47 protein-coding genes, 1 tRNA gene and 1 pseudogene (1 of these 49 only partly in view) are annotated in these 56,373 nt (G+C 64.5%); 29 read left to right on the top strand and 20 right to left on the bottom strand.

From position 1 onward, the window contains the following. Positions 1-994 carry the start of an aconitate hydratase AcnA gene (gene acnA / locus ACQ4N9_RS15935; protein ID WP_390967397.1) on the bottom strand. The gene continues 1,748 nt to the left of window position 1, outside the view, so only the first 994 of its 2,742 coding nucleotides appear in the window; the start codon lies at positions 992-994; its stop codon lies beyond the left edge, outside the window. 250 nt (positions 995-1,244) lie between these two features. Here acnA and rlmM point away from each other — a divergent pair, with 250 nt between their 5' ends. The 3 genes from rlmM to pdxB all read left to right on the top strand — a co-directional run bounded on the left by rlmM (position 1,245) and on the right by pdxB (position 3,888). Beyond that, on the top strand, positions 1,245-2,309 hold the full coding sequence (gene rlmM, locus ACQ4N9_RS15930; RefSeq protein ID WP_390967398.1) for a 23S rRNA (cytidine(2498)-2'-O)-methyltransferase RlmM: 1,065 nt from the start codon (positions 1,245-1,247) through the stop codon (positions 2,307-2,309). Positions 2,310-2,455: 146 nt separating this feature from the next. Beyond that, a complete protein-coding gene (gene tusA, locus ACQ4N9_RS15925) occupies positions 2,456-2,698 on the top strand; it encodes a sulfurtransferase TusA (RefSeq protein WP_110993565.1) in 243 nt (80 codons plus the stop codon). Positions 2,699-2,745: 47 nt separating this feature from the next. Continuing rightward, complete coding sequence (gene pdxB, locus ACQ4N9_RS15920) at positions 2,746-3,888, top strand: 4-phosphoerythronate dehydrogenase PdxB (protein ID WP_347151194.1); 1,143 nt, start codon at positions 2,746-2,748, stop codon at positions 3,886-3,888. A gap of 58 nt (positions 3,889-3,946) precedes the next feature. Here the strand turns inward: pdxB and ACQ4N9_RS15915 are convergent, their stop codons facing one another. After that, positions 3,947-4,120: a PA1571 family protein gene (locus tag ACQ4N9_RS15915; RefSeq protein ID WP_190306040.1), complete on the bottom strand. Its 174-nt coding sequence runs from the start codon at positions 4,118-4,120 to the stop codon at positions 3,947-3,949. 268 nt (positions 4,121-4,388) lie between these two features. Between ACQ4N9_RS15915 and ACQ4N9_RS15910 the strand changes: the two genes are divergently transcribed. The 4 genes and pseudogenes from ACQ4N9_RS15910 (at position 4,389) to mqo (ending at position 9,710) form a co-directional block, all read left to right on the top strand. Beyond that, positions 4,389-6,152, top strand: coding sequence for an ABC transporter transmembrane domain-containing protein (locus tag ACQ4N9_RS15910; RefSeq protein WP_390967399.1), 1,764 nt, complete (start codon positions 4,389-4,391; stop codon positions 6,150-6,152). Positions 6,153-6,343: 191 nt separating this feature from the next. Continuing rightward, positions 6,344-7,027: pseudogene (locus ACQ4N9_RS15905) on the top strand (methyl-accepting chemotaxis protein); the annotation flags it as partial. Between the two features lie 165 nt (positions 7,028-7,192). Further along, positions 7,193-7,960, top strand: a complete 768-nt coding sequence (locus ACQ4N9_RS15900) for a methyl-accepting chemotaxis protein (protein WP_371923647.1) — start codon at positions 7,193-7,195, stop codon at positions 7,958-7,960. A gap of 166 nt (positions 7,961-8,126) precedes the next feature. Continuing rightward, on the top strand, positions 8,127-9,710 hold the full coding sequence (gene mqo, locus ACQ4N9_RS15895; RefSeq protein ID WP_390967400.1) for a malate dehydrogenase (quinone): 1,584 nt from the start codon (positions 8,127-8,129) through the stop codon (positions 9,708-9,710). Between the two features lie 124 nt (positions 9,711-9,834). Here the strand turns inward: mqo and ACQ4N9_RS15890 are convergent. Then, positions 9,835-9,911, bottom strand: a tRNA-Pro gene (locus ACQ4N9_RS15890). An 82-nt stretch (positions 9,912-9,993) separates the two neighbouring features. Continuing rightward, positions 9,994-10,215 carry a YgdI/YgdR family lipoprotein gene (locus tag ACQ4N9_RS15885; protein ID WP_110993561.1) on the bottom strand — a complete coding sequence of 74 codons (222 nt, stop codon included), beginning with the start codon at positions 10,213-10,215 and terminating at the stop codon, positions 9,994-9,996. Between the two features lie 180 nt (positions 10,216-10,395). Between ACQ4N9_RS15885 and moaB the strand changes: the two genes are divergently transcribed. Continuing rightward, positions 10,396-10,935: a molybdenum cofactor biosynthesis protein B gene (moaB, locus tag ACQ4N9_RS15880; protein WP_125463355.1), complete on the top strand. Its 540-nt coding sequence runs from the start codon at positions 10,396-10,398 to the stop codon at positions 10,933-10,935. A 22-nt stretch (positions 10,936-10,957) separates the two neighbouring features. Next, a complete protein-coding gene (locus tag ACQ4N9_RS15875; RefSeq protein WP_390967459.1) occupies positions 10,958-12,145 on the top strand; it encodes a molybdopterin molybdotransferase MoeA in 1,188 nt (395 codons plus the stop codon). Here ACQ4N9_RS15875 and ACQ4N9_RS15870 read toward each other — a convergent pair. Both ACQ4N9_RS15870 and ACQ4N9_RS15865 read right to left on the bottom strand, forming a co-directional pair. After that, positions 12,134-13,369 (bottom strand): glycosyltransferase family 4 protein, encoded by a 1,236-nt coding sequence (locus ACQ4N9_RS15870; RefSeq protein WP_390967401.1) that lies wholly within the window; start codon positions 13,367-13,369, stop codon positions 12,134-12,136. The two genes, ACQ4N9_RS15875 and ACQ4N9_RS15870, sit on opposite strands and share 12 nt — an antisense overlap. A 64-nt stretch (positions 13,370-13,433) precedes the next feature. Further along, on the bottom strand, positions 13,434-14,888 hold the full coding sequence (locus tag ACQ4N9_RS15865) for a mannose-1-phosphate guanylyltransferase/mannose-6-phosphate isomerase (RefSeq protein WP_390967402.1): 1,455 nt from the start codon (positions 14,886-14,888) through the stop codon (positions 13,434-13,436). Between the two features lie 264 nt (positions 14,889-15,152). Between ACQ4N9_RS15865 and yegS the strand changes: the two genes are divergently transcribed. After that, on the top strand, positions 15,153-16,046 hold the full coding sequence (gene yegS / locus ACQ4N9_RS15860; protein WP_390967403.1) for a lipid kinase YegS: 894 nt from the start codon (positions 15,153-15,155) through the stop codon (positions 16,044-16,046). Here yegS and ACQ4N9_RS15855 read toward each other — a convergent pair. The 3 genes from ACQ4N9_RS15855 to ACQ4N9_RS15845 form a co-directional block, all read right to left on the bottom strand. After that, positions 16,030-16,689: a response regulator gene (locus ACQ4N9_RS15855; RefSeq protein ID WP_390967404.1), complete on the bottom strand. Its 660-nt coding sequence runs from the start codon at positions 16,687-16,689 to the stop codon at positions 16,030-16,032. The two genes, yegS and ACQ4N9_RS15855, sit on opposite strands and share 17 nt — an antisense overlap. After that, a complete protein-coding gene (locus ACQ4N9_RS15850; RefSeq protein WP_390967460.1) occupies positions 16,679-17,575 on the bottom strand; it encodes a sensor histidine kinase in 897 nt (298 codons plus the stop codon). The genes ACQ4N9_RS15855 and ACQ4N9_RS15850 overlap by 11 nt, the downstream gene beginning before the upstream one ends. Positions 17,576-17,972: 397 nt before the next feature. Then, positions 17,973-18,455: a histidine kinase gene (locus ACQ4N9_RS15845; protein ID WP_390967405.1), complete on the bottom strand. Its 483-nt coding sequence runs from the start codon at positions 18,453-18,455 to the stop codon at positions 17,973-17,975. Positions 18,456-18,805: 350 nt separating this feature from the next. Between ACQ4N9_RS15845 and ACQ4N9_RS15840 the strand changes: the two genes are divergently transcribed. Next, on the top strand, positions 18,806-19,741 hold the full coding sequence (locus ACQ4N9_RS15840; protein ID WP_110993554.1) for a chemotaxis protein CheV: 936 nt from the start codon (positions 18,806-18,808) through the stop codon (positions 19,739-19,741). A gap of 61 nt (positions 19,742-19,802) precedes the next feature. Then, positions 19,803-20,606, top strand: coding sequence for an MOSC domain-containing protein (locus tag ACQ4N9_RS15835; RefSeq protein WP_390967406.1), 804 nt, complete (start codon positions 19,803-19,805; stop codon positions 20,604-20,606). Positions 20,607-20,953: 347 nt separating this feature from the next. Here ACQ4N9_RS15835 and ACQ4N9_RS15830 read toward each other — a convergent pair whose 3' ends face one another. Further along, the gene (locus tag ACQ4N9_RS15830) at positions 20,954-22,882 is read right to left on the bottom strand and encodes a transglycosylase SLT domain-containing protein (RefSeq protein WP_390967407.1); all 1,929 of its coding nucleotides are present in this window, start codon (positions 22,880-22,882) and stop codon (positions 20,954-20,956) included. A gap of 207 nt (positions 22,883-23,089) precedes the next feature. Between ACQ4N9_RS15830 and ACQ4N9_RS15825 the strand changes: the two genes are divergently transcribed. Beyond that, positions 23,090-25,018 carry an ATP-binding cassette domain-containing protein gene (locus ACQ4N9_RS15825; protein WP_390967408.1) on the top strand — a complete coding sequence of 643 codons (1,929 nt, stop codon included), beginning with the start codon at positions 23,090-23,092 and terminating at the stop codon, positions 25,016-25,018. 62 nt (positions 25,019-25,080) lie between these two features. Here ACQ4N9_RS15825 and ACQ4N9_RS15820 read toward each other — a convergent pair whose 3' ends face one another. Beyond that, a complete protein-coding gene (locus ACQ4N9_RS15820) occupies positions 25,081-25,521 on the bottom strand; it encodes a universal stress protein (protein WP_390967409.1) in 441 nt (146 codons plus the stop codon). 110 nt (positions 25,522-25,631) lie between these two features. On the opposite strand from ACQ4N9_RS15820, the gene ACQ4N9_RS15815 reads away from it, so the two are divergent. From ACQ4N9_RS15815 to ACQ4N9_RS15785, 7 genes are all read left to right on the top strand, one after another. Then, entirely contained in the window at positions 25,632-26,069 is a 438-nt protein-coding gene (locus ACQ4N9_RS15815; RefSeq protein WP_390967410.1) for a hypothetical protein, read from the top strand. 479 nt (positions 26,070-26,548) lie between these two features. Next, entirely contained in the window at positions 26,549-28,696 is a 2,148-nt protein-coding gene (fadB, locus tag ACQ4N9_RS15810; RefSeq protein WP_390967411.1) for a fatty acid oxidation complex subunit alpha FadB, read from the top strand. 31 nt (positions 28,697-28,727) lie between these two features. Then, positions 28,728-29,903, top strand: a complete 1,176-nt coding sequence (gene fadA / locus ACQ4N9_RS15805) for an acetyl-CoA C-acyltransferase FadA (RefSeq protein WP_125463366.1) — start codon at positions 28,728-28,730, stop codon at positions 29,901-29,903. Between the two features lie 78 nt (positions 29,904-29,981). Beyond that, on the top strand, positions 29,982-30,233 hold the full coding sequence (locus tag ACQ4N9_RS15800; protein ID WP_125463367.1) for a DUF1653 domain-containing protein: 252 nt from the start codon (positions 29,982-29,984) through the stop codon (positions 30,231-30,233). A 100-nt stretch (positions 30,234-30,333) separates the two neighbouring features. Then, positions 30,334-32,943 carry a type I DNA topoisomerase gene (gene topA / locus ACQ4N9_RS15795; RefSeq protein WP_390967412.1) on the top strand — a complete coding sequence of 870 codons (2,610 nt, stop codon included), beginning with the start codon at positions 30,334-30,336 and terminating at the stop codon, positions 32,941-32,943. A 149-nt stretch (positions 32,944-33,092) separates the two neighbouring features. Beyond that, positions 33,093-33,614, top strand: coding sequence for a DUF6586 family protein (locus ACQ4N9_RS15790; RefSeq protein ID WP_390967413.1), 522 nt, complete (start codon positions 33,093-33,095; stop codon positions 33,612-33,614). 53 nt (positions 33,615-33,667) lie between these two features. After that, positions 33,668-33,901 carry a hypothetical protein gene (locus ACQ4N9_RS15785; protein ID WP_043215749.1) on the top strand — a complete coding sequence of 78 codons (234 nt, stop codon included), beginning with the start codon at positions 33,668-33,670 and terminating at the stop codon, positions 33,899-33,901. Between the two features lie 51 nt (positions 33,902-33,952). On the opposite strand, the gene sulA is transcribed toward ACQ4N9_RS15785, so the two are convergent. Together sulA and lexA are read right to left on the bottom strand one after the other, a co-directional pair. Then, the gene (gene sulA, locus ACQ4N9_RS15780) at positions 33,953-34,429 is read right to left on the bottom strand and encodes an SOS-induced cell division inhibitor SulA (RefSeq protein ID WP_347150097.1); all 477 of its coding nucleotides are present in this window, start codon (positions 34,427-34,429) and stop codon (positions 33,953-33,955) included. Positions 34,430-34,442: 13 nt separating this feature from the next. Next, the gene (lexA, locus tag ACQ4N9_RS15775; protein WP_153785128.1) at positions 34,443-35,051 is read right to left on the bottom strand and encodes a transcriptional repressor LexA; all 609 of its coding nucleotides are present in this window, start codon (positions 35,049-35,051) and stop codon (positions 34,443-34,445) included. A gap of 219 nt (positions 35,052-35,270) precedes the next feature. Here lexA and ACQ4N9_RS15770 point away from each other — a divergent pair, with 219 nt between their 5' ends. Genes ACQ4N9_RS15770 through nagZ form a run of 3 tightly spaced genes read left to right on the top strand, consistent with a single transcriptional unit; the run spans position 35,271 to position 37,561 of the window. Next, positions 35,271-35,975 carry a TetR/AcrR family transcriptional regulator gene (locus ACQ4N9_RS15770; RefSeq protein ID WP_390967414.1) on the top strand — a complete coding sequence of 235 codons (705 nt, stop codon included), beginning with the start codon at positions 35,271-35,273 and terminating at the stop codon, positions 35,973-35,975. A 40-nt stretch (positions 35,976-36,015) separates the two neighbouring features. Continuing rightward, entirely contained in the window at positions 36,016-36,540 is a 525-nt protein-coding gene (locus ACQ4N9_RS15765; RefSeq protein ID WP_390967415.1) for a L,D-transpeptidase family protein, read from the top strand. Positions 36,541-36,562: 22 nt separating this feature from the next. Beyond that, positions 36,563-37,561, top strand: coding sequence for a beta-N-acetylhexosaminidase (gene nagZ / locus ACQ4N9_RS15760; RefSeq protein ID WP_189654564.1), 999 nt, complete (start codon positions 36,563-36,565; stop codon positions 37,559-37,561). A gap of 112 nt (positions 37,562-37,673) precedes the next feature. On the opposite strand, the gene ACQ4N9_RS15755 is transcribed toward nagZ, so the two are convergent. Genes ACQ4N9_RS15755 through mfd form a run of 3 tightly spaced genes read right to left on the bottom strand, consistent with a single transcriptional unit; the run spans position 37,674 to position 45,027 of the window. Beyond that, complete coding sequence (locus ACQ4N9_RS15755; protein WP_390967416.1) at positions 37,674-41,006, bottom strand: SNF2-related protein; 3,333 nt, start codon at positions 41,004-41,006, stop codon at positions 37,674-37,676. 1 nt (position 41,007) lies between these two features. Beyond that, the gene (locus ACQ4N9_RS15750) at positions 41,008-41,568 is read right to left on the bottom strand and encodes a CsiV family protein (RefSeq protein WP_390967417.1); all 561 of its coding nucleotides are present in this window, start codon (positions 41,566-41,568) and stop codon (positions 41,008-41,010) included. Positions 41,569-41,577: 9 nt separating this feature from the next. Next, a complete protein-coding gene (gene mfd, locus ACQ4N9_RS15745; protein ID WP_390967418.1) occupies positions 41,578-45,027 on the bottom strand; it encodes a transcription-repair coupling factor in 3,450 nt (1,149 codons plus the stop codon). 167 nt (positions 45,028-45,194) lie between these two features. Between mfd and ACQ4N9_RS15740 the strand changes: the two genes are divergently transcribed. The 3 genes from ACQ4N9_RS15740 (at position 45,195) to sthA (ending at position 49,433) form a co-directional block, all read left to right on the top strand. Continuing rightward, positions 45,195-46,658 carry a glyceraldehyde-3-phosphate dehydrogenase gene (locus ACQ4N9_RS15740; RefSeq protein WP_232880016.1) on the top strand — a complete coding sequence of 488 codons (1,464 nt, stop codon included), beginning with the start codon at positions 45,195-45,197 and terminating at the stop codon, positions 46,656-46,658. A gap of 178 nt (positions 46,659-46,836) precedes the next feature. Next, the gene (locus tag ACQ4N9_RS15735; protein WP_390967419.1) at positions 46,837-47,835 is read left to right on the top strand and encodes an FAD:protein FMN transferase; all 999 of its coding nucleotides are present in this window, start codon (positions 46,837-46,839) and stop codon (positions 47,833-47,835) included. A 203-nt stretch (positions 47,836-48,038) separates the two neighbouring features. Further along, a complete protein-coding gene (gene sthA / locus ACQ4N9_RS15730) occupies positions 48,039-49,433 on the top strand; it encodes a Si-specific NAD(P)(+) transhydrogenase (RefSeq protein ID WP_110993534.1) in 1,395 nt (464 codons plus the stop codon). Positions 49,434-49,481: 48 nt separating this feature from the next. Here sthA and ACQ4N9_RS15725 read toward each other — a convergent pair whose 3' ends face one another. Together ACQ4N9_RS15725 and ACQ4N9_RS15720 are read right to left on the bottom strand one after the other, a co-directional pair. Continuing rightward, positions 49,482-50,198, bottom strand: a complete 717-nt coding sequence (locus tag ACQ4N9_RS15725) for a glycerophosphodiester phosphodiesterase (protein ID WP_347150102.1) — start codon at positions 50,196-50,198, stop codon at positions 49,482-49,484. Between the two features lie 31 nt (positions 50,199-50,229). Then, positions 50,230-50,814 carry a PilZ domain-containing protein gene (locus ACQ4N9_RS15720; RefSeq protein WP_347150103.1) on the bottom strand — a complete coding sequence of 195 codons (585 nt, stop codon included), beginning with the start codon at positions 50,812-50,814 and terminating at the stop codon, positions 50,230-50,232. A gap of 93 nt (positions 50,815-50,907) precedes the next feature. On the opposite strand from ACQ4N9_RS15720, the gene ACQ4N9_RS15715 reads away from it, so the two are divergent. The 3 genes from ACQ4N9_RS15715 (at position 50,908) to ACQ4N9_RS15705 (ending at position 54,155) form a co-directional block, all read left to right on the top strand. Beyond that, entirely contained in the window at positions 50,908-52,158 is a 1,251-nt protein-coding gene (locus ACQ4N9_RS15715; protein ID WP_390967420.1) for a lipoprotein-releasing ABC transporter permease subunit, read from the top strand. A gap of 7 nt (positions 52,159-52,165) precedes the next feature. Next, positions 52,166-52,849: a lipoprotein-releasing ABC transporter ATP-binding protein LolD gene (gene lolD, locus ACQ4N9_RS15710; protein WP_178125737.1), complete on the top strand. Its 684-nt coding sequence runs from the start codon at positions 52,166-52,168 to the stop codon at positions 52,847-52,849. Between the two features lie 61 nt (positions 52,850-52,910). Continuing rightward, positions 52,911-54,155 carry a lipoprotein-releasing ABC transporter permease subunit gene (locus ACQ4N9_RS15705; RefSeq protein ID WP_390967421.1) on the top strand — a complete coding sequence of 415 codons (1,245 nt, stop codon included), beginning with the start codon at positions 52,911-52,913 and terminating at the stop codon, positions 54,153-54,155. Between the two features lie 107 nt (positions 54,156-54,262). Here ACQ4N9_RS15705 and ACQ4N9_RS15700 read toward each other — a convergent pair whose 3' ends face one another. Next, complete coding sequence (locus ACQ4N9_RS15700) at positions 54,263-55,615, bottom strand: heavy metal sensor histidine kinase (RefSeq protein WP_390967461.1); 1,353 nt, start codon at positions 55,613-55,615, stop codon at positions 54,263-54,265. Further along, positions 55,612-56,292, bottom strand: coding sequence for a heavy metal response regulator transcription factor (locus ACQ4N9_RS15695; protein ID WP_390967422.1), 681 nt, complete (start codon positions 56,290-56,292; stop codon positions 55,612-55,614). Before ACQ4N9_RS15695 ends, ACQ4N9_RS15700 begins: the two co-directional genes overlap by 4 nt. Between the last annotated feature and the right edge of the window lie 81 nt (positions 56,293-56,373).

The raw sequence follows: 56,373 nt of genomic DNA, 5'->3' as shown, positions 1-56,373 counted from the left end.
GGCCCGACAGACGCAGGTAGTCGAGGGTCACCTGGTCGACCGGGAAGAAGCCGCAGGTGGCGCCGTATTCCGGGGCCATGTTGGCGATGGTGGCGCGGTCGGCCAGCGGCAGGTCGGCCAGGCCGTCGCCGTAGAACTCGACGAATTTGCCCACCACACCTTTCTTGCGCAGCATCTGCGTCACGGTCAGCACCAGGTCGGTGGCGGTGATGCCCTCGCGCAGTTTGCCGGTGAGCTTGAAGCCGATCACCTCGGGGATCAGCATCGACACTGGCTGGCCGAGCATGGCCGCCTCGGCCTCGATGCCGCCCACGCCCCAGCCGAGCACGCCCAGGCCGTTGATCATGGTGGTGTGCGAATCGGTGCCGACCAGGGTGTCGGGGAAGGCGTAGGTGCGCCCGTCCTCGTCGCGGGTCCAGACCGTGCGCCCGAGGTATTCCAGGTTGACCTGGTGGCAGATGCCGGTGCCCGGCGGCACCACGCGGAAGTTGGCGAAGGCGTTCTGGCCCCAGCGCAGGAACGCGTAGCGCTCGCCATTGCGCTGCATCTCGATGTCGACGTTCTGGCCGAAGGCGTCGGGGCTGGCGTAGCGGTCGACCATCACCGAGTGGTCGATCACCAGGTCCACCGGCGACAGCGGGTTGATGCGCTGCGGGTCGCCACCGGCCTTGTCCATGGCAGCGCGCATGGCCGCCAGGTCGACCACGGCCGGTACGCCGGTGAAGTCCTGCATCAGCACCCGCGCCGGGCGGTACTGGATCTCGCGGTCCGAGCGGCGATCCTTGAGCCAGTCGGCCAAGGCATGCAGATCGTCGCCGCTGACGGTCTTGCCGTCCTCCCAGCGCAGCAGGTTCTCCAGCAGCACTTTCAGCGACATCGGCAGGCGTTGCAGGTCGCCCAGCTGGCGGGCGGCTTCGGCGAGGCTGAAATAGTGGTAGGTGCGGTCGGCCACCTTCAGTGACTTGAGGGTTTTCAGGCTATCGAGCGAGGGCATTGACAACTCCTTGTGCTCCGGTGCCCGGCGACTGCCAAAGGATCGCCAGTGTCACCGCTGTGGATCGGTCCGCACGGCACGGACCTGGCTGAACAGTCAGGTTAGCCCCGTTTGCCGGGCCTGACCCTTTTCTGGACCGGTGGGGCGTGTCGCGGGTTCCGATCTTCCTTTATCATTCGCCGCCCGGCCGCACCTTGTGTTGCGTCGGGTCAAGGCTGGCGCCGCCTGCGCCAGTGATGTGGAGTTAGAGATGAATACCCTGTTCATGCATTGCCGGCCCGGCTTCGAGGGCGAGGTCTGCGCCGAAATCAGCGAACACGCCGCCCACCTGGGCGTGGCCGGCTATGCCAAAGGCAAGCCAAGCAGCGCCTGCGCCGAATTCGTCTGCAGCGAGCCCGACGGTGCCGCGCGGCTGATGCGTGAAATGCGTTTCGACCAGCTGATCTTCCCGCGCCAATGGGCGCGCGGCAGCTACATCGAGTTGCCCGAGACCGACCGCATCAGCGTGCTGCTCGAGCACCTGGCCGAGTTGCCGGTGTTCGGCAGCCTGTGGCTGGAGGTGCTCGACACCAACGACGGCAAGGAGCTGTCGACCTTCTGCCGCAAGTTCGAAGTGCCGCTGCGCAAGGCACTGGAGAAGGCTGGGCGGCTGGTCGACGACGCGCAGCGTCCGCGCCTGCTGTTGACCTTCATCAGTGGCCGACGGGTATTCCTGGGCCAGGCCGAAGCAGGTAACCAGGCACTGTGGCCAATGGGCATCCCGCGCCTGAAGTTCCCACGGGAAGCGCCCAGCCGTTCGACCCTCAAGCTGGAAGAAGCCTGGCACCAGTTCATCCCGCGCGAGCAGTGGGACCAGCGCCTGAACGACGACATGACCGGTGTCGACCTGGGCGCTGCGCCTGGTGGCTGGACCTACCAGTTGGTCAAGCGCGGCATGCTGGTCACCGCCATCGACAACGGGCCGATGGCCGAGAGCCTGATGGACACCGGGCTGGTCACGCACCTGATGGCCGACGGTTTTACCTGGAAGCCGAAACAGACCGTGGACTGGATGGTCTGCGACATCGTCGAGAAGCCGGCACGCACCGCGTCGCTGATCGAGACCTGGCTGGGCGAGGGGCTGTGCCGCGAGGCGGTGGTCAACCTCAAGCTGCCGATGAAGCAGCGTCACGCCGAGGTGCGCAAGTTGCTCGACCGCATCGAGGAAGGCTTCAAGACGCGCAAGGTCAAGGTGTCGATCGCCTGCAAGCAGCTGTACCACGACCGCGAGGAAGTGACCTGCCACCTGCGCCGGCTGGACCTGAAACCGCGTTGAAGCCAATCGCCGGCAAGCCGGCTCCCACGGGTAAAGGGTTGCACGGGCCATGTGGGAGCCGGCTTGCCGGCGATTGGGCTGCACAGCAGCCCCTTGGAGCACCTCGACGGATGCGCCACAATGACGATCATTTCGCGGAGCCTTTCATGACCGATTTCACCCCCGACGCCATCCTCGACGCCACCGGCCTGAACTGCCCGGAGCCAGTGATGATGTTGCATCAGCACGTGCGCAACCTGGCCGCCGGCGGCCTGCTCAAGGTGATCGCCACCGACCCCTCGACCCGCCGCGACATCCCCAAGTTCTGCAACTTCCTCGGCCACGAACTGGTAGGCCAGCAGGAAGAGGCCGGCACCTACCTGTACTGGATCCGCAAGAAGGCCGACTGAGGCCGGCGCGATCAGGCTACACTGCGCTCCCCTGACAGGAGAGCGCCATGCTGATAGTTGCCGACGAAAACATCCCGCTGCTCGATGCCTTCTTTGCCGGTTTCGGCGAGATCCGCCGCTACCCCGGCCGGGCCATCGATGCCGCCTGCGTGAAGGACGCCGACGTGCTGCTGGTGCGCTCGGTGACCCGCGTCGACCGGCAACTGCTCGAAGGCAGCAAGGTGCGCTTCGTGGGCACCTGCACCATCGGTACCGATCACCTCGCCCTCGATTACTTCGCGCAAGCGGGCATCCACTGGAGCAGCGCCCCAGGTTGCAACGCCCGTGGCGTGGTCGATTATGTGCTGGGCAGCCTGCTGACCCTGGCCGAACTCGAGGGTGTCGAGCTGGGCAAGCGGGTCTATGGCGTGGTCGGTGCCGGCGAAGTCGGCGGGCGTCTGGTGCGCGTGCTGCATGGCCTGGGCTGGAAGGTGCTGGTGTGCGACCCGCTGCGCCAGGCCAGCGAGGGGGGCGACTTCGTCGACCTTGCGACCATCGTCGAGCAGTGCGACGTGATCAGCCTGCACACGCCGCTGCAGCGCGGTGGCGAACACCCGACCTGGCACCTGCTCGATGAAGCGCACCTGGCGCGGCTGCGCCCCGGCGCCTGGCTGATCAATGCCAGCCGTGGCCCGGTGGTGGACAATGCTGCGCTGCGTGAGCTGCTGCTGGATCGCGAAGACCTGCACGCGGTGCTCGACGTGTGGGAAGGCGAGCCGCAGGTGGACCTGCAACTGGCCGACCTGTGCACCCTGGCCACCCCGCATATCGCCGGCTACAGCCTGGACGGCAAGCAGCGCGGCACGGCGCAGATCTACCAGGCGTTCTGCCGCGTGCAGGGTGAAGCCGAGCAGGTGCGGCTGGCGGACCTGCTGCCAGCCCCTGCGCTGGCGCAGATCGAGCTGGATGCGGGCGCCGAGCCGGCCTGGGCGCTGGCCACCCTGTGCCGGGCGGTGTACGACCCGCGCCGTGACGATGCCGATTTCCGTCGCAGCCTGAGCGACGACCCGGCCGAGCAGCGTGCGGCCTTCGACCTGCTGCGCAAGCAGTATCCGGTGCGGCGCGAGATCGAGGGGTTGGCGGTGCGTCTGCGCGGCGAGGCGCCGCAGCTGGCGCAGGTGGTGAGTGCGTTGGGCGCGGTGCTGGTTTGACAGCCTGACCTGCAAATAAAAACCCGGCGCAGGCGCCGGGTTCGAAGGAATTCTTGTTTTAGTCTTTGCCGACTTTCTTGACCCGGCTTTCTTCCAGGTCCTTGCAGGCTTTCTGGATCATCTGCTCGGTGATCGGGATCTCGCGGCCCTGGCCATCGATGATCGAACCGCAAACTTGAGGTTGCGGGTGTTTCGGGGCCTTGGGCGTCTCGTTGCCGTGCTGCAAGCTCATGTCCTGTCTCCTCTTCAGGTTCAAGCTCAAACGTACCGCTTTGCCATGACTGGCCTGTGACAACGGGCGGGGCATGACAGGCCCAGTCCAACAGAAAGCGTGGCAAAGCTCCAGCGGCACCTTAGAACGAAAGGTCATAGGTGGGGCATAAGGCTTCTTCGCCCCACGCCGCCCGATACCTCTGATGTGATGCCCCTGCGGGTGGAGCAGTTCCTGCCAGGTGGACCAGTGGTAGGCTTGGCCCATCTTCCTGCCGAACCTGCCCGCCATGCCTGAACCGATCTCTTCCCGCCAACGTCGCGCCCTGCACCTGGGCTGGCAGTTCCTGCGCCCTTACCGCCGCCAGGCCCTGCTGGCCCTGCTCGCGCTGGTGGTCACTGCTGGCATCACCCTGTCCATGGGGCAGGGCATTCGCCTGCTGGTGGACCAGGGTTTCATGACGGGTTCGATGCACCAGCTCAACCAGACCATCGGCCTGTTCCTGCTGTTGGTGCTGGCCCTGGCCGTGGGGACTTTCGCCCGCTTCTACCTGGTGTCGTGGATCGGTGAACGCTGCGTCGCCGACATCCGTCGGGCGGTGTTCGATCATCTGCTGGGGCTGCACCCAGGGTTTTTCGAGGACAACCGCAGCTCGGAGATCCAGTCGCGGCTGACCGCCGACACCACCTTGCTGCAGTCGGTGATCGGCTCGTCCCTGTCGATGTTCCTGCGCAATGCCCTGATGGTAGTGGGTGGGGTGATTCTGCTGTTCGTCACCAACCCCAAGCTCACCAGCATCGTGGTGCTGGCCTTGCCGCTGGTGCTGGCGCCGATCCTGCTGTTCGGCCGGCGGGTGCGCAGCCTGTCGCGGCAAAGCCAGGACCGGGTCGCCGATGTCGGCAGCTACGTCGCCGAGAGCCTCGGCCAGATCAAGACCGTGCAGGCCTACAACCACGAAGCCCGTGACCGCATGCTGTTCGCCGAGACCGTGGAAGCGGCGTTCAGCGTGGCGCGACGGCGCATCGCCCAGCGTGCCTGGCTGATCACCCTGGTGATCGTGCTGGTGCTGGGGGCGGTGGGGGTGATGCTCTGGGTGGGTGGCATGGATGTGATCGACGGGCGTATCACCGGCGGCGAGCTGGCGGCCTTCGTGTTCTACAGCCTGATCGTCGGCAGTGCCTTCGGCACCCTGAGCGAGGTGATCGGCGAACTGCAGCGGGCAGCGGGTGCTGCCGAGCGTATTGCCGAGCTGCTGGCGGCGCAGAGTGCGATCCTGGCGCCGCGCCAGGCCGTCAGCCTGGCAGGCGGGCGCGCCAGTGGCGCGATCGAGCTGCGCGAAGTGCGCTTCGCCTACCCATCGCGCCCGGCGGTGGCCGCCATCGATGGCCTGAGCCTGCAGGTGCAGCCCGGCCAGACGGTGGCGTTGGTCGGGCCGTCGGGCGCCGGCAAGTCGACCCTGTTCGACCTGTTGCTGCGCTTCTACGACCCCCAGGGCGGCAGCATCCTGCTCGATGGCCAGCCGATCACCGGCCTGGAGGTGGCCGAGCTGCGCCGTCAGTTCGCCCTGGTGGCCCAGCAACCGGCGTTGTTCCGCGGCACGGTCGAGGCCAACATCCGTTATGGCCGCCCCGAGGCCAGCCAGGCCGAGGTCGAGGCGGCGGCGCGCAGCGCCCATGCCCATGAATTCATCGCCCAGTTGCCGCAGGGTTACCAGACGCTGTTGGGGGAGGGCGGCATTGGGCTGTCCGGCGGCCAGCGCCAGCGCCTGGCGATTGCCCGGGCGCTGCTGGTGGATGCGCCGATCCTGCTGCTGGACGAGGCCACCAGCGCCCTCGATGCGCAGAGCGAGCACCTGATCCAGCAAGCGTTGCCGCAGCTGATGGCCGGGCGCACTACGCTGGTCATCGCCCACCGCCTGGCCACGGTGCAGCATGCCGACCGCATTGCGGTGATAGACCAGGGGCGTTTGGTGGCGGTGGGCACGCACCGCCAGTTGGTGGAAGAAAGCCCGCTGTATGCTCGCCTGGCGGCGCTGCAGTTCAACAATGGATGAGGCTGTCGCGAGTTTGTAACAATTCTGTAGCAATTGCCTGAGAGTATCTGGCTCAGCTGTTGCGTATGTGCTCGACCTGGCTGCTATCGATTGATGGCAGCTTTTTTTTGGCCTGCGAACGAGGACAAGGATGTCTTTAGTCGGCGGCGCTGTCGTGTCCGCTTCCTTACCTCCTTGTTCCGAGATCCACGATGTTGCGTAAATCCCTCAGAGTGCAAATTCTCACCCTGCTCGGCGGCAGCCTGGCGGCGATGTTGCTGATCGCCCTGGTGTGCTTCCAGTTCCTGTCTTCCAGCGTGCGCGGCTATGCCCAGCTGGTGGACGGGCCCTTGCAGGCCTCGCAGTTGATCGATGAAGCCAACCTGCAGTTCAAGATCCAGGTGCAGGAGTGGAAGAACGTGCTGCTGCGCGGCCGCCAGCCGGCCGAGCTGGACAAGTACTGGCAGCAGTTCCAGGCCCGTGAGCAGCAGGTTCAGACCCTGCTTGGCCAGTTGATCGACAGCAGTGATCCGGCGCTCAAGGCGCGCCTGGAACAGCTCAAGGCCAGCCACCGGCAGTTGGGTGTGGCATACGAGCAGGGCCGCCAGGCCTTCCTTGCCGCCGGCGGTGACCCGGTGGCCGGCGATGTGGCGGTCAAGGGTGTGGACCGCGCCACCAGCGACCAGATGAGCGCGCTGGTCGAGCAGTTGCGCGGTGATGCCCGTGGCCGTGCGGCCGAAATCAATGCTGACGCCGAGCGCACCGTATGGCTCGGCGTGCTGGTGATGCTGGCTTCGGCCGTGCTGGTCGGGCTGCTGAGCCTGTGGCTGATCAACCGCAGCCTGGTCGAGCCGATTCGCCAGTTGATCGACTATGTCGCCCAACTCAGCCAGGGCCGCTTCGGCGCGCGGGTCGATAGCCGTCGCGAGGACGAGCTGGGGCGCCTGGCGCGGGCCGCCAATACCCTGCGCGATTTTCTCGCCGACACCGTCGGCCGCCTCAAGGACAATGCCGAAGAGCTGGAGAGCGCCAGCGGCCAGCTGCGCAACATCGCCGGCGACATGGCCAGCGGCACCCATGACCAGTTCCAGCGCACCGACCAGGTCGCCACCGCCATGCACGAGATGTCCGCCACCGCCCAGGAAGTCGCGCGCCATGCCGCCGAGGCGGCCCGCGCAGCGGACGACGCCGACCACAGTGCCCAGGCCGGCGAGCAGGTGATGCAGCAGACCATCGATATCATTGGCCTGGTCAACCGCGAGATCGCCGGCACGGCTGCGGTGATTCGCCACCTGGAGAACGACAGCACGCGCATCGGCAAGGTGCTCGAGGTGATCCGCGGCATTGCCGAGCAGACCAACCTGCTGGCACTCAACGCGGCCATCGAGGCGGCGCGTGCTGGCGAAGCCGGGCGTGGCTTTGCGGTGGTGGCGGACGAGGTGCGCAGCCTGGCCCAGCGCACGGCGGCGTCGATCGCCGAAATCCACCAGATCATCGAAGCGGTGCAGTCGGGCGCGGTAGAGGCGGTCAAGGCCATCGAGAGTGGCCAGCAGCGCAGTGAAGAGGGCGCCGAACAGGTGCAGCAGGCCGGGCAGATGCTGCAGCGCATCACCCTGGCGGTGGAGGCGATCCGCGACATGAACCGGCAGATCGCCACGGCGGCCGAGGAGCAGACCAGCGTTGCCGAAGATATCTCGCGCAACCTGATCGAGATCACCCGTATCGCCACGGCCAACCAGCAGGCGGTGCAGCATACCGAGCAGGCCGGGCAGCGTTTGCATGGCTTGTCGGGGCAGTTGGGTGAGGTCACGTCGCGCCTGACCGCCTGAAGCTGCCATCGCGGGGGAAATCCGCCATCCCGGCGGGATCTTCCCCCGGGTGCGTGGCGGTTTGTCGCCATGCGACCTGATGTCGCCCCCATGAACATTGGCTTGCAACCGGTTGGCACGCTCTTCGCTATCGAGGCCGCGCTTACATAACAACCGGATAGATCCAATGAAGAAAATCCTGCTGACGCTCCTGTGCCTGAGCGTCATCGGTTGCTCCAAGCCTGCGGAGCCACAAAAGACCGTCGATGTCCTGCTGATCGGCGGCGGCATCATGAGCGCCAGCCTGGGAACCTACCTCACCGAGCTTGAGCCGGGCTGGAAGGTCGACGTCTACGAGCGCATGGACCAGGTCGCCGAGGAGAGCTCCAACGCCTGGAATAACGCCGGTACCGGCCACTCGGCCTTCTGCGAGCTGAACTACACCAGCGAAGGCAAGGACGGCAGCATCGACATCAGCAAGGCGGTTAACGTCAACGAGCAGTTCGAGGTGTCCAAGCAGTTCTGGGCCTATCAGGTCGAGCAGGGCGTGCTGAGCAATCCACCTTCGTTCATTACCAATGTGCCGCACATGAGCTTCGTCTGGGGTGAGGAGAACATCGCCTTCCTGCACAAGCGCGTGGCGGCGCTGCAGCACAGCTCGCTGTTCCGCGGCATGCAGATTTCCGAAGACCGCGAGCAGATCCGCCAGTGGGCTCCGCTGGTAATGGAGGGGCGCGACCCGGGGCAGAAAGTCGCGGCCACGCGCATGGCCATCGGCACCGACGTGAACTTCGGCGAGATCACCCGCCAGCTGTTCGCATCGATGACCCGCAACCCCAATGTCCAGCTGCATCTGAGCCATGAAGTGCGCGACATCGTGCGCAATGAAGACGGCAGCTGGAACGTGGTGGTGGCCGACCTGGCCAACGGCGGCGCGCAGACCAGCGTCAAGGCCAAGTTCGTGTTCATCGGCGCTGGCGGCGGTGCGCTCAAGCTGCTGCAGAAATCCGGGATCCCGGAAGCCGACGGCTATGCCGGCTTCCCGGTGGGCGGCCAGTTCCTGATGACCGACAACCCCGACACCGTCGCCCGGCACCAGGCCAAGCTGTACGGCAAGGCGTCGGTCGGTGCGCCACCGATGTCGGTGCCGCACCTCGACACCCGGATGATCGATGGCAAGCAGGTCCTGCTGTTCGGCCCGTTCGCGACCTTCTCCACCAAGTACCTGAAACACGGCTCGCTGCTGGACATGTTCGCCTCGCTGACTAGCCACAACGTCAGCCCCATGCTGCATGCCGGTATCGACAACATCGACCTGAGCACCTACCTGATGGGCCAGCTGATGCTCAGCTTCGACGACCGCATGGCGGCCCTGCGCGAGTATTTCCCCAACGCCAGGAACGAGGACTGGACGCTGCTGCAGGCCGGCCAGCGGGTGCAGGTGATCAAGAAGGACCCTGTGCACGGCGGTATCCTGCAGTTCGGCACCGAGGTGGTGGCCGCCGAGGACGGCAGCATTGCCGCGCTGCTGGGCGCCTCGCCCGGCGCGTCGACCGCCGCGCCGATCATGCTGACGGTGCTGGAGAAGACCTTCAAGGACCGCATCAAGAGCCCTGAATGGCAGGCCAAGCTGAAAGCGATCGTGCCAACTTACGGGCAGAAGCTGAACAACGACCTGGCGCTGACCAACAAGACCCGCGAATGGAGCAGTGCACGGCTGCAATTGCTGCATGTGCCGGTAATGCCGGATACGGCGGTGTCGGCTCGGTAATTGCCAATCGCGGGGCAAGCCCGCTCCCACGTTGCCGCAAATCTCCGGCAGCGTGGGAGCGGGCTTGCCCCGCGATGCGATTCAGGCACAAAAAAGCCCGCACTTGGCGGGCTTTTCGGGGATTTGGTCGGAGAGACAGGATTCGAACCTGCGGCCTTCTCGTCCCGAACGAGACGCGCTACCTGGCTGCGCTACACTCCGATGGCCAAAATGCTACTGCATCGTTTTTTTCAACGCAACCCCTTGTTGCAAAAAGGAGTTGCGCCGAAAAGCAGTGGCTGGATCACAGCTCTTTGACCGTGCGGATCTGGTCTTTGTTGATGCGCGTGCGCTTGCCGTCAAGTTGTTCGAATTCGTAGAAGCCGGAGTCTTCGTCATAGCTCGGGGTATCCACCGCCTGGATCTCACGACCGTCGTTCAGGGTGATGACGGCTGGCGAGGCGCAGCCGGCGAGGGCGCCCAGGCCCAGGGCGAGCAGGAAAGCGGGAAGGGTCCGTTGGATCATCGTGTTTCTCCTGGTTCGAGTGTGCTTGATGACGTTATGACGCAGGGCGCCTACGCAAGTTCCTTGTCCAGTGCAGCATAGCGCTCAGGCCGGGGCATTGACCGGGAGCAACGGCGGGGCAGCGCTCGGCCGGCCTGTGATATAACAGCGCACATCCCAGTTTCCCTGCGACGGACCCCCATGAAAGCCAAGGCAGATACCCCCTTCGTGCCGTTGAACATCGCTGTACTGACGGTCAGCGACACCCGTACCTTCGAGACCGACACCTCCGGCCAGCTGTTCGTCGATCGCCTCACGGCGGCCGGCCATCAGCTCGCTGCCCGGGTGCTGCTCAAGGATGACCTGTACAAGATCCGCGCCCAGGTCGCGACCTGGATCGCCGATGACCAGGTGCAGGTGGTGTTGATCACTGGCGGTACCGGTTTCACCGGCCGTGACAGCACCCCGGAAGCCGTTGCCTGCCTGCTGGACAAGCAGGTCGAGGGTTTCGGCGAGCTGTTCCGGCAGATCTCGGTGGCCGATATCGGCACTTCGACCGTGCAGTCCCGGGCCTTGGCGGGCCTGGCCAATGGCACCCTGGTGTGCTGCCTGCCGGGTTCGACCAATGCCGTGCGCACCGGCTGGGATGGCATCCTTGCCGAACAGCTCGACGCCCGCCATCGCCCCTGCAACTTCGTCCCTCACCTGAAGCAGGCGGCGGCCTGTGACAGCCGTGGTTGAGGCTGCGACCGCCCGGCCGTTGATGCCGGTGGAAGAAGCCCTCGAGCGCCTGCTGGCGCTGGCCGAGGCCGCGCCGATCGGTGACACCGAAGAGGTGGCGCTGGCCGATGCCGAAGGCCGCGTGCTGGCGCGTGAGCTTGTAGCCGGGCTCGACCTGCCGCCCTGGCCCAACAGTGCCATGGATGGCTATGCGCTGCGCCTGGCTGATTGGCAGGGCGAGGCTCTGCCGGTGAGCCAGCGCATCTTTGCCGGCCACGCGCCGCAGCCCCTGCAGCCAGGCACCTGTGCGCGTATCTTCACCGGTGCGCCCTTGCCGGAAGGGGCCGATTGCGTCGAGATGCAGGAAAACGCCGAAGTGCTGGAGGATGGCCGGGTACGCTTCCTTGAGCCGCTGGCCGTCGAGCAGAACGTGCGCCCCAAAGGCCAGGAGACCCGTGCCGGCGAGCAGGTGATGAGCGCCGGTACACGCCTGGGGCCGATCCAGCTGGGTCTGGCGGCGACCCTGGGTTTTGCTCGCCTTGACGTGGTGCGCCGGCCCAGGGTGGCGGTGCTGTCCACCGGCGACGAACTGGTCGAGCCCGGCTTGCCGCTTGGCCCGGGGCAGATCTACAACAGCAACCGGCGCCTGCTGGTCAGCTGGTTGCAGCGCCTGGGTTGTGAGGTGGTGGATGCCGGCATTCTGGCCGACGATCTTGAGCGCACCCGCCAATGCCTGGCCGGGCTGGGCGATGTCGACCTGATCCTGTCCACCGGCGGCGTGTCGGTGGGTGAGGCCGACTACCTTGGCCTGGCCCTGCGCGAAGCCGGTGAGCTGGCGTTGTGGAAGCTGGCGATCAAGCCGGGCAAGCCCCTGACCTTCGGTCACTATCAGGGCGTTCCAGTGATCGGCCTGCCGGGCAACCCCGCATCGACCCTGGTCACTTTCGGCCTGCTGGCCCGGCCGTACTTGCTGCGTCGTCAGGGCGTGGCCGCTGTCGCACCGCTGCGCTTCAGCGTACCGGCGGGTTTCGACTGGCCCAAGCCGGGCAATCGTCGGGAATACCTGCGGGCGCGGATCGAAGACGGCCAGGTACGCATCTACAAGAACCAGAGCTCCGGGGTGCTGCGCAGCGCTGCCTGGGCCGAGGGGGTGGTGGAGGTGCGCGAGGGCAGCATGCCGCGTCAGGGCGAGCTGGTGCCGTTCATTCCCTTCAGTGAGCTACTCGGCTAGCACCTCACCGCTGGGCGATGCGCCTGCGGGGGCCAGTTGGGTCAAGCGCATGTGCACGTTCTCCAGCTGTTGCGCCGCGACACTCCAGTCGTGGCGCTTGCGGGCGAACTGGCGGCCGGCTTCACCCAGTTGGGCCATGCGCCAGGGCTGGTTGAGCAGTTGGGTGATCAACAAGGCCAGCTGGCCGCTGTCGTCGCTGCCCAGATAGTGTTCGCCATTGTTGGCCGCCAGGCCCGAAACGCCCTTGCCGGTGCTGATCACCGGCAGGCCCGCGGCCATCGCTTCGAGGATTTTCACCTTGGAGCCACCGGCATAGCGCAGCGGTGCGAAGAACAGTGCCGAGCGCCGTTGCACCTCGCGCAGGTCTGGGCGGTAGCCGACCCACTCGATGCGCGGGTCGTTCCAATGCAGTTTCCAACTGGCCGGCAGCGCATGCCCGGCAATGGCCAGGCGTACCGCCGGGTTGCTCATCCACACCTGTGGCAGGATTTCTTCCAGGGCCCACTCGATGGCCTCGAGGTTGGCCCCGTACTCGAAGTTGCCGACGAACAGCAGGCGCTGGCTGTGGGGGCACGGCCGCACAGCTTCGAAGTAGTCGCAGTCGACGCCGTTGACCACCACGTTGACCGCTCGCCCGCTGATCTGCTCGATCAGCTCGGCATCGTGGTTGCTGACCGCCACCACTTCGCTGGGTTGACGCAGCACGCGCTGCTCCCAGCGGCGATAGCGCCAGCGGTCGAAGGCATTGAAGGGGCGCAGCCACAGTGGCAGGCGGTCATGGCAGGCGCCGCCCATCACCGATTCAAGGGTATGTTCGCTGAGCATGAAGGGCAGGCCACGGGCCTGCAGGGCTTTTTCGAAGGGCTGGAAGCTGTAGCTGTGCTCGATCTGGATGACATCCCAGGGTTCGTCCAGCAACTGCTCGAAGCGATGCCGCAGGCAGGGTGCCAGGCCATTGACGATCGCCCGCATGGGGTAGTCGATGATCGGTGAGGCCAGCAGGTTCAGCGGGCTGTGCAAGGGCCGGCGGGGCAGCACGATCAGGCGTTCGAGCAAGGGCTCCAGGGCTTCGCGCGCCGCATCGCCCAGCGGCACCCTGGACTGCACCAGCAAGGTGATCCGGTGACCACGCTGCGCCAGTTGGCGCAGCAGATGATATTGCCGGGTCTTGCTGCCGCTGGTGGTGGGCCAGGGCAGGTAGGGCAGGGTCCAGAGTATGCGCATGAGCCGGATTCCTCGTTGCGTGGCCGGGTGTCGGCCCTGGAAGCCAAGACGCGCCCGCTGGCAGTCAACCGATGGCGGCTGCCGGGGCGCGTCCATAGATATCAGTAAAGCGTACGATGTCGTCCTCGCCCAGGTACTCGCCGCTCTGCACTTCGATCATCACCAGGTCGATGACGCCGGGGTTGGTCAGGCGATGCGTACGGCCGGGCTTGATGAAGGTCGACTCGTTGGTGTCGAGCAGGAACTCCTCTTCACCATTGGTCACGCAGGCCATGCCGCTGACCACGATCCAGTGCTCGCTGCGGTGGTGGTGCATCTGCAGCGACAGCGATTCGCCAGGGCGGACCATGATGCGTTTGATCTTGAACCGCGCGCCTTCCTCGAGCACGGTGTACAGCCCCCACGGGCGGTTCACGCTGCGGTGCAGGCGGTAGGCGTCGTGGCCCTGGCGCTTGAGCTGCTGGGCGATCAGCTTGACCTCCTGGCTGCGGGCCGCATCGGCGATCAGCAGGGCGTCGGGGGTGTCGATGACGATCAGGTTGTCCAGGCCCACGGCGCCGACCAGCCGGCGTGGCGAGTCGATGTAGCAGTTGCTCACGTCGTGCAGCACGGTTTCGCCATTGCAGTGGTTGCCCAGCGCGTCGGCGGGGCGCAGTTCGCGTACGGCCTCCCAGCAGCCGATATCACTCCAGCCCAGGTCACAGGGCAGCACCGCGACCTGGGTGGAGGGCTCCATCAGCGCGTAGTCGATGGAAATATCGGCTACCTGCTCGAAGCTTTGCGCATCGAGCTCCACGTGCAGGCCGGCCGGGCCTTGCTTGGCCTCGCTCTGGGCCAGGCAGTGGGTGACGCTTTGCAGAATGTCCGGCGCGTGCAGCTGCATCTCGTGCAGCAGGGTGTCGACACGCAGGCAGAACATGCCGGCGTTCCACAGGTGGCGGCCGCCTTGCAGGTAGGCCTGGGCAGTCGTGGCGTCGGGCTTCTCGACAAAGCGCTCGACCTGGTACGCGCCGTCACCGAGTGGCTGGCCTTGCTCGATGTAGCCAAAGCCGGTCTCGGCGCGGGTCGGCTGTAGCCCGAAGGTGGTCAACCAGCCTTGGCCGGCCAGCTGGCCGGCCTGTTCCACGGCCGCTGCGAAGGCGGCCTGGTCCTCGATCAGGTGGTCGGCGGGGAGCACCAGCAGCACGCTGTCTTCGCCATGCACGCGGGCACAGTGCAGTGCCGCAGCGGCGATGGCGGGGGCGGTATTGCGGCCGAACGGTTCGAGAATGAAATCGAGCGCAACCCGCTGGCTGTCCACTTGCCGGTATTCGTCCTGAGTGCGGAACACCACTTCGCGGTTGGTCACCGTGAGTACGCGTTCAACCCCTGGCAGCGTGCTGGCGCGCAGGAAGGTTTTCTGCAGCAGGCTGATGCCATCGGCCAGGCGCATGAAGGGCTTGGGCATGGCTTCACGGGAAACCGGCCACAATCGGGTGCCAGCACCGCCAGCGATGATACAGGGGATCAGAACGCTCATAGTCATAGCCTCTACTCAGGGCGCTGGGGGCAGCGCAACGAACGGAAATCACGACCTGTCAGGCATCTGGCGGCAAAAAGTCAATAAAATGACTTTCGTGAGCGGCATCGTCCTTGAAGGCCAAATATTTGTCGAATGATGCACCTGTAGCCTTGGGCTTTCAATGTCAATTGTGTGAAGTCGGCTTTAATCGCTTAGTTCAGGGAGCAATCTCGGGTTGATGGTGGTCGAGATTGCGGTAGGACTTTTCCATGGAGAACAACGATGAACGAGCGCAAGGCACTGCTGATCCTGCATGGCAAGCAGGCGACCAACGACGAGGTGCGCGAGGCCGTGGGGCAACTGCGTGAGCGCGGCTGGCAGTTGGATGTGCGCCTCACCTGGGAGGCTGGCGACGCCCGGCGCCTGGTCGAGGAGGCACAGGCCGCAGGCTATCCGCTGGTGGTGGCTGGTGGTGGTGATGGCACCTTGCGTGACGTGGCCGAGGCTGTGGCGCAGGGGGCCGCCAACACTCGGCCAAGCCTGGCGTTGCTACCCCTTGGGACGGCCAATGACTTCGCCAGGGCCGCCGGGGTGCCGTTGGAGCCGGCGGCGGCACTTGCGCTGCTGGACACGCCGGCGCAGCCGATCGACCTGGGGCAGGTGGGCGACCAGCTGTTCCTCAACATGGCGACCGGCGGCTTTGGCAGCCAGGTCACGGCCAGCACCTCGGAAGACCTCAAGAAAGTGCTGGGGGCGGCGGCATACCTGTTTACCGGCCTGTCGCGCTTCAGTGAGTTGCAGGCTGCCTCGGTCACGTTGCACGGGCCGGGTTTCGAGTGGCAGGGCGAGCTGCTGGCGCTGGGCATCGGCAATGGGCGCCAGGCCGGTGGCGGGCACGTGCTCTGTCCGGACGCCAAGGCTGACGATGGCCTGCTGGACATCGGTATCCTGCCGGCGCCGCAGGAAATGGTGGGGGCTTTGCGTGGGCTGCTGGCGGGGGAGGAGCTGTTCGTGCGGGCGCGGCTGCCGTGGGTGGAGATCAAGAGCGCACAAGGCCTGGACATCAACCTCGACGGCGAGCCGCTGCAGGCCGACAGCCTGCGCTTCGAGGTCGTGCCCCGGGCGCTGTGCGTGCACCTGCCGGCGGATTCGCCGTTGCTCAGTCGTCCAGGCTGATGATCTTTTCGCGCACGGCGAACAGCACCAGGCCCGCCACGTCGTAGATCTGCAGGCGTTTCATGATTTGCGAACGGTGGGTTTCCACGGTCTTGATCGACAACCCCAGGCCATTGGCGATTTCACGGGTTGATTTGCCACGTACGATCAGGCGCAGGATCTCCAGCTGGCGAGCGGTCAGGTTGTGGCGCTCTTCGCTGGGTGGCTTGCCGCTCTGCGCGCGCAGCAGCGCCTGGTTGATCACGGTATGGGCGATGGCGGGGCTCAGGTAACGCTCGTTGTTGCGCAGTGCGGTGAGGGCCTGTTCCAGCTCGGTGGCGCTGGTGTCCTTGAGCAGGTAGCCATGGGCGCCGCTTTCCAGGGCGCGCATGATCAGGTCGGGGTCGGTGTGCATGGACAGCATCAGCACCTTGCAAGCGCAACCGTTTGCGCGTAGCTGCGCAAGCGCGTCCAGGCCGCTGGTCGAGCGCATGGATATGTCCAGCAGGACAATGTCCGGCGCCAGGCGCTGGACCTGCTCCAGCAACTGGCCGCCATCCTCGACTTCGCCGACCACCAGGTAGTCGGGCAGGTCCGATACCAGCGCGCGCACGCCGGCGCGAATCAGCGAATGGTCGTCTACCAGCAGCAATCTACACGTCATGATGGGGGGAGGTCCTGGCACGTTCCTGGCTGCGTGGCGGCCACGGGAACAGGGCTTCGATCTGGCAGCCTTGGCCGGGTTGGCTGTTGACGGTCAAGCTGCCTTGCAGGGCGGTGGCCCGCTCCTGCATGCCAGCCATGCCGCGTTGGCCAGCCTCGGCCGGGGCTTGGGCGGGCACGAAGCCACAGCCATCGTCCTGAATCGACAGGGCAAGGCCTGGCGGCGTGCGTTGCAGGCGAATCAGCAGGTTGCGGGCGTTGGCATGGCGCAGCACGTTGGTGACCGCTTCCTGGGTGATGCGGAAAGCCGCCATGGATACTTCTTCGCTGATGCCGCCCAGGCGCTGGTGGCAGTCCAGGCTCCAGTGCAGGTCGCTGCTCTGCAAGGTGCTCTGCAGGTGCGCGCGCAGGCTGGCCTCAAGGCCCAGGCTGGCCAGTTGCCGCGGGTTGAGGATGGCGGACAGGTCGCGAACGTTGCTCAAGGTGTGGTCCAGGGTGCTGCGCAGGGTCGTGCACTGGGCCTGCAACTGCTCGGGGACCCGGCGTTGCAGCCAGTCGAGCTGCAGCTTGGCAGCGGTCAATAACTGGCCGATATCGTCGTGCAGTTCTCGGCTCAGGTGCTGGCGCTCGCTTTCCTGCACTTTGAGCATCCGGTCGGCAAGTTCCGCCGGGCGCAGGCTGATCGAGTGCGCGCCGTGGCGCAACTGCCAGGCAACGCCGAGCATTGCCAGTACTTGCAGCAGCAGCAGGCTGCCGGGCAATGGTTGCGCTCGCCAGTAGAAAAGCAGGTTGGCCGCCAGTGAGGCCAGGCACAACAACGCGGTTGCCCAACGCAGCAGGGCGATGCTAGAGCGGCAGCGCTGGAAAAACGTCAAGCCTGGGAACATAGGGAGGGAGGCCAATAAATTATTGCTGTTGGAGGCGTTACACAGGTTTGGCCAGAGGTTTGGCGTCCCGTTTTCAAGTAAGCATCGGGCACGAATGCAAAAGCCCGGTAACGGCGGAGCACGCGTTCGAGTGCACGCATGTTAACACTTCGGTTTGCTTTGGTCGCGGGGGTGCAACTGCTTGAAACCTCAGAATTTACTGACTCTCGCGGAGTATCCGTGCAGTCCGCAGGCTGGCACAGTGCCACGGCCGCTGCGCGGCAGCGAGGGGGTAAGTGCAACTAAGGCAAACCCTGATGTGCAGGTTTTAAGCAACTTGTGCAACTTTGCAAGTTGGACGATCGTCTTGCTTAGTTGCAACGCAAGAGCAGCCTGTTAGTTGCCGGTCGTGGCGGTTTTAACATTGCAGGCCGGTACTTGCCTGCCCGGCATGTGCCGGCGTGCAGTTGGCGTCGGTGCCCAGGCCGGGCGCGCACGGTTGCCCAAGTGCGCTGGCCAGTTCGTTCAGCAGCAGATGTTGTTCTTCGCTGTCCAGGCTCAGGCGGCCGGTGAGCGGGTCGACCAGCTCCAATTGCCACGCCAGCAGGGTCAGGCAGGCTGCCAGTGCCGGCAATGTCTTGCCCTGCAAGTGTCGCTGCCTGCAGGCAGGGGCGAGCAGCTGTTGCAGGGTGCGGGAGTAGTGCGCCACTTCAAGCAGGCCAAGGGTGTCGGCGCGCAGTGCCAGCAGGTCAAGGCTTTCGTCAAGGCAGTGGCAGGCGTCGGGGTCGTTGCCGATCAGTTCGAGGTGCTGCAGGCATTCCTGTGCCTTGCTCAGCAGGGTCTGCGCATCCAGCAGGAAACCCTGCAGGACGCTGCTGGGCAGTGGTGCGATATCCATCATGTCACTCCAGCGCGCAGGGCTAGAGCAGGGGTGGGCCATACCTGGACGATTGCGAGCAAAAGCCTGACTCCATTCATGCATTGAGAATGGCGTCACATTAATGGCTAAAGGATATTGCGAACATCAGGTTGCACCCGATTGCGGGTAGGGGTTTCCCTGATGAAGATAGGGGCGAATGCTTCGTTGCGGGGTGCCTTGCAGTGGGGGCGTGGCGGCAGTAAAGCATGATGGTAAAGTGATATCAATCTCTGGCCCCGGCTTTTTCCGTTCGGGGTCAAGCTGCGCGAATAGCCGCCGATACACCGGCGGATGCAATCAATTTTCCCGACACAAGCCAGGGGGTTGTCCAAATGGCCGGCATTCTCGACACGGTAGACCAACGTACGCAACTGGTAGGTGAGAACCGCCTGGAAATCCTCATGTTCCGTCTGGCTGGCCGGCAACTGTTCGCCATCAACGTGTTCAAGGTGCAGGAGGTGCTGCAACTGCCCAAGCTGACACTGATGCCGCAGCGCCATTCATTCGTCTGTGGCGTGGTCAACCTGCGTGGGCAGACGCTGCCGGTGATCGATCTGTCCCAGGCAATCGGCATGCGGCCACTGCAACCGGGGCCAGGCAGCACCATCATCGTCACCGAGTACAACCGTTCGGTGCAGGCTTTCCTGGTGGGGGGCGTCGACCGGATCGTCAACATGAACTGGGAGGCCATCATGCCGCCGCCGACCAGCGCCGGCCGCCAGCACTACCTGACGGCGATCACCAAGGTCGAAGAGCAGTTGGTGGAAATCATCGACGTGGAAAAGGTACTGGCCGAGATCGTGCCCTACAGTGCCAAGGTTTCCCGTGACAAGCTCGAAGACCCGGTGCTGGCCCGTGCCCGTGGCCGCGAAGTGCTGCTGGTGGATGACTCCAGCGTGGCCCTGGCGCAGTTGCGCGATACCTTGTCGCAGTTGGGTGTGAAGCTGCACGTGGCCAGTGATGGCCTGAAGGCGCTGCGTCTGCTCAAAGGCTGGGCCGATGCCGGGGAGGATGTCTGCGAGAAGCTGCTGATGATCTTCACCGATGCGGAAATGCCAGAGATGGACGGCTACCGGCTGACCACCGAGATTCGCAACGACCCGCGCCTGCGCGGCCTTTACGTGGTGCTGCACACCTCACTGTCGGGCAGCTTCAACGAGTCGATGGTGAAGAAGGTCGGTTGCGACAACTTCCTCTCCAAGTTCCAGCCCGACCGCCTGGTGGATGTGGTTCGTCAGCGCCTGAGCATGGATACCGCGTCGGCCTGATACCTGGTACACCTGTGTCCGGTATAAGCTTGGGCTTTTACTGGCGCAGGGTGAGGCAGGGATGATTCTGAGTGCGTTGTATCGTTATCCGGTGAAGTCGACGCAGGCGCAGAGCCTGCAACGCTCGCCGGTCGATTACCTGGGCCTGGACGGTGATCGGCGCTGGTTGGTGGTAGAGGCCGAGAACGGTCGCTTCCTCACCCAGCGGGCATGGCCTGCGCTCGGGCAGATCACTGCCGACTACAGCGCGAATGGCCAATTGCTGCTCACCGCGCCGGGGCGGGCGGCATTGGCCGTGCCAGTGCCACCTGCAGACGATGAATTGCGTGGTGTCACCATCTGGCGTGACACCCTGCGCGTGCCCGATGCGGGGGATGCGGCAGCGGCATGGCTCAGCGAACTGTTGGGCAAGCCGGTGCGGCTGGTGCATTGCCCTGACCAGCGGGCGAGGTACCTGCCCAGCGGTTATGGCCTGAACAGCGACCGCGCGGCATTCCCTGATGGTTTTCCGTTGTTGCTGATCGGTCAGGCTTCCCTGGACGAGCTGAGCGCGCGCATCGGGCGCCCTATGGAGATGCTGCGTTTTCGCCCGAACCTGGTGGTCGAGGGTGCCGAGGCATTTGCCGAAGACCGCTGGAAGCGCATTCGCATTGGCGACATGACCTTCCGTGTGCTCAAGCCCAGCGTGCGTTGCATCCTCACCACCCTCGACCCTGCCACGGGCGAACGCAGCCCGGACCGTGAGCCGCTGACCACGCTCAAGACGTTCCGCGAGAAAGAGGGGGATGTGCTGTTCGGCCAGAACCTGGCGGTGGATGGTGCGGGGGAGCTGAAGGTGGGGATGGCGGTTGAGGTTATCGAGTAAGGCAGGGCGATAGCGATTGTGTGAGGGCTGCAAGGTGTTGGGCGATAGTCTTGCAGCGCTCTTGAGATCGAGCGCCGCCCGCGCGGCGCATCGCTGGCAAGCCAGCTCCCACATCTGTTTCGGGCCAGTCACTCCTGTGATTTCATCGCTGTACGCCTTGTGGGCTCGACTCGATCTCGAAGTGTGCGCTGACGGCCCTGCGCCTGACTTCAGACATGCACCAAGGCGTGCAGCGGTACCCTCACAGGCATAATTGGCCCGAAACAAATGTGGGAGCTGGCTTGCCAGCGATGCGCCGCGCGGGCGGCGCTCGATCTCATAGGCGCTGCAGCACCCTCGGCGAACGATCACATATCGTCGAAATACCGCTCATGCCAATCCACCAGCGGTTGCGGCGAATTGAGCTTTTGCCCGTAGATCACCGAATACGACAGCACGTTCTGCACGTACTGGCGCGTCTCGTCGAACGGGATCGACTCGACCCACACGTCGAAGCTGAGGTGCTTGGCGCCCTTGAGCCATTGCCGTACGCGGCCGGGGCCGGCGTTGTAGGCGGCCGAGGCCAGCACTCGGTTGCCGTTGAACTGGCTGTGGACCTGGCTCAGGTAGGCGGCGCCGAGCTGGATGTTCTTGTCCGGGTTGAGCACCTGGGCCGGGGAGGCCAGCGGGATGCTGAACTTGCGCGCGGTCTCCTTGGCGGTGGCGGGCATCAGCTGCATCAGGCCGCTGGCGCCAACGCTGGAGCGGGCGTCTTCCATGAATGCGCTTTCCTGGCGGGTGATGGCGAATACCCAGCTCGAGTGCAGGCCGCGCACCTTGGCTTCGCGCACCAGGGTGTCGCGGTGGGCCATGGGGAAGCGGATGTCCAGGTCGTCCCAGTACTGGGCCTGGCTGATGGTGCGAATGGCCGGGAAGTACCAGCGCATGTCATAGGCAAGGCGCGCCTGGGCGACCATTTCGTCACGGCTGAAGTGGCGGCTGACGTGGTACCACTCGCGCCGGCCTTCGACGATCTGGCCGCGGGCATGGAACTCCAGGGCGCGGCGCACGCCGGGGGTATTGCGCACCTTGTTGATCACCTGCTGGCTGAGTTGCAATGGCTTGTTGTTCAGCTGGTAGGCGGTCTGTGCCCGGTCGGCGGCGAGGAAGCCATAGAAGTCACGCTCGCGGGCCACGGTCTTGTACAGCAGCGGGATCTGCGGGTTGTTGGGCTGCGCCAGTTCCAGGCTGCGGGCTTGCCAGTACTTCCAGCGGTTGCTGCTGGCCAGGTCCTGCGGCAGGCGTTTGCTCAGCTCATAGGCTTCTTCCCAGCGGCCCAGGCGCAGCAACAGGCGCATGCGCCACTCGCTGACGGTGTTGTCGCGCAGTTCGGGGTCGTAGCGGGTCATCAGGTCCAGCGCGCGCGGGTCATAGCGACGTGCAAGCGTGAGGCCGATCTCGCGGGCGATGGCGACCTTCTCGTCGCGGGAGAAGTGCATGCGCTGGGCGTAGTCATCGAGCAGCGCCATGGCTTGCTCCGGATCCTGGCGTGCCAGGCGGCGCAGGCCGAGGCTGACCACGTCGGACATGGCTTCGTTGACCGGGGTGAAGCGCGAAGGCTGGTTGAGTAGTTCGGGCTTCTGCGCCACATCGATCAGCAGCTTGCCCTGGGGAGCCAAGGTGGTGAGGGTCTTCACCAGGTTGTTGGCCAGTCCGTAGTTGCGCGCCTGGGCCGCCAATTTGGCGCGCTGCCAGCGTTTGGCCTCGGTCAGTTGCCCTTCGGCTGCCCACATGGCGAACAGCGTGTCGCAGGCCTCTGGTTGCGATTTGCCGACGTTCCATAGCTTGTCTGCCGTGGCGAAGCCCTGGGCGCGCTGGCCGTGGCTCAGCTGGTACTGGCCGTTGAGGCAGTCCAGCTCGGTGAAGTTGAGCTTGGGGTCGTAGTATTTGACGAAGGTGTTCCATTCGCCGCGTTCGGCCAGCCAGCGCAACCAGCGCAGTTTCATCCAGTTGGCCTGGGGCAGGTCGCCGTGGGCGGCGAGGAAACCTTCGATTTCCTCGTTGCTGGCGCTTTTCAGCCGGGCGGTGAGCTCGTCATACGTGAGGTAGGGCGTCAGCGGGTAGTCGCGCAGTGCTTGCGCGTAACGCAGGTAGGGGCCCTTGTCGCCTTTGGCCAGGGCGCGCTTGGCTTCGTCGTAGTACTGGCGCTGCTGGGTGAGGTCGGCGGCCTGTGCGGCACTCGCAGCGGTTGCGGTGAGCAATAGGCAGGAAGCAATTTGTAACAGGCGGCTGCGCATGATACGTCCGGGCAGTTGAACCATAGAGAGTGACGGCGGAGCCAGCACTGTTGGGTATTACTGCCTAGCTTAGCCGTTTGCCGTGGGCCGGTGAAAGCACTGTGCTTGTATCGAGTTGTTATCCGACGCGGTGCTGCCGGCAACGCGGTTTTAATGCCCTGCGCAGGCAAGTCGGGTAGAATGCGCGCCCAGTTTTTGGAGATGATCATGACCCTGCTCAAATTCAGCGATGTGTCCCTCGCATTCGGCGCCATGCCGTTGCTGGACAAGGTTTCCTGGCAGATCGCCCGTGGTGAGCGGGTGTGCATCATCGGCCGCAACGGTACAGGCAAGTCGAGCATGCTGCGCCTGATCAAGGGCGAGCAGAAAGGCGACGATGGCGATATCTGGCGTGCCCCGGGCCTGAAGATCGGCGAACTGCCGCAGGAACTGCCGGTTGCCGACGAACGCACGGTGTTCGATGTGGTGGCCGCTGGCCTGGATGGCGTGGGCGAGCTGCTGGCCGAATACCACCACCTGAGCCTGAACATCCACACTGCCGAAGACCTGGACAAGCTGATGCACGTTCAGCACGAGCTGGAAGCTCGTGATGGCTGGCGACTGCAGCAGGTGGTCGAAAGCACCCTCAGCCGCCTGCAACTGCCGGCCGACAAGACCCTGGCCGAGCTGTCCGGTGGCTGGCGCCGCCGTGTGCTGCTGGCCCAGGCGCTGGTGTCCGAACCGGACCTGCTGCTGCTCGACGAGCCCACCAACCACCTGGACATCGGCGCCATCGCCTGGCTGGAAGAGGCCTTGAACAGCTTCAACGGCGCAGTGCTGTTCATCACCCACGACCGTTCATTCCTGCAGAACCTGGCGACGCGCATCCTGGAGCTGGACCGTGGCGGCCTGATCGACTGGAACGGCGACTATGCCAGCTTCCTGGTGCACAAGGAGGCCGAACTGGCTGCCGAGGCGACCGCCAACGCGCTGTTCGACAAGCGCCTGGCCCAGGAAGAGGTGTGGATCCGCCAGGGCATCAAGGCCCGGCGTACCCGTAACGAAGGCCGCGTGCGCGCGCTCAAGGCGCTGCGCGTGGAGCGTGGCGAGCGCCGCGAACGTCAGGGCAAGGCGAACATCCAGATCGAAGTGGCGGACAAGTCTGGCAAGCAAGTGATGCTGCTGGAAAACGTCAGCTTCGCGCACCAGGGCGGGCCGAAGCTGGTCAAGGACTTCTCCATGGTGCTGCAGCGCCAGGACCGTATCGGCCTGCTCGGCGCCAACGGCACCGGCAAGACCACCTTGCTCAAGCTGATGCTGGGTGATCTGCAGCCGACAGCGGGCAAGGTCGAGATCGGCACCAAGCTGGAAGTGGCCTACTTCGACCAGATGCGTCACCAGCTCGATCTGGAAAAGACCGTTATCGATAACCTGGCCGAAGGCCGCGACTTCATTGATATCGATGGCCAGAGCCGCCATGTGCTCAGCTACCTCGGCGATTTCCTGTTCAGCCCTCAGCGTGCCCGTACCCCGGTCAAGGCGTTGTCTGGTGGTGAGCGTGCCCGCCTGCTGCTGGCCAAGCTGTTCAGCAAACCCGCCAACCTGCTGGTGCTGGACGAGCCGACCAACGACCTGGACGTGGAAACCCTCGAGCTGCTCGAAGAGGTGCTGTCGAACTACAAAGGCACTGTCCTGATGGTCAGTCACGACCGGGCTTTCCTCGATAACGTGGTCACCAGCACCCTGGTGTTCGAAGGTGAAGGGCGCGTGCGCGAGTACGTGGGCGGCTACGAAGACTGGATTCGCCAGGGTGGTTCGCCGAAGTTGCTCGGTGTCACCGAAAGCAAGGGCGGCAAGTCCGAGCTCAACAGTGCGGTGGTCGAGAAGGTGTCGGAGCCGGTGGCCCCCGCACCGGTTGCTGCGGCCCCCGATGCGTCGAAGAAAAAGCTCAGCTACAAGCTGCAGCGTGAGCTGGAGATGCTGCCAGGGCAAATTGACCAGGTGGAACAGCGCATGGCCGAGGCGCAGGAAGAAGTGAACGCTGCGGGCTTCTATCAGCGGCCGATTGCCGAGACTTCGGCGGTGCTGGCCAAGATCGAGAAGCTGCAGGGTGAGCTGGATGCACTGGTAGAGCGGTGGGCTGAGCTGGAAGGCTGACATCATCGCAGGGCAAGTCGGATCGCCGCACCGCTGCTCCGACTCGCCCCGCGATCAAGGCATCATTCGGGTTTTTTCAGGCGTACTGCCAATACATCGCACGGCGCGCCATGCAGCACATCGTTGGCGGTGCTGCCCAGCAGCAGGGCCAGGCCATGCCGGCCATGGCTGCCCACCACGATCAGGTCGCACTTCTGGTCTTTCGCCAATTGGTGAATTTCCTGGCGTGGCTGGCCATACACCAGGTGCGAATCGCCTCGGTTGATGTCCGGGTATTTGTTGAACAGGCGGTCCATGCGCTCCTTGGCCTGATCGAACTGTTGCTGCTGCAACTGCGAGAGGTCCATGGGCACGTCACCACCAAAGGCCATGGCCATGGGTTCGACGATATGCACCAGGGAGACCTTCGCGCCGCTGCTCAGGGCGATCGCTTTGGCGCGCTTGATCACCGGGTCGCATTCTTCGGTCAGGTCGACGGCGACCAGAAGATGTTCGTAGGACATGAGCTGTACTCCTGACAATCGCGATAGAAGAAGTATGGTCGCTTTCGCGCGGGTCGTCCGTGAAGCATGAGTAACCCGCTCATTTGCAACGCTTTATAAGGTCTACAGATATGACGGTATGGCTGGTGGTGTCAATCCTTGCGCTGATTCTCAGCCCGCTCGCCTGGTTGCGCCCCTCGCACAAGCAGAGCCGGCAGATGAATCTGCGCCTGGAGGGGCGGCGCATGGGCCTGGCCATGCAGCTGGCGCCGCAGCAGTGGCCGCACTGGCTGGAAAAACAACCCCCCAGTCCATGCCCGCAGTACCACCGGGCACGGCGCAAGGGTCGTGACGACAGCTGGTGCTACTGGCAGGTCAGTACGGGCGTCTGGTGGAACCGTTATCGCGAGTCCTGTGAGGACCCGCGGTTGCTCGAGGCCTTCGCCGGGTTGCCGGAAAGCGTCTACAAGATCGAGGCCGATACCCAGATGGTCGCCCTGTTCTGGGGTGAGCGCGGCGAAGATTCTGTTTTGCAGGATATTGCCAAGGTGCTCGAAACCCTCGCCTGATCCCTTCTCATCAACGACAAAGCGGCGCGCAGGAACCGAAAGGCTCCTGCGCGCCGCTTTGCGTTCTGCTGCGCAGAAAAGGCCAGGCAGGCCGGGAACACGTTGAACACCTGCCAGTGTAGCCAGTGTTGGCGAGCGTGTTTAACAAAATGCAGCCGCTAGCGCTTGCCCATGGTCTATCGCTGACATGAATGGTCGGCGATCACTGTCATCATGCTTCATGCCTGCAGCGTACAAAATGACTGGAAAGTCGCGTTTTCAAGGTGCTTGAGAGCATTTGACAACGCCGATCTTTTCGGAGAATGTGTGCACACCCAAATCAAACGGGCGTATGAATTGAGCGTTTGTATGTCAGATCGCTCTTACAGAACCCCGATTAGCGCGCCGACGGGTGTGCCTGCGGCAAGACACCGGCAGACCGGCTCTTGCGCCAGCGATCGGCGTGTACAGTTCAGCTTCCATATCGTGGAGATCAGTTGATGATTTACGAAGGTAAAGCCATCACGGTTAAGGCTCTTGAAAGCGGCATCGTCGAACTGAAGTTCGACCTCAAGGGTGAGTCCGTCAACAAGTTCAACCGCCTCACTCTGAACGAGCTGCGCGAGGCCGTCGACGCCATCAAGGCCGACGCTTCGGTCAAGGGCGTCATCGTCAGCAGTGGCAAGGACGTGTTCATCGTCGGCGCCGACATCACCGAGTTTGTCGATAACTTCAAGCTGCCTGAGGCCGAGCTGGTTGCCGGCAACCTGGAAGCCAACCGTATCTTCAACGCCTTCGAAGACCTCGAAGTGCCGACGGTTGCCGCCATCAACGGCATCGCCCTGGGCGGTGGTCTGGAGATGTGCCTGGCCGCCGATTACCGGATCATGTCCAGCACTGCCAAAATCGGCCTGCCGGAAGTCAAGCTGGGCATCTACCCAGGCTTTGGCGGCACCGTGCGCCTGCCGCGCCTGGTCGGCTCGGACAACGCCATCGAGTGGATCGCCTCGGGCAAGGAAATTCGTGCCGAAGACGCCCTGAAAGTCGGCGCCGTCGATGCCGTGGTTACCCCTGAGCTGCTGCAGGCGGGTGCACTGGACCTGATCAAGCGCGCCATCAGCGGCGAGCTGGACTACAAGGCCAAGCGCCAGCCCAAGCTGGAGAAACTCAAGCTCAACGCCATCGAACAGATGATGGCCTTCGAGACTGCCAAGGGCTTCGTTGCCGGCCAGGCCGGCCCGAACTACCCAGCGCCGGTCGAAGCCATCAAGAGCATCCAGAAAGCCGCCAACTTCGGCCGTGACAAGGCGCTGGAAGTCGAGGCCGCGGGCTTCGCCAAGCTGGCCAAGACCTCGGTTGCCGAGAGCCTGATCGGCCTGTTCCTGAATGACCAGGAGCTCAAGCGCAAGGCCAAGGCCCATGACGAGATCGCCCACGACGTGAAGCAGGCCGCCGTGCTCGGCGCCGGCATCATGGGTGGCGGCATCGCCTACCAGTCGGCCGTCAAGGGCACGCCGATCCTGATGAAGGACATCCGCGAGGAAGCCATCCAGCTGGGCCTGAACGAGGCGTCCAAGCTGCTCGGCAAGCGCGTCGAGAAAGGCCGCCTCACCCCGGCGAAGATGGCCGAAGCGCTCAACGCCATTCGCCCGACCCTGTCGTATGGCGATTTCGCCAACGTCGATATCGTGGTCGAGGCCGTGGTCGAGAACCCAAAGGTCAAGCAAGCGGTCCTGGCCGAGGTGGAAGGGCAGGTGAAAGCGGACGCCATCCTGGCTTCCAACACCTCGACCATCTCGATCAACCTGCTGGCCAAGGCACTCAAGCGCCCCGAGAACTTCGTCGGCATGCACTTCTTCAACCCGGTGCACATGATGCCGCTGGTCGAAGTCATCCGTGGCGAGAAGTCCAGTGAAGTGGCCGTTGCCACCACCGTGGCCTACGCCAAGAAAATGGGCAAGAACCCGATCGTGGTCAATGACTGCCCGGGCTTCCTGGTCAACCGCGTGCTGTTCCCGTACTTCGGCGGCTTCGCCAAACTGGTCAGCGCTGGTGTCGACTTCGTGCGCATCGACAAGGTCATGGAAAAGTTCGGCTGGCCGATGGGCCCGGCCTACCTGATGGACGTGGTCGGTATCGACACTGGCCACCATGGCCGTGACGTGATGGCTGACGGCTTCCCGGACCGCATGAAGGACGATCGTCGCTCTGCCGTCGACGCGCTGTACGAGGCCAACCGCCTGGGCCAGAAGAACGGCAAGGGCTTCTACGCCTACGAGACCGACAAGCGCGGCAAGCCGAAGAAAGTCTTCGATGCCGACGTGCTCGACGTGCTCAAGCCGATCGTCTTCGAACAGCGTGAGGTTACCGACGAAGACATCATCAACTGGATGATGGTCCCGCTGTGCCTGGAGACCGTGCGCTGCCTGGAAGACGGCATCGTCGAAACCGCCGCCGAAGCCGACATGGGCCTGGTCTACGGCATCGGTTTCCCTCCTTTCCGCGGTGGCGCGCTGCGCTACATCGATTCGATCGGGGTCGCCGAGTTCGTCGCACTGGCCGACAAGTACGCCGACCTGGGGCCGCTGTACCACCCCACCGCGAAGCTGCGCGAAATGGCCAAGAGCGGCCAGCGCTTCTTCAACTGAGCGCCCAACGAGCTAGAGCGAGAATACTGATATGAGCCTGAATCCAAGAGACGTGGTGATTGTCGACTTCGGTCGCACGCCGATGGGCCGCTCCAAGGGTGGCATGCACCGCAACACCCGCGCCGAAGACATGTCCGCGCACCTGATCAGCAAGCTGCTGGAGCGCAACGACAAGGTCGACCCGAAAGAAGTCGAGGACGTGATCTGGGGCTGCGTCAACCAGACCCTGGAGCAGGGCTGGAACATCGCGCGCATGGCGTCGCTGATGACCCAGATCCCGCACACCTCGGCCGCGCAAACCGTCAGCCGCCTGTGCGGTTCGTCGATGAGCGCGCTGCACACCGCCGCCCAGGCGATCATGACCGGCAACGGTGACGTGTTCGTCATCGGCGGTGTCGAGCACATGGGCCACGTCAGCATGATGCACGGCGTGGACCCGAACCCGCACATGTCCCTGCACGCCGCCAAGGCCTCCGGGATGATGGGCCTGACCGCCGAGATGCTGGGCAAGATGCACGGCATCAGCCGTGAGCAGCAGGACCTGTTCGGTGTGCGTTCGCACCAGCTCGCCCACAAGGCGACGGTGGAAGGCAAGTTCAAGGACGAGATCATCCCGATGCAGGGTTATGACGAGAACGGCTTCCTGAAGGTCTTCGACTTCGACGAGACCATTCGCCCGGAAACCACCCTCGAAGGCCTGGCATCGCTCAAGCCGGCCTTCAACCCGAAAGGCGGCACCGTCACCGCCGGTACTTCGTCGCAGATCACCGACGGCGCTTCGTGCATGATCGTCATGTCCGGCCAGCGCGCCATGGACCTGGGCATCCAGCCGCTGGCGGTGATCCGCTCGATGGCGGTGGCGGGCGTGGACCCGGCCATCATGGGTTACGGCCCGGTGCCTTCGACGCAGAAAGCCCTCAAGCGCGCCGGCCTGAGCATGGCCGACATCGACTTCATCGAGCTCAACGAAGCCTTCGCTGCACAGGCCCTGCCAGTGCTGAAAGATTTGAAAGTGCTCGACAAGATGGATGAGAAGGTTAACCTGCACGGCGGCGCCATCGCTTTGGGCCACCCGTTCGGTTGCTCGGGTGCGCGAATTTCCGGCACCCTGCTCAACGTCATGAAGCAGAATGGCGGCACGCTCGGCGTGGCGACCATGTGCGTCGGCCTGGGCCAAGGCATCACCACTGTCTTCGAACGCGTCTGATCGCGTTGCAAGGCAGCAACCGGGGCCCTGTGCCCCGGTTTTTGTTTTTTACAGGATTTGTTCAAGAGGCAGGGCGACATGCAGATACAACCCGGTGTGTACCGGCACTACAAGGGCCCCGAGTATCGTGTGTTCGGCGCTGCGCGCCACTCCGAGACCGAGGAGTGGGTGGTGTTCTACCAGGCCCTGTACGGCGAATTCGGCCTATGGGTGAGGCCGCTTTCGATGTTCCTGGAGTCGGTCGAGGTTGACGGCGAGCAGGTGCCACGCTTTGCTTTGGTCGAGGCCGAAGAAGGGCTGTCCGGGTTGCTGGCCAAGGCCGACGACTGAGCGTTCGCGCTTGACCTCACTGTTTTGCCACTATATATAGCGGTGCCGCGTCTGGCACCTGACGCGTTTTTCATCTTCAGATTCAGGAATACTCCGATCCATGGGCAAATCGCTGGTCATTGTGGAATCCCCGGCCAAGGCCAAGACCATCAACAAGTACCTGGGCAACCAGTACGTGGTGAAGTCGAGTATCGGCCATATCCGCGACCTTCCCACCAGCGGTTCCGCCAGTGCGAGCAAGGAACCGGCGGCCAAGCGTGGCAAGGCCGCAGCTGAGGCTCCGGCACTGTCGCCCAAGGAAAAGGCCCGCCGCACGCTGGTGGCACGCATGGGCGTCGACCCTGAGGCCGGCTGGAAAGCCAAGTACGAGATCCTTCCCGGCAAGGAGAAGGTGATCGAAGAGCTGCGCCGCCTGGCCAAGGATGCCGACACCATCTATCTCGCAACCGACTTGGATCGCGAGGGGGAAGCCATTGCCTGGCACCTGCGCGAAGCCATCGGCGGTGATGACAGCCGCTACAAGCGTGTGGTGTTCAACGAAATTACCAAGAAAGCCATCCAGGAAGCGTTCTCGCAGCCGGGCGAGCTCGACATCGATCGGGTCAATGCCCAGCAGGCGCGTCGCTTCCTCGATCGCGTGGTTGGCTACATGGTTTCGCCGTTGCTGTGGGCCAAGATCGCCCGTGGCCTGTCGGCTGGCCGTGTGCAGTCGGTGGCGGTGAAGCTGGTCGTCGAGCGCGAGCGCGAAATCCGCGCTTTCAACCCGGAAGAGTACTGGGAAGTCCACGCCGACCTGGGCACTGCCAAGAACGCCAAGGTGCGTTTCGAAGTGGCGCGCGAGAAGGGCGAAGCCTTCAAGCCGCTGAACGAAACCCAGGCCATGGCCGCCCTGGAGAAACTCAAGGCGTCGAGCTACAGCGTCAGCAAGCGCGAAGACCGGCCGACCAGCAGCAAGCCCTCGGCACCGTTCATCACCTCCACCCTGCAGCAGGCCGCGAGCAACCGCCTGGGCTATGGGGTGAAGAAAACCATGATGATGGCCCAGCGTCTGTATGAAGCCGGCTACATCACTTACATGCGTACCGACTCGACCAACCTGTCGGTCGATGCCGTGGAAATGGCGCGCAGCTACATCGAGAAAGAGTTCGGCAAGCAGTACCTGCCGGCCGCGCCCATCGTCTACGGCAGCAAGGAAGGGGCCCAGGAAGCGCACGAGGCGATTCGCCCGTCCGACGTCAACACCCACCCGACCAAGCTCACCGGTATGGAGCGTGATGCCGAGCGCCTGTACGAACTGATCTGGCGCCAGTTCCTGGCCTGCCAGATGCCGCCGGCGCAGTACCTGTCCACCAGCGTTACCGTGGCGGCTGGCGATTTCGAGCTGCGTGCCAAAGGCCGCATCCTCAAGTTCGACGGTTACACCCGCGTCTTGCCGCAGCAGAGCAAGCCAGGTGAAGACGACGTGCTGCCCGACATGGCGCAGGGCGAAGCGCTCAAGCTGATCCAGATCGACCCTAGCCAGCACTTCACCAAGCCGCCGGCGCGCTTCACCGAAGCCAGCCTGGTCAAGGAAATGGAAAAGCGCGGTATCGGCCGACCATCGACCTATGCCGCGATCATTTCGACCATCCAGGATCGCGGCTATGTGACCCTGCACAACCGCCGCTTCTACTCCGAGAAAATGGGCGACATCGTCACTGAACGCCTGTCGGAGAGTTTCTCCAACCTGATGGACTACGGCTTCACCGCGGGCATGGAAGAAAATCTCGACGACGTAGCCCAGGGCGAGCGTGACTGGAAGAGCGTGCTGGACGAGTTCTACGGCGACTTCAGCAAGAAGCTGCAGACCGCCGAGTCCACCGAGCATGGCATGCGTGCCAACCAGCCGACCCCAACCAATATCGAGTGCAAGGAATGCGGGCGGCCGATGATGATCCGCACGGCCTCCACCGGCGTATTCCTGGGTTGCTCGGGCTATAGCCTGCCACCCAAAGAGCGTTGCAAGGCCACTGTGAACCTGGTGCCGGGCGACGAGATCGCTGCCGACGACGAAGGTGAGTCCGAGTCGCTGGTATTGCGTGGCAAGCATCGCTGCCCTATCTGCTCGACCGCCATGGACGCTTACCTGCTCGACGAGAAGCGCAAGCTGCACATCTGCGGTAACAACCCGGATTGCGTCGGCTACGAGATCGAAGAGGGCAGCTACCGCATCAAGGGTTACGAAGGGCCGAGCCTGGAATGCGACAAGTGCGGCAGCGAGATGCAGCTCAAGACCGGCCGTTTCGGCAAGTTCTTCGGTTGCACCAATGCTACCTGCAAGAACACCCGCAAGCTGCTCAAAAGCGGCGAGGCGGCGCCACCGAAGATGGACAAGGTGGACATGCCCGAGCTCAAGTGCGAGAAGGTCGACGACACCTACGTGCTGCGTGACGGTGCCTCGGGTCTGTTCCTGGCCGCCAGCCAGTTCCCCAAGAACCGCGAAACCCGTGCGCCGCTGGTGCTGGAAATCGTGCCGCACAAGCACGAGATCGATCCGAAATACCACTTCCTCTGCGAAGCGCCGCAGAAGGACCCTGAAGGCCGCCCGGCGGTGATCCGCTACAGCCGCAAGACCAAGGAGCAGTACGTTCAGTCTGAGGTCGACGGTAAGCCGACTGGCTGGAAGGCGTTCTACGACGGCAAGGCGTGGAAGGTCGAAGACAAGCGCTGATCGCTCAGTGTTTTGATCGGGGCCGCTTAACCCCTATCGCCGACAAACCGGCGATGGGGGTTAAGCGGCCCCACTCATTTGATGACAAGCAAAGCGCAATCCCTGAAACTGCAAGCAATCGCCTTGCAGCCTTCAGGAGGTCACCCGACATGGCCCAGGAACTCTACACCCGCACCAATCAGAAACTGTTCTTTGCCGGCCTTGCGCTGGAGTCCATGGCCAAAGCCTCTGCAAGCGGTGCCATGAACGCCCAGGGGTTGCTCCAGGCCGAGCGCGAAGCGACGTTGTTCCACCTGTATGGTGCCTTGCTGGGCTTGTGCCATGAGATCGCTGGTTTCTACCGCTTGCCGCAAGCGGCTGCGGCACGGGCCGAGCTGCTGCTCAACGATGAGGTGCTGCAGAGCGTGGCAATTCCGGAGATGGCTGAGATGCTGGAACTGGCACGGCAGCCGGAAACCTGGCTGGCTCGCCTGCTTGCAGCTTATGCCGATTTGTTCCGACCGCCGGTCGCGAAGAAAAGCGCGAAAACCGATGTTACCCAGCCATTGATCCAGGCGGTCAATCTGGATGAGGCCGAGCCGCTAGAGCTTTCGCAAGCAGAGCTTGAGGCCTGGCGGAAGAACCTGAAGGACTTGGTGAGACGATTCCGCGACGCGCTGAGTGAGTGCTGACAGCAATCATGGCTGATACACTATCGGCCTTTCGTGAAAAGCAGGCCCCAAGTATGTCAACGTCCTTTCTAGAAATTGTCGAGTTGCCTGACGGCCGGATCGAGCTGCGCCGCGCCGAGGATGAAGGTTCCCTGGTAACCCTGGATTTCTCCGAGGATGCCAAGGCATTCCTGCAAGGACAGCATGTGGAAGTGGCCAAGGCCATGCTCAGTGTCGGTGTGCAAATGGCCGGTCGCTTGGTAGAGGGCGATTTCGAGCGTGATGAAGGGCCGCGCGTCCTTCACTGAGCCACGCTAGAGGTTCACGGCTACAAACAGATGACAGGCAAAGCCTGAACATCAGCCCAGGCGGATGTTCAGGCTTTGTGCTTTTCCGCTGGCGGCGGCGCGCAACAGCTGTTGCCGAGCGCTGTTGCTCACGCTGCCCAGCCAGCTGACGACGGTATGGCTGTGTCCCAGGCGCAATGCTTCGCAAGCCAGCTGCAGGGCGTTCTGGTTGCTGCCTGGCTGAAGCAGCAGGATGCGTTCGCGGTTGAGGCCGGCATCGCGCAGCCATGCTTGCGTGAGGCTGGCAGGCGGGGCGATCAAGGTGAGCCAGCGGCTGTCGTCCTCTTCGCTGAGCTCGCGCAAGACAGGCGCCAACAGGCTTTGGCAATGGCCGGGGGCGCCGCGCAGAGCCAGTTCGCTGAACAGCTCGGGCTGGTTGCTTTTGCGCGGCTGTTCGCGTGCCTTGAAGCCCGGCAAAACCGGATTGGCGAAAAAAGCCTCGAACAGTGGCAACTGGACTTGTTGCGATGCAGGGATGAACGGCTGCATGACGCCTCCTTGATCAGCGGCGCAGGACGCCAACGCTCAAGCCCTCAATCACCAGTTCCTGTTCTTTCAGGTCGACTTCGATAGGGGCGAATTCCGGGTTCTCAGCAATCAGCCAGACCTTGCTGCCTTCACGCTGGAAGCGCTTGACGGTTACTTCGTCACCGATGCGCGCGACCACCACCTGGCCGTTGCGGGCCTCGCGGGTAGTGTGCACGGCGAGCAGGTCGCCGTCGAAGATGCCGATGTCCTTCATGCTCATGCCGTGCACGCGCAGCAGGTAGTCGGCGCGGGGGTGGAAGAATGCAGGGTTGATGCTGCAGGAATCTTCGATGTGCTGTTCAGCGAGGATCGGCGCCCCTGCGGCGACTCGACCAATGATCGGCAGGCCGTTCTCTTCGGCCTTGGCTTCCAGGCCGGGGATACGGATGCCGCGCGAGGCGCCGGGGGTCATCTCGATGGCGCCCTTGCGCGCCAGTGCCTTGAGATGTTCCTCGGCCGCATTGGGCGACTTGAAGCCCAGTTCCTGAGCGATCTCGGCACGGGTCGGAGGGAAACCGTTGTCTTCGAGGCAGCGTTTGATGAAAGCCAGGATCTCGGCTTGGCGTGGCGTCAGTTTCAGCATGGGCGAGGACTCTGTCTTTTTATACAGTGACTGGGATTATATACAGTGGGTTGCGAGCTGCAAGCTGCAAGCTGCAAGAAAGATCAAAAGCCATGCGCATCTTGTCGCTTGCAGCTTGTGACTTGGCGCTTTTAAATGGCGACTGCCCAGTCACCGAGCCTTGACATCAGCAGGCCTGAAACGTATGTTTCAAACAACTGTTTGTCAGGCGGAGTAGTCATGGCCCAATCGGAAACCGTTGAACGCATCCTCGATGCGGCGGAGCAGCTGTTCGCGGAACGCGGGTTCGCAGAAACCTCATTGCGGCTGATCACCAGCAAGGCGGGGGTCAACCTGGCGGCGGTGAACTATCACTTCGGTTCGAAGAAGGCCCTGATCCAGGCGGTTTTCTCGCGTTTCCTCGGGCCGTTCTGCGCCAGCCTGGAACGTGAGCTGGAGCGCCATCAGGCGCGCCCCGAGCAGAAGGCTTCGCTTGAAGAGCTGCTGGAGATGCTGGTCGACCAGGCCCTTGCGGTACAGCCGCGCAGCAACAACGACCTGTCTATCTTCATGCGCTTGCTGGGCCTGGCTTTCAGCCAGAGCCAGGGTCACCTGCGGCGTTACCTGGAAGACATGTACGGCAAGGTGTTCCGCCGCTACATGCTGCTGGTCAATGAAGCCGCCCCGCGCATCCCTCCGCTGGAGCTGTTCTGGCGTGTGCATTTCATGCTGGGTGCCGCGGCGTTCAGCATGTCCGGGATCAAGGCCCTGCGCGCCATCGCCGAGACCGACTTCGGCATCAATACCTCGATCGAGCAGGTGATGCGCCTGATGGTGCCGTTCCTGGCAGCCGGCATGCGCGCCGACACGGGCGTGACCGACGCGGCCATGGCTGCCGCACAGCTGCGTCCACGCAGCAAAACCAGCGCCCCGGCCAAGGCCTGACACACTGGGCGGGGCAGGGCGCTTCAGATAAGCTAGCGCCATGCCCGACCTCGATTTCCTGCACATTTCCCTCGCTGATCAATGCCTCTATGGCTTCGCCCATGGCGTGCTGGTGCTGCGCCTGCCGATCTCCACGGCGCGCAATGGCGCGGGGGAGCGCAAAGGCTCTGGCTGCACGCCACGTGGCCTGCATCAGGTACGCGCCAGGATCGGTAGCGGCCTGCCACAGGGCGCAGTGCTCTGCAGCCGGCGCTGGACCGGTGAGGTCTGGTCGCCGGCGCTGCAAGCGCAGTTTCCCGATCGCGACTGGATCCTAACGCGCATCCTCTGGCTCAGCGGTTGCGAACCGGGGTTCAACCGGCTGGGGCCGGTCGATACCTTCCAGCGTTACATCTATTTGCATGGCACGCCCGACACTGAACCTATGGGCACTGCGCTGTCCCATGGCTGTGTACGCCTGCGCAACGACGATTTGCTTGCCTTGTTCGATCGCGTACCCGCCCATTGCCCGGTACGGATAGACGAGGCCGCTTGCCCGCACTGGGCCTCCCTGAATCTTCAATGAAGGACTCGCTATGACCGCCAGCCTGCAAGGCTCTCTGATGGTAGATATCGCCGGCAAATGGCTGACCGCCGAAGACCGCCATCTGCTGCGCCAGCCCGAAGTGGCCGGCTTGATCATCTTCGCCCGCAATATCGACAGCCCGCGCCAGGTGCGCGAGCTGTGCGCGTCGATCCGTGCCATCCGACCCGAGCTCATCCTTGCCGTGGACCAGGAAGGCGGCCGGGTGCAGCGCCTGCGTCAAGGCTTCGTGCGCCTGCCGGCCATGCGCGCGATCGCCGACAACGACAACGCCGAGTACCTGGCCGAGCAATGCGGTTGGCTGATGGCGACCGAAGTACTGGCGGTTGGCCTGGACCTGAGCTTTGCGCCGGTGCTCGACCTCGACCACCAGCGCAGCGCCGTGGTGGGCAGCCGGGCCTTTGAAGGTAACCCCGAGCGTGCCACGCAATTGGCCGGGGCCTTCATCCGTGGCATGAATGCCGCTGGCATGGCTGCCTGCGGCAAGCACTTCCCCGGGCACGGCTGGGCCGAGGCCGACTCCCACGTTGCCATCCCGGTCGACGAGCGCAGCCTGGAGCAACTGCGCGCCGCGGACCTGGTGCCGTTCAGCCGCCTCAGCGGCCAGTTGGCGGCAGTGATGCCGGCCCACGTCATCTACCCGCAGGTCGACAACCAGCCGGCTGGCTTCTCGCGCCGTTGGTTGCAGGACATCCTGCGTGGCGAGATGGGCTTCGATGGGGTGATCTTCAGCGATGACCTGTCGATGGCTGGCGCTCACGTGGTGGGCGATGCCGCCAGCCGTATCGAAGCCGCGTTGAGCGCCGGTTGCGACATGGGCCTGGTGTGCAATGACCGGGCGGCGGCGGAGCTGGCCCTGAGTGCCGCGCAGCGCATGAAGGTCAAGCCGTCGCCGCGCATCGCGCGCATGCGCGGGCAGGGCTTCGCCTGCACCGATTACCGCCAGCAGCCGCGTTGGCTGGAGGCGCTGGGTGCGTTGAAAGAGGCGCAACTGGTCGATTGACCTTACCGGCCTCTTCGCGGGTAAGCCCGCTCCCACAAACCTTGTGCTAGGCACTGTACCTGTGGGAGCGGGTTTACCCGCGAAGAGGCCGGCACTGGCTTGCCCGGTTTGTCTAACGGCCGCGCTTACCCGGCAGCGGTGCAAACAGCGCGTCAATCTCCTCATCCCCCAACCGCCACTGCCCGGCCTGGCCACTATCGAGCAGCCCGGCCGCCAGCGCCGCCTTCTCCTGTTGCAGCTGCTGGATCTTCTCTTCAACCGTACCCCGAGTGATCAGCTTGAACACGAACACCGGTTTGTCCTGGCCGATGCGATAGGCGCGGTCGGTGGCCTGGTTTTCGCTGGCCGGGTTCCACCACGGGTCGTAGTGGATCACGGTATCGGCTGCGGTCAGGTTCAGGCCGGTGCCGCCGGCCTTGAGGCTGATCAGGAACACCTCGCTGTCGCCGTTCTGGAACTGCTGCACCGGGGCGCGGCGATCACGGGTGTCGCCGGTCAGCAGGCTGTAGCGGATGCCGCGTTTCTCCAGCTCGAACTCGATCAGTGCCAGCATCGAGGTGAACTGCGAGAAAAGCAGGACCTTGCGCCCCTCGCTGAGCAATTCCTCGAGCATCTCCAGCAGGCTGCCCAGCTTGCCCTTGTCGGCGAAGTTGCCCTTGCTTTCGGTGCCCTGGACCAGGCGCAGGTCGCAGCACACCTGGCGCAGCTTGAGCAGGGCGTCGAGGATGATGATCTGGCTACGCGCCGCGCCGTTGCGGGCGATCTCGTCACGGACCTTCTTGTCCATCGCCACCCTGACCGCCTCGTAGGTGTCGCGCTGGGCGTCACTGAGCTCGACCCAGTGGATCATCTCGGTCTTGGCCGGCAGCTCGGTGGCCACTTGTTCCTTGGTGCGGCGCAGCAGGAACGGCCGGATGCGGCTGGCCAGGTGGGCCATGCGCTCGGTGTCGCCGTGGCGTTCGATCGGGGTGCGGTAGTCCTGGGTAAAGCGCTTGCTGTCGCCCAGCCAGCCGGGCATCAGGAAATGGAACAGCGACCACAGCTCGCCCAGGTTGTTTTCCATGGGCGTGCCGGTGAGGCACAGCCGCTGGGTGGCCTGCAATTCGCGCACGGCCTGGGCTGCCTTGCTGGTGCTGCTCTTGATGTTCTGCGCCTCGTCCAGCACCAGCAGGTGCCAGGGTTGTGGCTTGAGGTGCTCAAGGTCGCGGGGCACCAGCGAGTAGGTGGTCAGCACCAGGTCGTAGTCGCCCAGTGTGGGGAAATGCTTGTTGCGGCCTGGGCCGTGCAGGGCCAACACCCGTAGCTCGGGGGCGAAGCGCTTGGCTTCGTCGAGCCAGTTGGGCACCAGGCTGGTGGGCATCACCGCCAGGGCTGGATGGGTCAGGCGCCCGGCCTCTTTCTCCAGCAGCAGGTGGGCAAGCGTCTGCAGGGTTTTGCCCAGGCCCATGTCGTCGCCGAGGATGGCGCCGGTGCCCATCTCGCGCTGGGCTTGCAGCCAGTTCAGGCCTTGCTGTTGATAAGGGCGCAGGGTTGCATTGAGGCCTTTGGGGGCTTGCACCTGCAGGTCGCGGGCGTCGCGCAGGCGCCGGCCCAGGTCGCGCACCTGGGCGCCACCTTCCCACAGCAGGGGCAGGTGTTCGATGTCGTTCAGGCGCGCGGCGTCAGCGCGCTCCAGGCGCAGGCTCGGGCCGACGGCGTCTTCGTGCAGGTACAGCTCGCCGAGGGTGCCCATCACCGCCTTGATGCGCCCGTAGGGCAGGGCGACGCGCAGGGCAGGGCTGTCGTGGCGGGCGCGGTTGAGGTCGATCAGCAGGTGTTCGTCGTCGCTGCGCCGTGCCAGCTCGCTGGCGCGCAGCAGTTCCGGGCTGCTGCGCAGCAACTGCAGGACGATGGGCAGCAGGCTGTGGCGCTGGCCCTCGACCACGATACCCAGCTCCAGATCGAACCATTCGTGGCCCGGCGCTTCGTCGATGGTGGCGTACCAGTCGTCGACCTCGTGCAGGTTGAAGGCGAAGTCGCGGTGCACATCCACTGCCCAGCCGGCTTCACGCAGGCGCGGCAGGCCCTCGCGGGCAAAGCGCAGCCAGGCTTCGTCATCGGCCAGCTGATACATCTCGCCGGCGCTGTCGGGCAGTGCTTTGCTCTGGCGGGTGGCGGGTTTGAAGCCGGCATCGCGCAAGGTGTTGCGCAGCGCCTGCTCGGCCTGGGGCTGGCGGCGGATACGCTGGCTGGTGCTCTCGACCAGGCGGGTCAGCGGCTTGCTGTCGTTGCCACTGGTGCGCAGGCCGTCGTAATCGAACGACAGCGCTGCGCGGTGTTGCATCTGCCGCTGCATGCGCCCGGTCTTTGGTGTGTAGGCGCTGTATTCGAGGCTGCCGAGGGTCAGGCGCGCCGTGGGCTGGATGTCCTCGATCTGCTCGCTGCGCACCGTCGTGGGCGTCGGTACCTGGCGATTGAGGGCGTTCAGGCGGTGGCTCAACGGCACGATCAGGTGTTCCGGGACCGTGGGCGCGCTGGCCAGCTGGCTGGCGATGAACGGGTCGAGATCATGCAGCAGTTTGCCGCTCTGTCCCGTTTGCGGGTCTACGTAGTAGAGCGGTTCGAGTGGCAACGCCAGCCAGTGCGCCTTGTCTTCATGGTGCCAGGCGCCGCGGTAGCTGCCATTGTCCAGCCGTACCCAGCGAAAATCGGCATGCAGGTCGGGCCCTGGGGCGAGCGGGGTCTGCTGTTCGCTGTACAGCAGCCGGCCCGTTGCCAGCGCGTACTCGTAAAGGTCCGCACCTTTCTTGCCTTCCAGGCGAGCAATGGGCAGGGCGTAATCCTTGCTCATGGCGTCGATCAGGCGCAGTGTGCGCAGGTCTTCGTCAGTCACGTAGCGCGGTGTGTAATAGATCAGCTCCGGCATCGAGCCGGGGCGTGTCAGTTTCAAGCTGCCGTCGGCCTGGCGCGTGCCCTTGAACACGCTGAGCATGCACCGGCCGTGATCGATACCCAGCAGGTAATACAGCGACGGGCCCTTGCGCTTGGTCGGTTCGCTGGCGGGTGTCGCCGGTACCTCGAGTGCCTCCACCCAGTGCGCAAGTTCGGGCGGCAAGTCCAGAGAGTGCGACGCGGCAGGGAGGTGTTGATCACCTTCGACATGCTCAGCGCCGCGCTCAAGGACGAACAGGGCAGCCGCACAGTGCTTGCAGTTATTGCCTACCGGGCATGAGCAGGTGCCGTCACACGCCAGGCCGTCCCCGGTCATGTTCAGCGTGATCCGCTGGTAATAGACGCGGCCAGCGGAACCATGGCATTCGGCGCGGATGGTCGTGCCGAGGATCGACACGATCTCGCTTCTGCCCTCTTCGGCATACTTCAGGCCGCGCTGCAGTGCCCCGCGGTCGAACGCGAACGTCCAGCCGTCGTGATTACGGACGAGGAACTGCGCATCGCTTTCGCTCACCTCACTGCTCCATCATCTCCGGGTCCGGCAGCGGCATCTTGCGCATGCCGGCAGGCGATACCTTGATCAGCACGGCCAGGTGACCGCCGTCGAGGAAGGTCAGCTGGCCAGCCTTCATGTTGCTGTTGCTCTGCTTGAGCTGTTCGCTCTGCAGCACGCTGCCATTGCTGTCGAGCTGGTTGACCCAGAAGTTGGCGTCGACGGCGATGAAGCGATCTTCCTTGATGCTCAGGTTGCCTTCGATGGGGAAGTGGCCGAACTGTTCGTTGCCGGCGCTCAGGGCGATGGCCTCGCCGTCCTGCTGCCAGGCTTTGTGCAGCAGCACGGTGTAGTCGGCGGTGGCCTGCAGGCGGGTGATTTCGTCACCCAGCCCGGCCGGGCGCTCGGCGCCTTTTTCCAGGCGCGGCGCGCCGGCGCTCCAGTCTTCCGGGGCGAACGGGCTGGTGATTGCCGGCACGGCGTTCTGCCGCACCAGGATCATTTCCACCTGATAGGGGCCTGCGGCGAAGGCGGTCGGGGCGAGCAACGCCAGCAGCAGGGTCAGGGAACGAATGGCACGCATGGAGCTTCCTTAGTTTGGCTGTGGGGTCAGGCGCTCGAACAGCGCCTCCAGTGTATTGAAGCGTTCTTCGGGGCGTTCCATCGGCACCATGAAGCGGAACTGGGTTGCACCTTCGAACTTGTAGCGTTTGGGCTGGCCCTGGATCAGCTTGATCAGGGTCAGCGGGTCGACCGGGGTTTGCGCCTCGAACTCGAGCTTGCCGCCATTGGGGCCGGCATCGACTTTCTTGATGCCGAGCTTTTCCGCCTGCAGCTTGAGCAGGGTCAGGCGCATCAGGTTCTTGCTCGGCTCGGGCAGCAGGCCGAAGCGGTCGATCATCTCGACCTGCAGGTCCTTGAGGCCTTCCTCGTCCGCCGCTGATGCGATGCGTTTGTAGAGGATCAGGCGCGCATGTACATCCGGCAGGTAGTCCTCGGGGATCAACGCCGGCAGGCGCAGGTTGATCTCCGGGCCGCCGCCAAGCGGTTGCTCGAGGTTCGGCTGGTTGCCCTTGCGGATGGCCTTGACCGCGCGCTCGAGCATTTCCATGTACAGGGTGAAGCCGACCGCCTGGATCTGCCCGCTCTGGCCGTCGCCCAGCAGCTCGCCGGCGCCGCGGATCTCCAGGTCGTTGGTGGCCAGGACGAAGCCGGCACCCAGGTCCTGGGTGTTGGCGATGGCTTCCAGGCGTTTTTCGGCATCGGCGCTGATCTGCTGGCGCGGCGGCGTCAGCAGGTAGGCGTAGGCCTGGTGGTGGCTGCGGCCAACCCGGCCGCGCAGCTGGTGCAGCTGCGCCAGGCCGAACTTGTCGGCGCGCTCGATGACGATGGTGTTGGCACTGGGCACGTCGATGCCGGTTTCGATGATGGTCGAGGCGATCAGCACGTTGAAACGCTTGTGGTAGAAGTCGCTCATCACCTGTTCGAGCTCGCGTTCGCGCATCTGCCCATGGCCGATGCCGATGCGTGCCTCAGGGACCAGCTCGGCCAGTTCGGCGGCGCATTTCTCGATGGTCTTCACGTCGTTGTGCAGGTAGTACACCTGGCCGCCGCGCAGCAGTTCACGCAGCAGCGCTTCCTTGACCGTGCTCTTGTTCTGCTCCATGACGAAGGTGCGCACCGACAGGCGTCGCGCCGGCGGGGTGGCGATGATCGACAGGTCGCGCATGCCCGACACCGCCATGTTCAGGGTGCGCGGGATCGGCGTGGCGGTGAGGGTGAGGATGTCCACCTCGCTGCGCAGGGCCTTGAGCTGTTCCTTCTGGCGCACGCCGAAACGGTGTTCCTCGTCGATGATCGCCAGGCCCAGGTCCTTGAAGCGCACGTCGTCCTGCAGCAGCTTGTGGGTGCCGATGAGGATGTCGATCTTGCCTTCGGCGAGCTCCGCGGCGGCGGCGCTGACTTCCTTGGCCGACTTGAAGCGGCTCATCACCTCGACCGTTACCGGCCAGTCGGCGAAGCGGTCGCGGAAGCTGTTGTAGTGCTGCTGGGCGAGCAGGGTGGTCGGCACCAGCACCGCCACCTGGCGGCCGCTGTGCACGGCGATGAACGCCGCGCGCATGGCTACCTCGGTCTTGCCGAAGCCGACATCGCCGCACACCAGGCGGTCCATGGGCTTGGCGGCGAGCATGTCCTCGCGCACGGCTTCGATGGCGTTCTGCTGGTCGGGGGTTTCCTCGAACGGGAAGCCGGCGCTGAAGGTGGCGTAGTCGGCGGCCGGGTCGGCGAACGCGTAGCCTTTGCGCGCGGCACGGCGGGCATAGATGTCGAGCAGCTCGGCGGCGACGTCGCGCACCTGTTCGGCGGCCTTGCGCTTGGCCTTCTGCCAGGCTTCCGAACCCAGCCGGTGCAGCGGCGCCAGCGCGTCGTCGCTGCCGGTGTAGCGGGCGATCAGGTGCAGGTTGGCCACCGGCACGTAAAGCTTGGCGCCTTCGGCGTATTCAAGGGTGAGGAATTCGGCGGCCTGGCTGTCGATTTCCAGCGTGGCCAGGCCCAGGTAGCGGCCCACGCCATGGTCGATGTGCACCACCGGCGCGCCTTCGCGCAGCTCGGTGAGGTTCTTGATCACCGCGTCGTTGGCCGCCTCGCCGCGTTTGTCGCGGCGCCGGCGTTGCATCACGCGCTGGCCGAACAAGGGGCTCTCGGCCACCAGGGCAATGGCCGGGTCGTCCAGCAGCAGGCCGTCGTCGAGCGGGGCGATGGTGATCGCCAGGCGTTCGCTGCCGGTGATGAAGTCGGCCCAGCCCTCGACGGTCTGCGGGCGCAGCTTCAGGCGTTCGAGCAGTTCCAGCAGCACTTCGCGCCGGCCGGCGGACTCGGCGGTGAACAGCACGCGGCCCGGGAACTGCTCGAGGAAGTTCGACAGTGCCGCCAGCGGCTGGTTGGCCTTGGCCTCGATGGCCAGGTTGGGCAGCGCACGCGCCGGGAAGCGCTCACGACCGGCGCCGGGCTCGAGGTCATCGGTGCTGACCACCACCCGGGGCCATTGCTTGAGCTTGGCGAAGCAGTCCTCGACCGGCATGAACAGCTCGGCCGGCGGCAGCAGTGGGCGGCTGAGGTCGCCGCGGCGCTCTTCGTAGCGCCCGCGTACGTCGTTCCAGAAGTGCTCGGCAGCCTGCTCCACGCCCGGCAGGGAGAACACCTGGGTGTCCGCCGGCAGGTAGTCGAACAGGGTCGAGGTTTCTTCGAAGAACAGTGGCAGGTAGTACTCGATGCCGGCCGGGATGATGCCGCTGGTCAGGTCCTGGAAGATCGCGCTGCGCCGGAAGTCCACGTCGAAGCGCTCGCGGAAGCGGGCCTTGAAGCGGGTCACCTCGTCCTTGTGCATGGGGAATTCGCGGGCCGGCAGCAGGCGTACCGAGTCGACCTTGTCGATCGAACGCTGGGTCTCCGGGTCGAAGGTGCGCAGCGTCTCGATCTCGTCGTCGAACAGGTCGATGCGGTACGGCTGCTTGCTGCCCATGGGGAACAGGTCGATCAGCGCCCCGCGCACGGCGAACTCGCCATGCTCGTAAACTGTGTCGACGCAGCGGTAGCCGCTGGCCTCGAGGCGCGTGCGCATCTGCTCGACATCGATCTTCTGGCCCACGTCCAGCACCAGGCTGCTGCCCAGCAAAAAGCGGGTGGGGGCCAGTCGGTGCAGGGCGGTGGTCACGGGCACCACCAGGATGCCGTGGTCCAGCTCCGGCAGCCGGTACAGGCTGGCGATGCGCTGCGAGATGATGTCCTGGTGCGGCGAGAACAGGTCGTAGGGCAGCGTTTCCCAGTCGGGGAAGGGCAGCACCGGCAGGTCCGGGGCAAAGAAGCGCAGCTCCTGCTCCAGGCGATCGGCGGCCTGGCTGTCGGCGGTCAGCAGCAAGGTGAAGCGGCCGGCACTGCTGGCGGCTTCGGCGATGGCCAGGCTCAAGGCGGCACCGGGCAGGTTGCCCCAGGTGTGTTTGCCGGCCGTGGCCGACAGTTGCGGTAGGCGCAGAACTGACACGGGAGATCGGACTCCAAGCGTTGCGGCAAAGAGGTCGATTGTACCGGTGAGCGGGCGCGCTGTCAGGCTCGAAAGGGCGTGGCGACGGGGCTTGTGGCCGGCGACAGGCGCTCATTGCCCGATACGCCGCGGGGCGTCATAATGTAGCCCCTTTTTTGTTCCCCTACATGTGGAAGGTTACCGTGACTCAGAAGCCCGACCAGTGTCTTGGTGAGTGGATCGATCGTGAAGCCCTGGCTGAAGCGATGATCCCGCTTATCGGTCAGCTCTACCGCAACAACAATGTGGTGAGCTCGATCTATGGCCGCAGCCTGATCAACCGTTCGGTTATCTCGATTCTCAAGGCCCACCGCTTTGCGCGTCACCGTCAAGCCGACGAAACCGAACTGTCCGTCCACGAGACATTCCCCCTGCTCAAGGCCATGAGCGAGCTGAAACTGGGCGCCGCTTCGGTTGACCTGGGCAAGCTGGCCAACAAGTTCAAGCAGGAAGGCAATGGCCGTACCGCCGAGCAGTTCGTGCGCGAAGAGCTGGCCGATGTGGTCGGCCAGCAGAACGCTTCCGCACGCAAGGGCACCGACGTCGTGCTGTACGGCTTCGGCCGTATCGGCCGCCTGCTGGCGCGCATCCTGATCGAGAAGACCGGTGGTGGCGACGGCCTGCGCCTGCGTGCCATCGTCGTGCGCAAGGGCGCCGAAAACGACCTGGTCAAGCGCGCCAGCCTGCTGCGTCGTGACTCGGTGCACGGCCCGTTCGATGGCACCATCACCATCGACGAAGCCAACAACACCATCACCGCCAACGGCAACCTGATCCAGGTGATCTACGCCAAGAGCCCGAGCGAAGTCGACTACACCCAGTACGGCATCAAGGATGCGCTGATCGTCGACAACACCGGCGTATGGCGTGACGCCGACGGCCTGGGCCAGCACCTGGCCTGCCCGGGCGCTGCCCGCGTGATCCTCACCGCACCGGGCAAGGGCGCGCTGAAGAACATCGTGCACGGCATCAACCATGGCGACATCAGCGCCGATGACAAGATCATCTCCGCTGCTTCCTGCACCACTAACGCCATCGTGCCGGTGCTCAAGGCCATCAACGACCAGTACGGCATCGTCAACGGCCACGTCGAAACCGTTCACTCGTTCACCAACGACCAGAACCTGATCGACAACTTCCACAAGGGCAGCCGCCGTGGCCGAGCCGCGCCGCTGAACATGGTTATCACCGAGACCGGTGCCGCCACCGCTGCCGCCAAGGCACTGCCAGTGCTCAAGGGCAAGCTGACCGGCAACGCGATCCGCGTGCCGACGCCGAACGTGTCGATGGCCATCCTCAACCTGAACCTTGAGAAGGCGACCAACCGCGAGGAACTCAACGAGTACCTGCGCCAGACCGCCATGCACTCCGAGCTGCACAAGCAGATCGACTACGTGAGCTCGCAGGAAGTGGTTTCCACCGACTTCGTCGGTTCGCGCCACGCCGGTGTGGTCGACGCTGAAGCGACCATCTGCAGCGACAACCGCGTTGTCCTGTACGTCTGGTACGACAACGAGTTCGGCTACAGCTGCCAGGTGGTTCGTGTGATGGAAGACATGGCCGGTGTGAACCCGCCAGCGTTTCCACGCTGATCCGCTTGTAATGCGTTGAAAAAACGGGAACCTTCGGGTTCCCGTTTTTTTTGGCCAAGTATTGTGTCGTCCATGCGGGCCTCTTCGCGGGTAAACCTGCTCCCACACGGCTTGCGCTGTACCTGCGGGAGGGGGTTTACCCGCGAAGAGGCCAGTGCACCCTGTCGAGAACTTGAATTTGCGCGCAGCACTCTTGTCCATCCTGATGCTCCTGACTGGTTGCGAACAGGGCCCCGCCCTCGAACGCTTCGGCGGCCCGACCATGGGCAGCAGCTACAGCATCCAGTACGTGCGCCAGGCTGGTGGCCCGGCGCCGGAGCAGGTGCAGGCGGCCGTCGAGAGCATCCTGCAGGCCATCGACGCGCATTACTCCACCTACCGCGGTGACTCCACCGTCAGCCGCTTCAACCAGTTGCCGGCCAACCAGTGCCTGCCCGTCGATGCCGACATGCTCGAACTGGTCACCTTCGGCCAGCACCTGGCCGAGCAGAGCCAGGGCGCATACGACCTCACCGTCGAGCCGCTGCTGGACCTCTGGGGCTTTGGCCCGCAGGCCCGCGCGCTGCACGTGCCGGATGCGCAGGCGCTTGCCCAGGCCCGCCAGCGGGTTGGCTACCGCCACTTGCGCATCGAGGGCGAAAACCTGTGCAAGGACGCGCCGATCGAGCTGGACTTCAACAGCATCGCCGCCGGCCATGCGGTCGACCTGATCGCTGCGCACCTGCAAAAGATGGGCATCGACAGTTTCCTCGCCGAGGCCACCGGCGAGCTCAAGGCCATGGGCCGCAAGCCCGATGGCAGCCCCTGGCGGGTGGCCTTGGAGCTGCCCCGCGAAGATCGCCAGGTCGCCCGCCAGGTCATTGCCGTGCAAGGGCTGGCGGTGTCGACCTCGGGTGACTATCGGCACTATTTCGAGGACAATGGCCGGCGCTATTCGCACACCTTCGATGCCCGCCTCGGGCGCCCGGTCGAACATGACCTGGCGTCGGTGACCGTGCTCGACGCTTCGGCCTTGCTGGCCGACGGCTACTCGACCCTGTTGTTGATCCTCGGGCCGCAGCAGGGCTGGGACTTCGCCATTGCCCACGGTATCGCCGCGGTGCTGGTGACTCGGGCCGAAGGTGGCTTCGTCTCCCGTTCCACCCCGGCGTTCGAGCGGGCGCTGAAAGGCGAATGAAAGGCAAGCCACGGATGATCGCCACCATGGATTCGGTGAAACCACATGTAGTGCAGGCAAAAGTGGCCTACGACGCGACCAAGGGTTAATGTGCGCGGCGTTCACGCTTGATTAGACTGCACCCGAATTTTCTCATGGCGCCCCGGCGACATGATCGCGCCCCGCGGCCAACCGGCCGGCGGGCCAGTTCTGAAGGAGTACGCATGGCTGTCTACAACTACGACGTAGTGGTGCTGGGTTCCGGCCCGGCCGGAGAAGGCGCGGCAATGAACGCCGCCAAAGCAGGGCGCAAGGTGGCCATGGTCGACAGCCGTCGCCAGGTCGGCGGCAACTGCACCCACCTGGGCACCATCCCGTCCAAGGCGCTGCGTCACTCCGTGCGGCAGATCATGCAGTTCAACACCAACCCGATGTTCCGCGCCATCGGCGAACCGCGCTGGTTCTCGTTCCCCGACGTGCTCAAGAGCGCCGAGAAGGTGATCAGCAAGCAGGTCGCCTCGCGTACCGGCTACTACGCCCGTAACCGCGTCGACGTGTTCACCGGCACCGGCAGCTTCGCCGACGAGCAGACCGTCGAAGTGGTCTGCCCCAACGGCGTGGTCGAGAAGCTCAACGCCAAGCAGATCATCATCGCCACCGGCTCGCGCCCGTACCGCCCGGCCGACATCGACTTCCACCACCCGCGCGTCTACGACAGCGACACCATCCTCAGCCTCAGCCACACCCCGCGCAAGCTGATCGTCTATGGTGCCGGGGTGATCGGTTGCGAATACGCCTCGATCTTCAGCGGCCTGGGCGTGCTGGTGGAGCTGGTCGATAACCGTGGCCAGCTGCTGAGCTTCCTCGACTCGGAAATCTCCCAGGCGCTGAGCTACCACTTCAGCAACAACAACATCACCGTACGCCACAACGAGGAGTACGACCGGGTTGAAGGGCTGGACAACGGGGTGATCCTGCACCTGAAGTCGGGCAAGAAGATCAAGGCCGACGCCTTGCTGTGGTGCAACGGCCGTACCGGCAACACCGACAAGCTGGGCCTGGAGAACATCGGTATCAAGGTCAACAGCCGTGGCCAGATCGAAGTCGACAAGAGCTACCGCACCAGCGTGCCGAACATCTACGGCGCCGGTGATGTGATCGGCTGGCCGAGCCTGGCCAGTGCCGCCCACGACCAGGGCCGCTCCGCCGCCGGCAGCATCGTCGACAACGGCAGCTGGCGCTTCGTCGATGACGTGCCCACCGGCATCTACACCATTCCGGAGATCAGCTCGATCGGCAAGAACGAGCAGGAGCTGACCCAGGCCAAGGTGCCGTACGAAGTGGGCAAGGCCTTCTTCAAGAGCATGGCCCGCGCGCAGATCGCCGGTGAGCCGCAAGGCATGCTGAAGATCCTGTTCCACCGCGAAACCCTGGAAATCCTCGGTGTGCACTGCTTCGGCTACCAGGCCTCGGAGATCGTCCACATCGGTCAGGCGATCATGAACCAGCCGGGTGAGCAGAACAATCTGAAGTACTTCGTCAACACCACCTTCAACTACCCGACCATGGCCGAAGCCTATCGGGTAGCTGCCTACGACGGTCTGAACCGGCTTTTTTGAGCGGCTCCGGCCGGTGGCCTGAGCCGGTCGGGGAGACCGATTTCAGCCCTACCCGAGGGTGGTCTTGGCCAAACCGGGAAAGTCTGTAATCAGGCTGTCCACGCCAAAATCAGCGAGCCGGCGCATCAGTGCCGGTTCGTTGACCGTCCACACCGACACGTGCAAACCCTGGCGCTGTGCCTTGATCAGGCGCTCGGGGGTGCACAGCGTCCAGTTCAACGCCAGCATCTCGCAACCGTAGTTCTGTGCGACCTTCAGTGGGTCGAGCCAGGCGTACTCGGCCACCAGGCCGCGCTTCACGTCGGGCACCAGCTCCTGGGCGGCGCCCAGCACTTCCCGCGAGCTCGAGGTGATGGTGACCTTGTCCATCAGGCCGTACTGCTGGGCCAGTTCGCGAATCGCCAGCACGGTGGTGGCGGCGCGGGTGCGCGAGGCGCTTTTCACTTCAAGTTGCCAATGCTCGAACGGGCATTTCTCGAACAGCTCTTCCAGGCGAGGGATGGTGCAAGGCTGCACATGGCCCGGGCCGCCCTGGCGCGCGTCGTAGGTGACCAGGGCGGCAGCCGGGTGCTCGACCACCTTGCCGCGCCGGCCAGTGGTGCGCTTGAGGGTAGAGTCGTGGATCACCATCAGTTCGTTGTCGGCCGACAGGTGCAGGTCGAGTTCACAGCGGTTCACGCCGTGGGACAGGCACTGGCGGAAGCTGGTCAGGGTGTTCTCGGGGGCTTCGCCCTTGGCGCCGCGATGGCCATAGATCAGGGTCACGTTCGTTCCTTCAAATCAGAGAAAAAATGGCTCAGGAGGCGGGGTTGTTCTGTTCCAGTGCCTGGCGCCGTTGCTGTTGCTGGCGCTGCAGGATGTAGCGCGCCAGCAACTGGCGCTGGGCGTCGGTCATGTCGATGAACTCGGTGCCCACCTCGAAGCTGCCATCGGGCCGCGGGTCGCAATGGGTGACGCGGCCACGCAGCAGCAAACCATGGGCGCGGGGCATCAGCACCATCTTCACTTTCACCCGCGTGCCGGCGCTGATCGGTTGCCGCTGGGCGAACTCGATGCCGCCTTCGGAGATGATCACCGGCTGCGGTTGGCCGACTTCGCCGAGCAGGGTTTGCGCGACCACGGCGCTGAGCAGGTCGAGGCGTTTGTTCTGGGCGCGCAGGAAGGCGGCGAGGGTGCGGTCCTTCTCGCTCAGCTGGCGCAGCAGGTGTTGCGACTCGAAGTCGGACAAGTGCAGTTCGCTGAGCAGGTTGAACAGCTCGGAATCATCCTGCAACAGTTCTGTCTCAAGGGCTTCGGCCGCGCTCAGGGGGCTGATTTGAAGTGCGATCCGATCTTCGATGCGGTAGTATTCGCGGCGATCTTCTTCGTCTAATGTCGTCATGGCGAACCCAAGGTTACGGCGGTGGTCCGAGTGTAAAGCCGCCGTAGGCGCATCGCCACAAGGACGTTCCCTTTCATCCGAACAAGCCCCGACATGTTCAGACCTCTTTTCGTATTCATTGGTACGCGTTATACCCGTGCCAAACGTCGCAATCACTTTGTCTCGTTCATTTCACTCACTTCGATGATCGGCCTCGCCCTGGGCGTGGTGGTGATGATCGTGGTGTTGTCGGTCATGAACGGCTTCGATCACGAGATGCGTACCCGCGTGCTGGGGATGATCCCCCATGCCACGCTGGAGACCGGCCGGCCGATCGACGACTGGCAGGGCCTTGCCTCCAAAGTAAAGCAGAATCCGCAGGTGTTGGCGGTTGCGCCTTTCACCCAGATGCAGGGCCTGCTGACGCACGAAGGCAAGGTGCAGAAAGTGCTGCTCAATGGCGTCGACCCGGCGCGCGAGCGTGACGTGTCGATCATCGACAAGTTCGTGCTCGATGGCAGCCTCGACCGGCTGGCGCCGGGCGAGTGGGGCATCATGATCGGCGACAAGGCCGCGCAGAAGCTCGGCGTCGGCATCGGCGACAAGCTGACCTTCGTCGCCCCCGAAGTCAGCGTCACGCCGGCGGGCATGTTCCCGCGCATGAAGCGCTTCACCGTGGTCGGCATCTTCCACGTCGGTGCCGGCGAGATCGACGGTTACCTCGGCCTCACCAACATTGCCGACCTGTCGCGCCTGCACCGCTGGAAGCCAGACCAGGTCCAGGGCATCCGCCTCAAGTTCGACGACCTGTTCCAGGCCCCACGTGCCGCCTGGGCCATCGCCCAGCAGTTGGGCGAACAGGAGTTCTATCCGCGTGACTGGACCCGCACCCACGGCAACCTCTACCAGGCCATCCGCATGGAGAAATCCATGATCGGCCTGTTGTTGCTGCTGATCGTGGCGGTGGCGGCGTTCAACATCATTTCCACCCTGGTGATGGTGGTCAACGACAAGCGCGGCGACATCGCCATCCTGCGTACCCTGGGCGCAACGCCGGGCCAGATCATGGCCATCTTCATGGTCCAGGGCACGGTGATCGGCGTGGTCGGCACCCTGATCGGCGCGGTCGTCGGCATCCTCGGCGCACTCAACGTCAGTGCGGCGATCGCCGGCATCGAGACGCTGATCGGGCACAAGTTCCTCAACGCCGACGTGTACTTCATCGATTACCTGCCCTCGCAGCTCCAGGCACAGGATGTGTGGATGGTCTGCGGTGCGGCATTGGTCCTGAGTTTCTTCGCCACCCTGTACCCGGCCTGGCGTGCCTCGCGCACCCAGCCTGCAGAGGCGCTACGTTATGAGTGAGTCGCGCATGAGTGATAAAGCCGTGTTGAGTTGCCGCAACCTGGGCAAGAGCTACGACGAAGGCCCGGAGTCGGTCCAGGTGCTGTCCGGCTTGAACCTTGAGCTGCACCCTGGTGAGCGGGTGGCCATTGTCGGCAGTTCGGGCTCGGGCAAGAGTACCTTGCTCAACCTGCTGGGCGGCCTCGACACGCCAACCCAGGGCAGTGTCTGGCTGGCCGGCGAAGAGCTCTCGGCGCTCGGCGAGCGTGCCCGTGGGCTGCTGCGCAACCGCGCGCTGGGCTTCGTCTACCAGTTCCACCACCTGCTGGCGGAGTTCACCGCGCTGGAGAACGCCTGCATGCCGCTGCTGATCGGCAAGACGCCGATCGCCGAGGCCCGCGAGCGTGCTGAAGCACTGCTCAAGCGCGTCGGCCTGGGCCATCGGCTGAATCACAAGCCGGCCGAGTTGTCCGGCGGTGAGCGCCAGCGCGTGGCGATCGCCCGTGCCTTGGTCAACCGCCCGGGCCTGGTGATGCTCGACGAGCCGACCGGCAACCTCGACCACCACACCGCCCTGGGTATCCAGGAGCTGATGCGTGAGCTGTCCACTCAATCGCAGACCGCGTTCCTGGTGGTAACCCACGACCTCAACCTGGCGCGCCAGATGGACCGCGTGCTGAGCCTGGAAGACGGGCGCCTGGTGGCGATCTGAATCGCCTGCGCGGGGCGCCCTGAGGCGCCCCGGTTCACACTTTCATTGGGTATCCCGGTTCATGTTCAGACCCTTGTCCTTGTTCATCGGTGCTCGCTACACCCGTGCCAAGCGTCGCAACCACTTCATCTCGTTCATCTCCATGACCTCGATGATCGGGCTGTCGCTTGGCGTGCTGGCAATGATCACGGTGTTGTCGGTGATGAACGGCTTCCAGCGCGAGATGAGCTCGCGCGTGCTTGGCCTGGTGCCGCATGCCGCCATCCTTGGCGTGCAGCCGCTGGACGACTGGCGCAAGGTCGCCGCCACCGCCGAAGGCAACCCGGCGGTGATGGCCGCGGCGCCTATCACCGAAATGGAAGGCATGCTGTCGTACCGGGGGGCGATGCAGCCGATCCAGGTCGCCGGTATCGACCCGGCCGAGGAAGCCAAGGTCTCCATCGTCACCCAGCACATCGTCCAGGGCAGCCTGCAGGCGTTGAAGCCGGGTGACTACGGGGTGGTCATCGGCGAGCTGACGGCACGGCGCTTCCGCCTCAATACCGGTGACAAGCTGACCTTGATCGTCCCCGAAGTCAGCAAGGAACCGGGTGGCATCACCCCGCGCATGCAGCGCCTGACCGTGGTCGGCATCTTCAAGGTGGGCGCCGAGCTGGATGGTTCCCAGGCCTACATCCACATCGCCGATGCCGGCGAGATGCAGCGCTGGGCCCCGGGCCAGGTGCAGGGCGTGCGCCTCAAGCTGCATGACCTGTATGCCGCGCCGCAGGTGTCCAAGGCCATTGCCGCAGGCCTGGGTGATGGCTACCGCGCCGATGACTGGTCGCACACCCAGGGCAGCCTGTTCAGCGCCATGAAGATGGAAAAGACCATGATCGGCCTGCTGCTGATGATGATCATCGCGGTGGCGGCGTTCAACATCATCGCCACCCTGGTGATGGTGGTGAACGACAAGGGCGCGGACATCGCCATCCTGCGCACCATCGGCGCCACCCCGGCGCAGATCATGGGCACCTTCATGGTCCAGGGCAGCCTGATCGGCATCGTCGGCACCCTGCTCGGTGGTGTGCTCGGGGTGGCCCTGGCGTTGAACGTCAGCGCAGTGGTCGGTTGGCTGGAGCGGGTCAGCGGCCAGCACATCTTCACCTCCGACATATACTTCATCAGCAGCCTGCCGTCCGAGCTGCAGTGGGGCGACGTGGCGCTGATCTGCACGGCGGGGCTGGTGATGAGCTTCCTGGCGACGATCTACCCAGCGTACCGCGCCTCGCAGATCGAACCGGCGATGGCGTTGCGCTACGAGTAAGGCTTCAAGTTGTCATCGCGGGGCAACCCCGCTCCCACAAAAAGCAGACATGCGCGAGCCCTGTGGGAGCGGGCTTGCCCCGCGATGGGCTGCAAAGCAGCCCCGGTTCACGGCCTGTCAGGTAACTCGATCACAAACCGCGTCCAGCCATCCGCGCACTCTGCCCTGATGCTTCCCCCATGCGCCTGCACGATCGAGCGGGTGATCGCCAAACCCAATCCCGCATGCTCGCTGCTGCCTTCCTGGCGTGCCGGGTCTGCCCGATAGAAACGGTCGAACAACCGCTCCAGCAGCGCTGGCGCAATCGCCGGCCCCTGATTGGCCACCACGATGCGCAGCCCAGGCTCCAGCGTCACGCGGATCTCGCCTGCGGCAGGGGTGAAGCGCAGGGCGTTGTCCAGCAGGTTGGACAGGGCGCGGCGCAGCATATGCCGGTCGCCTTCGGTGTGCGCCATACCCTCGCGCAGCAGCCGCACCTCGGCGTCTTCGGCCAGCGGCGCGTAGTACTCCAGCAATGCATCCACCTCCGCCGCCAGGTCCAGCGGCTGACGGCTGGGCATCAGCAGGCCGTGGTCGGCCTTGGCCAGGTAGAGCATGTCGTTGACCAGCTGGGCCATCCACTGCAGCTCTTCCAGGTTGCCGTGCAACGCTTCGCGGTACTCCTCGAGGCTGCGCGGGCGGGTGAGGGTGACCTGGGTGTGGGTGAGCAGGTTGGACAGTGGCGTGCGCAGCTCGTGGGCGATGTCGGCAGAGAACGCCGACAGACGCTGGAAGGCGTCATCCAGGCGCTGCAGCATGGCGTTGACCGTGGCGCCCAGCTCGGCCAGCTCCTCGGGTAACTGCGCCAGCGGCAGGCGTGTGGTCAGTGAGCGGGCGTTGACGCTGGCGGCCACCTTGCCCATCTGCCGCAGCGGCCTGAGCCCGCGGCGCGCAGCCCAGGCGCCGAGCAGCGCGGTGGCCAGCGCGGACAGGCCGACGGTGAGCCAGATCAGGCGCTGCATGCCCTGCAGGAAGTGTTGGTGATGGGTGATGTCGAGGAACAGGGTCAGCTGCGGGGCGCTTGGTTGATGGTCTGCCAGCACAGTGCTCAGGCTCCGGTAGTCAATGCCGCTGGTATGCAGGGTCGCAAGGCCCGGCTGGCGCGGCTCGTCCGGCAGGCCGGTACGGCTGTCGAACCAGGGTGTGCCGTCGGCGCCCCGCACGCGCAGGGCCAGCTCGGACTGGTGGCTCAGTTCGTCGCGCAACTGGGGCAGGCGTGAGCGCAGCTGCTCAGGCGTGGCCACACCCTCGAGCAGACTGCGCATCAATGACAACCGGCCGCTGAGCAACTGCTGGTCGAGTTCGACGAAGTGCTGTTCGCTGGCGCGGCTGAACAACAGCCCGGCACCCAGCGAGACGCTGGCGGTGCAGGCGGCGAACAGCAGGGCCAGGCGGCCACCGAGGGACAGGCGGCGCATCAGTCCTGGCGCTCTTCAAGCACATAACCCATGCCGCGCACGGTGTGGATCAGCTTGGTGGCGTGGCTGTCGTCGATCTTCAGGCGCAGGCGGCGGATGGCCACTTCGATGACATTGGTGTCGCTGTCGAAATTCATGTCCCACACCTGGGAGGCGATCAGCGACTTGGGCAGCACCTCGCCCTGGCGGCGCAGCAGCAGTTCGAGCAGGGCGAACTCCTTGGCGGTCAGGTCGATGCGCTGGCCCGAGCGTTCGGTACGGCGGCGGATCAGGTCCAGGCGCAGGTCGGCGAGCATCAGGCAGGTGTCCTGGCTGGCGCTTGCGCCGCGGCGCAGCAGGCTGCGCACGCGGGCCAGCAGTTCGGAGAAGGCGAAGGGCTTGACCAGGTAATCGTCGGCGCCCAGCTCCAGGCCGTGCACGCGGTCTTCGACGGCATCGCGGGCGGTGAGAAACAGCACCGGGGTGGCCAGGCCTGCCTGGCGCACCGCCTGGAGGATCTGCCAGCCATTGCGCCCGGGCAGCATCACGTCGAGGATCAGCAGGTCGTGGTCGCCGGTCAGCGCCAGGTGCTGGCCGGTGTCGCCGTCACCGGCCAGCTCGGTGTTGAAGCCGGCCTCGCTCAGGCCCTGGGCCAGGTATTGGCCGGTCTTGGCCTGGTCTTCGACGATCAGTAGTTTCATGGGCGTCCACGGTTCTGAAGGTTCACTCGGGCCCTGGGGGGGGGGGGGTTCCCCCCAAAACGCCCGTTTCCTCCCCCCCCC

Origin of the sequence: Pseudomonas sp. ES1, from assembly GCF_050586605.1 — a bacterium.
GTDB classification, from domain to species: domain Bacteria; phylum Pseudomonadota; class Gammaproteobacteria; order Pseudomonadales; family Pseudomonadaceae; genus Aquipseudomonas; species Aquipseudomonas sichuanensis.
This window is presented reverse-complemented; position numbering and strand designations above follow the sequence as displayed.

Excerpts from the sequence above, each read along its gene's own strand:
- rlmM (WP_390967398.1), top strand. The coding sequence starts at position 1,245 with ATGAATACCCTGTTCATGCATTGCCGGCCCGGCTTCGAGGGCGAGGTC.
- tusA (WP_110993565.1), top strand. The coding sequence starts at position 2,456 with ATGACCGATTTCACCCCCGACGCCATCCTCGACGCCACCGGCCTGAAC.
- pdxB (WP_347151194.1), top strand. The coding sequence starts at position 2,746 with ATGCTGATAGTTGCCGACGAAAACATCCCGCTGCTCGATGCCTTCTTT.
- ACQ4N9_RS15915 (WP_190306040.1), bottom strand. The coding sequence starts at position 4,120 with ATGAGCTTGCAGCACGGCAACGAGACGCCCAAGGCCCCGAAACACCCG.
- ACQ4N9_RS15910 (WP_390967399.1), top strand. The coding sequence starts at position 4,389 with ATGCCTGAACCGATCTCTTCCCGCCAACGTCGCGCCCTGCACCTGGGC.
- ACQ4N9_RS15900 (WP_371923647.1), top strand. The coding sequence starts at position 7,193 with ATGGCCAGCGGCACCCATGACCAGTTCCAGCGCACCGACCAGGTCGCC.
- mqo (WP_390967400.1), top strand. The coding sequence starts at position 8,127 with ATGAAGAAAATCCTGCTGACGCTCCTGTGCCTGAGCGTCATCGGTTGC.
- ACQ4N9_RS15885 (WP_110993561.1), bottom strand. The coding sequence starts at position 10,215 with ATGATCCAACGGACCCTTCCCGCTTTCCTGCTCGCCCTGGGCCTGGGC.
- moaB (WP_125463355.1), top strand. The coding sequence starts at position 10,396 with ATGAAAGCCAAGGCAGATACCCCCTTCGTGCCGTTGAACATCGCTGTA.
- ACQ4N9_RS15875 (WP_390967459.1), top strand. The coding sequence starts at position 10,958 with ATGCCGGTGGAAGAAGCCCTCGAGCGCCTGCTGGCGCTGGCCGAGGCC.
- ACQ4N9_RS15870 (WP_390967401.1), bottom strand. The coding sequence starts at position 13,369 with ATGCGCATACTCTGGACCCTGCCCTACCTGCCCTGGCCCACCACCAGC.
- ACQ4N9_RS15865 (WP_390967402.1), bottom strand. The coding sequence starts at position 14,888 with ATGAGCGTTCTGATCCCCTGTATCATCGCTGGCGGTGCTGGCACCCGA.
- yegS (WP_390967403.1), top strand. The coding sequence starts at position 15,153 with ATGAACGAGCGCAAGGCACTGCTGATCCTGCATGGCAAGCAGGCGACC.
- ACQ4N9_RS15855 (WP_390967404.1), bottom strand. The coding sequence starts at position 16,689 with ATGACGTGTAGATTGCTGCTGGTAGACGACCATTCGCTGATTCGCGCC.
- ACQ4N9_RS15850 (WP_390967460.1), bottom strand. The coding sequence starts at position 17,575 with ATGTTCCCAGGCTTGACGTTTTTCCAGCGCTGCCGCTCTAGCATCGCC.
- ACQ4N9_RS15845 (WP_390967405.1), bottom strand. The coding sequence starts at position 18,455 with ATGATGGATATCGCACCACTGCCCAGCAGCGTCCTGCAGGGTTTCCTG.
- ACQ4N9_RS15840 (WP_110993554.1), top strand. The coding sequence starts at position 18,806 with ATGGCCGGCATTCTCGACACGGTAGACCAACGTACGCAACTGGTAGGT.
- ACQ4N9_RS15835 (WP_390967406.1), top strand. The coding sequence starts at position 19,803 with ATGATTCTGAGTGCGTTGTATCGTTATCCGGTGAAGTCGACGCAGGCG.
- ACQ4N9_RS15830 (WP_390967407.1), bottom strand. The coding sequence starts at position 22,882 with ATGCGCAGCCGCCTGTTACAAATTGCTTCCTGCCTATTGCTCACCGCA.
- ACQ4N9_RS15825 (WP_390967408.1), top strand. The coding sequence starts at position 23,090 with ATGACCCTGCTCAAATTCAGCGATGTGTCCCTCGCATTCGGCGCCATG.
- ACQ4N9_RS15820 (WP_390967409.1), bottom strand. The coding sequence starts at position 25,521 with ATGTCCTACGAACATCTTCTGGTCGCCGTCGACCTGACCGAAGAATGC.
- ACQ4N9_RS15815 (WP_390967410.1), top strand. The coding sequence starts at position 25,632 with ATGACGGTATGGCTGGTGGTGTCAATCCTTGCGCTGATTCTCAGCCCG.
- fadB (WP_390967411.1), top strand. The coding sequence starts at position 26,549 with ATGATTTACGAAGGTAAAGCCATCACGGTTAAGGCTCTTGAAAGCGGC.
- fadA (WP_125463366.1), top strand. The coding sequence starts at position 28,728 with ATGAGCCTGAATCCAAGAGACGTGGTGATTGTCGACTTCGGTCGCACG.
- ACQ4N9_RS15800 (WP_125463367.1), top strand. The coding sequence starts at position 29,982 with ATGCAGATACAACCCGGTGTGTACCGGCACTACAAGGGCCCCGAGTAT.
- topA (WP_390967412.1), top strand. The coding sequence starts at position 30,334 with ATGGGCAAATCGCTGGTCATTGTGGAATCCCCGGCCAAGGCCAAGACC.
- ACQ4N9_RS15790 (WP_390967413.1), top strand. The coding sequence starts at position 33,093 with ATGGCCCAGGAACTCTACACCCGCACCAATCAGAAACTGTTCTTTGCC.
- ACQ4N9_RS15785 (WP_043215749.1), top strand. The coding sequence starts at position 33,668 with ATGTCAACGTCCTTTCTAGAAATTGTCGAGTTGCCTGACGGCCGGATC.
- sulA (WP_347150097.1), bottom strand. The coding sequence starts at position 34,429 with ATGCAGCCGTTCATCCCTGCATCGCAACAAGTCCAGTTGCCACTGTTC.
- lexA (WP_153785128.1), bottom strand. The coding sequence starts at position 35,051 with ATGCTGAAACTGACGCCACGCCAAGCCGAGATCCTGGCTTTCATCAAA.
- ACQ4N9_RS15770 (WP_390967414.1), top strand. The coding sequence starts at position 35,271 with ATGGCCCAATCGGAAACCGTTGAACGCATCCTCGATGCGGCGGAGCAG.
- ACQ4N9_RS15765 (WP_390967415.1), top strand. The coding sequence starts at position 36,016 with ATGCCCGACCTCGATTTCCTGCACATTTCCCTCGCTGATCAATGCCTC.
- ACQ4N9_RS15750 (WP_390967417.1), bottom strand. The coding sequence starts at position 41,568 with ATGCGTGCCATTCGTTCCCTGACCCTGCTGCTGGCGTTGCTCGCCCCG.
- ACQ4N9_RS15740 (WP_232880016.1), top strand. The coding sequence starts at position 45,195 with ATGTGGAAGGTTACCGTGACTCAGAAGCCCGACCAGTGTCTTGGTGAG.
- sthA (WP_110993534.1), top strand. The coding sequence starts at position 48,039 with ATGGCTGTCTACAACTACGACGTAGTGGTGCTGGGTTCCGGCCCGGCC.
- ACQ4N9_RS15720 (WP_347150103.1), bottom strand. The coding sequence starts at position 50,814 with ATGACGACATTAGACGAAGAAGATCGCCGCGAATACTACCGCATCGAA.
- ACQ4N9_RS15715 (WP_390967420.1), top strand. The coding sequence starts at position 50,908 with ATGTTCAGACCTCTTTTCGTATTCATTGGTACGCGTTATACCCGTGCC.
- lolD (WP_178125737.1), top strand. The coding sequence starts at position 52,166 with ATGAGTGATAAAGCCGTGTTGAGTTGCCGCAACCTGGGCAAGAGCTAC.
- ACQ4N9_RS15705 (WP_390967421.1), top strand. The coding sequence starts at position 52,911 with ATGTTCAGACCCTTGTCCTTGTTCATCGGTGCTCGCTACACCCGTGCC.
- ACQ4N9_RS15695 (WP_390967422.1), bottom strand. The coding sequence starts at position 56,292 with ATGAAACTACTGATCGTCGAAGACCAGGCCAAGACCGGCCAATACCTG.